This is a genomic window from Streptomyces sp. AHU1, assembly GCF_045343905.1.
Lineage (GTDB): Bacteria > Actinomycetota > Actinomycetes > Streptomycetales > Streptomycetaceae > Streptomyces > Streptomyces triticiradicis.
The window spans coordinates 3078265-3135935 of sequence record NZ_CP174283.1; the positions used below are offsets into that span (position 1 = coordinate 3078265).

The 57671-nt window shown below is 72.3% G+C and carries 46 protein-coding genes and 3 tRNA genes (2 of these 49 only partly in view); 27 read left to right on the forward strand and 22 right to left on the reverse strand.

Annotation, left to right across the window (positions count from 1 at the left end):
• The 6 genes from ACICHK_RS13940 to ACICHK_RS13965 form a co-directional block, all read left to right on the forward strand.
• On the forward strand, nt 1-122 hold the 3' portion of the coding sequence (locus tag ACICHK_RS13940) for a GAF domain-containing protein (RefSeq protein ID WP_406837150.1). The gene continues 1483 nt to the left of window position 1, outside the view; 122 of the gene's 1605 nt are visible here — the last part of the coding sequence; the start codon falls outside the window, past its left edge; it ends in the stop codon at nt 120-122.
• A gap of 354 nt (nt 123-476) precedes the next feature.
• Nucleotides 477-713 (forward strand): hypothetical protein, encoded by a 237-nt coding sequence (locus ACICHK_RS13945; RefSeq protein WP_151468143.1) that lies wholly within the window; start codon nt 477-479, stop codon nt 711-713.
• Nucleotides 714-929: 216 nt separating this feature from the next.
• Complete coding sequence (locus ACICHK_RS13950) at nt 930-2270, forward strand: GH25 family lysozyme (RefSeq protein WP_406837151.1); 1341 nt, start codon at nt 930-932, stop codon at nt 2268-2270.
• A gap of 38 nt (nt 2271-2308) precedes the next feature.
• Nucleotides 2309-2716, forward strand: coding sequence for a hypothetical protein (locus tag ACICHK_RS13955; protein WP_406837152.1), 408 nt, complete (start codon nt 2309-2311; stop codon nt 2714-2716).
• A 34-nt stretch (nt 2717-2750) separates the two neighbouring features.
• Complete coding sequence (locus ACICHK_RS13960; protein WP_406837153.1) at nt 2751-3164, forward strand: hypothetical protein; 414 nt, start codon at nt 2751-2753, stop codon at nt 3162-3164.
• 45 nt (nt 3165-3209) lie between these two features.
• Nucleotides 3210-3989, forward strand: a complete 780-nt coding sequence (locus ACICHK_RS13965; protein WP_406837154.1) for a D-Ala-D-Ala carboxypeptidase family metallohydrolase — start codon at nt 3210-3212, stop codon at nt 3987-3989.
• A gap of 235 nt (nt 3990-4224) precedes the next feature.
• On the opposite strand, the gene ACICHK_RS13970 is transcribed toward ACICHK_RS13965, so the two are convergent.
• The 4 genes from ACICHK_RS13970 to ACICHK_RS13985 all read right to left on the reverse strand — a co-directional run bounded on the left by ACICHK_RS13970 (nt 4225) and on the right by ACICHK_RS13985 (nt 6141).
• On the reverse strand, nt 4225-5343 hold the full coding sequence (locus ACICHK_RS13970; protein WP_406837155.1) for a helix-turn-helix domain-containing protein: 1119 nt from the start codon (nt 5341-5343) through the stop codon (nt 4225-4227).
• Between the two features lie 407 nt (nt 5344-5750).
• A tRNA-Ile gene (locus ACICHK_RS13975) sits at nt 5751-5824 on the reverse strand.
• A 166-nt stretch (nt 5825-5990) separates the two neighbouring features.
• Nucleotides 5991-6063, reverse strand: a tRNA-Asn gene (locus tag ACICHK_RS13980).
• Between the two features lie 5 nt (nt 6064-6068).
• A tRNA-Asn gene (locus ACICHK_RS13985) sits at nt 6069-6141 on the reverse strand.
• Nucleotides 6142-6285: 144 nt separating this feature from the next.
• Between ACICHK_RS13985 and ACICHK_RS13990 the strand changes: the two genes are divergently transcribed.
• From ACICHK_RS13990 to ACICHK_RS14005, 4 genes are all read left to right on the forward strand, one after another.
• On the forward strand, nt 6286-6591 hold the full coding sequence (locus tag ACICHK_RS13990) for a hypothetical protein (RefSeq protein ID WP_103548717.1): 306 nt from the start codon (nt 6286-6288) through the stop codon (nt 6589-6591).
• A gap of 70 nt (nt 6592-6661) precedes the next feature.
• Nucleotides 6662-8107 carry an FGGY family carbohydrate kinase gene (locus ACICHK_RS13995; protein WP_151468061.1) on the forward strand — a complete coding sequence of 482 codons (1446 nt, stop codon included), beginning with the start codon at nt 6662-6664 and terminating at the stop codon, nt 8105-8107.
• 168 nt (nt 8108-8275) lie between these two features.
• Nucleotides 8276-10009: an ABC transporter ATP-binding protein gene (locus ACICHK_RS14000; protein ID WP_406837156.1), complete on the forward strand. Its 1734-nt coding sequence runs from the start codon at nt 8276-8278 to the stop codon at nt 10007-10009.
• A complete protein-coding gene (locus tag ACICHK_RS14005; protein ID WP_406837157.1) occupies nt 10009-11988 on the forward strand; it encodes an ABC transporter ATP-binding protein in 1980 nt (659 codons plus the stop codon). The genes ACICHK_RS14000 and ACICHK_RS14005 overlap by 1 nt, the downstream gene beginning before the upstream one ends.
• A gap of 72 nt (nt 11989-12060) precedes the next feature.
• Here the strand turns inward: ACICHK_RS14005 and ACICHK_RS14010 are convergent, their stop codons facing one another.
• The 5 genes from ACICHK_RS14010 to ACICHK_RS14030 all read right to left on the reverse strand — a co-directional run bounded on the left by ACICHK_RS14010 (nt 12061) and on the right by ACICHK_RS14030 (nt 19440).
• Nucleotides 12061-13389 (reverse strand): RNA polymerase sigma factor, encoded by a 1329-nt coding sequence (locus ACICHK_RS14010; RefSeq protein WP_406837158.1) that lies wholly within the window; start codon nt 13387-13389, stop codon nt 12061-12063.
• 245 nt (nt 13390-13634) lie between these two features.
• A complete protein-coding gene (gene dnaG / locus ACICHK_RS14015; protein ID WP_406837159.1) occupies nt 13635-15536 on the reverse strand; it encodes a DNA primase in 1902 nt (633 codons plus the stop codon).
• 108 nt (nt 15537-15644) lie between these two features.
• Nucleotides 15645-16910: an NAD(P)/FAD-dependent oxidoreductase gene (locus ACICHK_RS14020; RefSeq protein WP_406837160.1), complete on the reverse strand. Its 1266-nt coding sequence runs from the start codon at nt 16908-16910 to the stop codon at nt 15645-15647.
• A gap of 93 nt (nt 16911-17003) precedes the next feature.
• Nucleotides 17004-18425 carry a deoxyguanosinetriphosphate triphosphohydrolase gene (locus ACICHK_RS14025; RefSeq protein ID WP_406837161.1) on the reverse strand — a complete coding sequence of 474 codons (1422 nt, stop codon included), beginning with the start codon at nt 18423-18425 and terminating at the stop codon, nt 17004-17006.
• An 82-nt stretch (nt 18426-18507) separates the two neighbouring features.
• Entirely contained in the window at nt 18508-19440 is a 933-nt protein-coding gene (locus tag ACICHK_RS14030) for a sirohydrochlorin chelatase (RefSeq protein ID WP_406837162.1), read from the reverse strand.
• A 269-nt stretch (nt 19441-19709) separates the two neighbouring features.
• On the opposite strand from ACICHK_RS14030, the gene ACICHK_RS14035 reads away from it, so the two are divergent.
• The 3 genes from ACICHK_RS14035 (at nt 19710) to ACICHK_RS14045 (ending at nt 23093) form a co-directional block, all read left to right on the forward strand.
• On the forward strand, nt 19710-20432 hold the full coding sequence (locus tag ACICHK_RS14035) for a vancomycin high temperature exclusion protein (RefSeq protein ID WP_406837163.1): 723 nt from the start codon (nt 19710-19712) through the stop codon (nt 20430-20432).
• A 168-nt stretch (nt 20433-20600) separates the two neighbouring features.
• A complete protein-coding gene (locus tag ACICHK_RS14040; RefSeq protein ID WP_406837164.1) occupies nt 20601-22760 on the forward strand; it encodes a molybdopterin oxidoreductase family protein in 2160 nt (719 codons plus the stop codon).
• A gap of 141 nt (nt 22761-22901) precedes the next feature.
• A complete protein-coding gene (locus ACICHK_RS14045; protein WP_406837165.1) occupies nt 22902-23093 on the forward strand; it encodes a twin-arginine translocation signal domain-containing protein in 192 nt (63 codons plus the stop codon).
• Here the strand turns inward: ACICHK_RS14045 and ACICHK_RS14050 are convergent.
• Both ACICHK_RS14050 and cutA read right to left on the reverse strand, forming a co-directional pair.
• Complete coding sequence (locus ACICHK_RS14050) at nt 23078-23524, reverse strand: gamma-glutamylcyclotransferase family protein (RefSeq protein ID WP_225860377.1); 447 nt, start codon at nt 23522-23524, stop codon at nt 23078-23080. The two genes, ACICHK_RS14045 and ACICHK_RS14050, sit on opposite strands and share 16 nt — an antisense overlap.
• Complete coding sequence (gene cutA / locus ACICHK_RS14055; RefSeq protein WP_151468050.1) at nt 23521-23847, reverse strand: divalent-cation tolerance protein CutA; 327 nt, start codon at nt 23845-23847, stop codon at nt 23521-23523. Before cutA ends, ACICHK_RS14050 begins: the two co-directional genes overlap by 4 nt.
• A 172-nt stretch (nt 23848-24019) precedes the next feature.
• Here cutA and ACICHK_RS14060 point away from each other — a divergent pair, with 172 nt between their 5' ends.
• On the forward strand, nt 24020-25675 hold the full coding sequence (locus ACICHK_RS14060; RefSeq protein ID WP_406837166.1) for a M4 family metallopeptidase: 1656 nt from the start codon (nt 24020-24022) through the stop codon (nt 25673-25675).
• 92 nt (nt 25676-25767) lie between these two features.
• On the opposite strand, the gene ACICHK_RS14065 is transcribed toward ACICHK_RS14060, so the two are convergent.
• Nucleotides 25768-26367, reverse strand: a complete 600-nt coding sequence (locus ACICHK_RS14065) for a dihydrofolate reductase family protein (RefSeq protein WP_406837167.1) — start codon at nt 26365-26367, stop codon at nt 25768-25770.
• Between the two features lie 496 nt (nt 26368-26863).
• Between ACICHK_RS14065 and ACICHK_RS14070 the strand changes: the two genes are divergently transcribed.
• Both ACICHK_RS14070 and ACICHK_RS14075 read left to right on the forward strand, forming a co-directional pair.
• Nucleotides 26864-27382 (forward strand): hypothetical protein, encoded by a 519-nt coding sequence (locus tag ACICHK_RS14070; protein WP_406837168.1) that lies wholly within the window; start codon nt 26864-26866, stop codon nt 27380-27382.
• Between the two features lie 164 nt (nt 27383-27546).
• On the forward strand, nt 27547-28170 hold the full coding sequence (locus tag ACICHK_RS14075) for a class F sortase (protein WP_406837169.1): 624 nt from the start codon (nt 27547-27549) through the stop codon (nt 28168-28170).
• 72 nt (nt 28171-28242) lie between these two features.
• Here the strand turns inward: ACICHK_RS14075 and ACICHK_RS14080 are convergent, their stop codons facing one another.
• Nucleotides 28243-29025 carry a sulfite exporter TauE/SafE family protein gene (locus tag ACICHK_RS14080; RefSeq protein WP_406837170.1) on the reverse strand — a complete coding sequence of 261 codons (783 nt, stop codon included), beginning with the start codon at nt 29023-29025 and terminating at the stop codon, nt 28243-28245.
• 300 nt (nt 29026-29325) lie between these two features.
• Between ACICHK_RS14080 and ACICHK_RS14085 the strand changes: the two genes are divergently transcribed.
• The 3 genes from ACICHK_RS14085 to nirD are packed head-to-tail and all read left to right on the forward strand — an operon-like array spanning nt 29326 to nt 33556.
• Nucleotides 29326-30600 (forward strand): NAD(P)/FAD-dependent oxidoreductase, encoded by a 1275-nt coding sequence (locus ACICHK_RS14085; protein ID WP_406837171.1) that lies wholly within the window; start codon nt 29326-29328, stop codon nt 30598-30600.
• The gene (gene nirB / locus ACICHK_RS14090; RefSeq protein ID WP_406837172.1) at nt 30600-33197 is read left to right on the forward strand and encodes a nitrite reductase large subunit NirB; all 2598 of its coding nucleotides are present in this window, start codon (nt 30600-30602) and stop codon (nt 33195-33197) included. The genes ACICHK_RS14085 and nirB overlap by 1 nt, the downstream gene beginning before the upstream one ends.
• Complete coding sequence (gene nirD, locus ACICHK_RS14095) at nt 33194-33556, forward strand: nitrite reductase small subunit NirD (protein ID WP_151468042.1); 363 nt, start codon at nt 33194-33196, stop codon at nt 33554-33556. The genes nirB and nirD overlap by 4 nt, the downstream gene beginning before the upstream one ends.
• Nucleotides 33557-33590: 34 nt before the next feature.
• On the opposite strand, the gene ACICHK_RS14100 is transcribed toward nirD, so the two are convergent.
• On the reverse strand, nt 33591-34514 hold the full coding sequence (locus ACICHK_RS14100; RefSeq protein WP_406837173.1) for an oxidoreductase: 924 nt from the start codon (nt 34512-34514) through the stop codon (nt 33591-33593).
• Nucleotides 34515-34914: 400 nt separating this feature from the next.
• Between ACICHK_RS14100 and ACICHK_RS14105 the strand changes: the two genes are divergently transcribed.
• A complete protein-coding gene (locus tag ACICHK_RS14105; protein WP_406837174.1) occupies nt 34915-36372 on the forward strand; it encodes a hypothetical protein in 1458 nt (485 codons plus the stop codon).
• Here ACICHK_RS14105 and ACICHK_RS14110 read toward each other — a convergent pair.
• The 5 genes from ACICHK_RS14110 to ACICHK_RS14130 form a co-directional block, all read right to left on the reverse strand.
• Nucleotides 36339-37847 (reverse strand): hypothetical protein, encoded by a 1509-nt coding sequence (locus ACICHK_RS14110; protein ID WP_406837175.1) that lies wholly within the window; start codon nt 37845-37847, stop codon nt 36339-36341. The two genes, ACICHK_RS14105 and ACICHK_RS14110, sit on opposite strands and share 34 nt — an antisense overlap.
• Before the next feature lie 115 nt (nt 37848-37962).
• Nucleotides 37963-39672: an LCP family protein gene (locus tag ACICHK_RS14115; RefSeq protein WP_406837176.1), complete on the reverse strand. Its 1710-nt coding sequence runs from the start codon at nt 39670-39672 to the stop codon at nt 37963-37965.
• A gap of 321 nt (nt 39673-39993) precedes the next feature.
• Nucleotides 39994-40536 (reverse strand): hypothetical protein, encoded by a 543-nt coding sequence (locus tag ACICHK_RS14120; RefSeq protein ID WP_406837177.1) that lies wholly within the window; start codon nt 40534-40536, stop codon nt 39994-39996.
• A 244-nt stretch (nt 40537-40780) separates the two neighbouring features.
• Nucleotides 40781-43522 carry a pyruvate, phosphate dikinase gene (gene ppdK, locus ACICHK_RS14125; protein ID WP_151468036.1) on the reverse strand — a complete coding sequence of 914 codons (2742 nt, stop codon included), beginning with the start codon at nt 43520-43522 and terminating at the stop codon, nt 40781-40783.
• A 500-nt stretch (nt 43523-44022) separates the two neighbouring features.
• Complete coding sequence (locus ACICHK_RS14130; protein WP_406837178.1) at nt 44023-45249, reverse strand: ROK family protein; 1227 nt, start codon at nt 45247-45249, stop codon at nt 44023-44025.
• 119 nt (nt 45250-45368) lie between these two features.
• Here ACICHK_RS14130 and ACICHK_RS14135 point away from each other — a divergent pair, with 119 nt between their 5' ends.
• On the forward strand, nt 45369-47075 hold the full coding sequence (locus ACICHK_RS14135; protein ID WP_406837179.1) for an MGH1-like glycoside hydrolase domain-containing protein: 1707 nt from the start codon (nt 45369-45371) through the stop codon (nt 47073-47075).
• Nucleotides 47072-49009: a glycogen debranching N-terminal domain-containing protein gene (locus tag ACICHK_RS14140; protein ID WP_406837180.1), complete on the forward strand. Its 1938-nt coding sequence runs from the start codon at nt 47072-47074 to the stop codon at nt 49007-49009. The genes ACICHK_RS14135 and ACICHK_RS14140 overlap by 4 nt, the downstream gene beginning before the upstream one ends.
• Before the next feature lie 141 nt (nt 49010-49150).
• On the opposite strand, the gene dusB is transcribed toward ACICHK_RS14140, so the two are convergent.
• A complete protein-coding gene (dusB, locus tag ACICHK_RS14145; protein WP_406837181.1) occupies nt 49151-50305 on the reverse strand; it encodes a tRNA dihydrouridine synthase DusB in 1155 nt (384 codons plus the stop codon).
• Between the two features lie 97 nt (nt 50306-50402).
• On the opposite strand from dusB, the gene ACICHK_RS14150 reads away from it, so the two are divergent.
• Nucleotides 50403-51869, forward strand: coding sequence for an MFS transporter (locus tag ACICHK_RS14150; RefSeq protein WP_406837182.1), 1467 nt, complete (start codon nt 50403-50405; stop codon nt 51867-51869).
• An 84-nt stretch (nt 51870-51953) separates the two neighbouring features.
• On the opposite strand, the gene ACICHK_RS14155 is transcribed toward ACICHK_RS14150, so the two are convergent.
• Nucleotides 51954-52982 (reverse strand): helix-turn-helix transcriptional regulator, encoded by a 1029-nt coding sequence (locus tag ACICHK_RS14155; RefSeq protein WP_406837183.1) that lies wholly within the window; start codon nt 52980-52982, stop codon nt 51954-51956.
• Nucleotides 52983-53083: 101 nt separating this feature from the next.
• Between ACICHK_RS14155 and ACICHK_RS14160 the strand changes: the two genes are divergently transcribed.
• From ACICHK_RS14160 to ACICHK_RS14170, 3 genes are all read left to right on the forward strand, one after another.
• Nucleotides 53084-54514: an MFS transporter gene (locus tag ACICHK_RS14160; protein WP_406837184.1), complete on the forward strand. Its 1431-nt coding sequence runs from the start codon at nt 53084-53086 to the stop codon at nt 54512-54514.
• 290 nt (nt 54515-54804) lie between these two features.
• On the forward strand, nt 54805-55011 hold the full coding sequence (locus tag ACICHK_RS14165; protein ID WP_151468029.1) for a hypothetical protein: 207 nt from the start codon (nt 54805-54807) through the stop codon (nt 55009-55011).
• A gap of 159 nt (nt 55012-55170) precedes the next feature.
• A complete protein-coding gene (locus tag ACICHK_RS14170) occupies nt 55171-55386 on the forward strand; it encodes a hypothetical protein (RefSeq protein ID WP_406837185.1) in 216 nt (71 codons plus the stop codon).
• A gap of 103 nt (nt 55387-55489) precedes the next feature.
• On the opposite strand, the gene ACICHK_RS14175 is transcribed toward ACICHK_RS14170, so the two are convergent.
• Nucleotides 55490-56872 carry a glycine--tRNA ligase gene (locus ACICHK_RS14175; RefSeq protein ID WP_406837186.1) on the reverse strand — a complete coding sequence of 461 codons (1383 nt, stop codon included), beginning with the start codon at nt 56870-56872 and terminating at the stop codon, nt 55490-55492.
• Between the two features lie 198 nt (nt 56873-57070).
• Between ACICHK_RS14175 and ACICHK_RS14180 the strand changes: the two genes are divergently transcribed.
• On the forward strand, nt 57071-57671 hold the 5' portion of the coding sequence (locus ACICHK_RS14180) for a metal ABC transporter substrate-binding protein (protein ID WP_406837187.1). It continues 362 nt past the right edge of the window; the window shows 601 of its 963 coding nt (coding positions 1-601); its start codon is at nt 57071-57073; the stop codon falls past the right edge of the window.

Sequence of the window (57671 nt, forward strand, 5' to 3'; positions counted from 1 at the left end):
GGAACGGCGCTTCCCCGGACGCGGACGCCGTCGGCACCGGCGGCGGGAACGGGAACGGGAGCGCGGGCGGCGAAGGCCCGGGCGACGACGGTACGGACGTCATCTGGCAGTCACCCTTGTGACGGCCGGTACGACCGGCGGGAACGCCGGTGCGGGCGGGTCAGTACGGCAGCAGGCGCCCCGACGGCGTCCTGCGGTCGATCGGCGTCTCGCGCGGAGCGGCGGGCCGGCGGTTGACGCGGATCCGGACCTGACGGTTCATGACCCCTCCTCATGACTGATGAGACCGGCGTCCTCGTCGACGCGCATAGACGCATGGTGCCCACGGATGCGCCCCTCCTACCCTCCGAGCAGGATGTTCCGGCACCGGTCCGCGTCCACCGCGTGTCCGCCGCGCGTCCACCGGTCCGCGCCGGGGGCAACGCGCCCGGTCGCGGTCCCTTCCTCCCGGGTCCGTCCGTGGTCACCTGGGAGACATGAACAGCAGACACAGCGAGCGCGTCACGCAGTGGTGGGAAGCCCTGGATCCTTCGGCGCGGAAGACCCTCCTCGACCTCCACCTGGTGGAGGGCGACAGACTGCCCGAGGAGTTCGTGCGGGGTCTCAAGGAGCACGGCATCCACCCCGTCCAGTGGGAGGAGCCGGAAGCCGGGCACCTCGTGCCCGGGGAGCTGGTGGAGTTCCTCGCCGGGAAGCGCGCCACGGGCACCTGACCGTCCGCCCTTCCCCTCGCCCCCGGAACCGGATTCGGTTCCGGTGACGGATCCCCTGTCCCACACCCGTCCCAGAAGTGTTGCGTTCCCGCAGGTCACAGCCGCCCGACTGTCCCGGCGTCCCGTTCCGGACCGAGAAGATCCGGAACGGGACGAGCGCTGCCAGCATGGCCGGCGGCCGGGAGTTCCCGGCCACCGACCAGAGGGGAACACCAGATGGGAACGAGGACGCTACTGCGGGGTCTGACCCTCGCCGTGGCAGCGGTCCTGCCCCTGTCCGGGTCCGCGGCGGTGCAGGCGGCGCCGGCCGCCGCGGTCGCGGTCTGCGGGCACACGACCGAACAGCCCACGCTGAAGCAGGGATCGACGGGGGACGCGACGGTCGAGGCGCAGTGCGAACTCGACCTGGCGACGAAGCCGAGCCGGTACACGCCGATCGCGGCGGACGGCTCGTTCGGACCGGGGACGGAGACCCGGGTCAAGGAGTTCCAGCGGTGCGCCGGGCTGAGCGTGGACGGCGTGCTCGGCCCGAACACCTGGGCGGCGCTGAACTCCTGGGCCGCCCAGCCGCGCACCTGCGCGACCCAGGGCACGGCGGGGACGGCGCAGGCGACCGTGTGCGGCCACACCGACGCGCGTCCGACCCTGAAGAAGGGCGCGAAGAGCGAGGAGGTCAAGGAGGTCCAGTGCCGGCTGAACCTGGCCATGGAGCCGTTCCACTACCCGCCGCTGACCATCGACGGCGACTTCGGGGGCGGCACCGAGGACCGGGTCATCGAGCTCCAGCACTGCGCCAACCTCAGCGCCGACGGCACCGTGGGCCCCAACACCTGGGCAAAGCTGGTGGACTGGTCGAGCCGTAACGCGTACTGCACGCCGCCCCACCCGGCCGGCCACCCGATCGACGGCCTGGACACCGCCAAGTACCAGCACCCCGGCGGCGCGCCGATCGACTGGAAGGCCGTACGGGCCTCGGGCGCCGAGTTCGCGACGGTCAAGGCCACCCGGGGCATGAACGTCACCGACGAGTACCTCGCCACCGACCTCGAAGGGGCCAGGGCGGCGGGACTGGCCGTGGCGCCGTACCACTTCTACACGGGCACGGCGGCCGACACGGGGGCCGCGCAGGCCGACCGGTTCATCGCCGCCGTGCGGGCGACCGGTTACACCGGCAAGCGCGCGGGCGACCTGCCTCCGATCTTCGACCTGGAGCGCATGGACGACGGCAGCGGGCGCTGTCCCACCTACGGCACGGTGGCCGACGCCAAGGCCTGGCTCGACCGGGTGGAGAACGCCTTCGGCCGCGTCCCGATGATCTACACCCAGAAGTCCTTCCTGGACGACTGCATGGGGTCGACCACCGCCTTCGCCCGGTATCCGCTGCAGCTCGCGGACTACCGCCAGTCGATCACCCAGCCTCCGGTGCCGAACGGCTCGGCGACCTGGACGATGTGGCAGTACACCGACGCCGCGATCTTCCCGGGCCTGCGGGCGCCGGCGACGGGCGACGTGTTCAACGGCACCCAGGCCGATCTCGACAAGCTGGCCAACCGGTGATCCCGGCCGTGACCGTCGCCGTACCGAGGAGGATCCCCATGCCCGTCAAGTTCGTCCGCGCGTCCCTCGTCGCCCTGCTCGTCGCCCTGGGCTTCACCGTCCCGGCGCCCGCCTCGGCCGCCCCCGCCGCTGCCGCCGCTGCCGCCGCCACGAGCTGTTACGGCGGAGCGGTCACGGTGCACTACGGGGAGGTGCGCGACTTCGGCCCGTACGTGACCACGAGCCGCTGCACGGACATCAACATGCGGATGACCGGCGGCGACGCCGATTACGGCTGGGCCTGCGTGCACTTCGAGAGGGCCGCCGCCGGCACCTGCAACTACTGGACCAAGATCGGCCGGAGCTGGACGACCATCGCCACCGACGTCCTGAACGGAACCAGGTTCACCGTGCCCAACGGCGTCGACCTGGAGGGCAGTTCCGCCACCTTCCAGATCGCCTTCTGACCCCTCCCGCCCACTTCACCGAACGGAGACCACCATGATCAAGACCAGGGCCCTCGCCTCGGCCCTCATCACCGTGGCCGCGCTGCTGGGAGCGGGTGCCGCGCCCGTCGCCGCACAGCCCTCGGCCGCGGCGACCAGCTGCTACGGCGGCGCGAAGAACCTGAACTACCGCTACCAGGTGGGCCCCAGGGAGTACGGCCCCTTCACCACGTCCTCGCGGTGCGGTGACATCAACATGCGGCTCACCACGGAGGACCAGAGTTTCCTCTACGCCTGTGTGGTGTTCATCGACCACACCGACAAGTGCAACCACGACAACACGTACTCCCTCCACGGCACCCCGTGGGCGACCGTCGCCACCGACGTCAAGGACGGCACCCGCTTCGTCCTGCGCGTCGGCCCCTACGACACCGACGCGCAGAACGTGAACTTCCAGCTCGCCTACTGACCTCTTTCCCGCTCCTTCCCCCACCACCGTTCCGAAAGGACGACGATGACCTTCCTCTTCCGTTCCTCCGGGGGCCGCTCCCTCGAGAGCCGTTCCATCGACCGCCGCAGCATGCTGCGCGGCACGCTGGCCGTCGGCGCCGGCGTCGCGTTCGGCCAGGTCCTGTTCTCCGGTGTCGCGCAGGCCTATTCGTGGTCGCGCACCATGAAGCAGGGCGACAGCGGCGCCGACGTGCTGGAGCTGCAGATCCGGGTCGCGGGCTGGGCGGCCGACAGCGCGAGCCAGAGCCGGGTCGGCCTCGACGGCGACTTCGGCCCCGGCACGCTCGCGGCCGTCAAGCGGTTCCAGGCGGCGTACGGTCTCGACAACGACGGGGTCGCCGGTCCCAACACCCAGGCGAAGCTCAACGCGCTGGAGCAGTCGGACGGCTCCACGGCCCACTTCAACTGGAGCGAGTTCTACGACCAGGCGAGCGGCAACTTCAACGGCGGCAAGGTGAGCGCGGTGCAGGTGAAGGAGAACGCCCGGCGCTGCATGTACAAGCTGGAGGCGCTGCGCAAGAAGCTGGGCGACAAGCCGATCACCGTCAACTCCGGCTTCCGCAGCATCGCGCACAACGCCGACATCGGCGGGGCCAGCGACAGCATGCACCTGTACGGCACCGCGGCCGACCTCGACGTGCCCGGGGTGGCCACCAAGACCGTCTACCAGAAGGCGGAGACCTGCGGGTTCTCCGGTCTGGAGCGGTACACCGTCGACCACCAGCACGTCGACAGCCGGGCCGACCTCGGCCGTGACTGGTGGTGGGAGAGCGGCACGGTCTGACGCCGTACCGGGTCGCCCGGAGCCGGGCCTCCGGCTCCGGATGATCCGGAGGCGGAGCACCCGGGTGCCGCGGGGAAGCACCCGGGCGTTCCGCCCTTGCACGTCTCGGCGCCCGGCGTTCGGGCGCCCGGCACTTGGCGTTGGGGCGCCCGGTGCCCGGGCGCCCGGCGTTCGGGCTCGTGTCGTGCTTTCGGGCTTCGGCTCTTCCGGGGCGGCCTTCGCGCCGTCGGCCCTGTCAGCTCTTCGAGGCGCCCTTCGTGTCCTTCGCGTCCTTCGTGTCCTTCGCGTCCTTCAGCGCCGCCTCGCAGGAGGGCCAGTCGTGGAAGTCGTGCCGGGCGCTCCACAGCCGGTGGGCCGCCCGGATGTTCCACTCCGGGTCGAAGGCGCGGCGCGGTGTGCCGCCGAGCTCCCGCAGACGGACGTCGGAGATCTGGAACACACCCCAGTTGCGGCTGCCGTTGGTGTTGGGCAGCACCCACAGCGGGTCGAGGAACGAGGCGCAGCGGGCGACGGCCACGGCGGTGCGGGGGTCCTCGGTGAACACCTCGCGGATCCGCTTCGCCACCCTGTCCTGCGACCAGGCCGCCATGCTCACCTCGTGCGCGTAGAGCGCCTTCTTGGTGGGCTCGTCGACCACGCTGCTGGCCGGCATGCCCGCCAGCACCTGGAACGCGGTCAGTCTGCGCAGGGTCTCGGGCCCGAAGTCCCCGTCGACGGCGAGCCTGCCCCCGGCCCGCACCAGCAGTTTCTGGACCTCGCGCACGCACTCGTCGTGCTGCCCCATGCTGACCGTCCCGCACGCGGAGGAGTACAGCAGTCCGTCCCGGGCCGGCGGCGGGTCGTCGGCGGGCATCCACACGAACCCGGCGACCAGCCCCGTCACGGCCACGACCGCGGTGGCCAGCACCGCGAAGCGGGAGGACAGCCTCTCGGGCATCCGGGGCCGTCGCGGCTCCCCGGCCCCGGCGGGGGCGGTCTCCGGCGGGACGGCGCCGTCCGGTCCGGGGTCCGTCCGCGCGGGCACGGCGGAACCGTCCGGTTCCGGCACCGGTTCCGGGGTGTCCTCCGTGGTCACGGCGGCTGCGGCGGGTGCGGCGGGCGTGTTCCGCTCGATGTCCGCCAGGGCCCACAGCCGGTGCAGCTCGCGGAGCTCCTCCGTACGGGCGCCGCACACCTTGGCGAAGGAATGGACCACCCGGTAGTCCGTCGGGACGCCGAGGCCGGAGCAGTACCGATGCAGACTGGAGCCGCTGACGCCCGCTTCCTTGCCGAGGCGGTCGTACCCCCGGCCGCTGCGGTCCTTCAGCTTCCGAAGGCAGGCGGCGAACTTCTCGGTTTGCGAAGAGGCAGCCACGCATCCACCCTTGCTCAGGCCTCTACTGACGGGTAGAAGCTACACCGCGGAAACCTGTGCGCGCCCTTTGAGTGGCGGAATGCGATCGTCAACGATCGCTTGGAATACGGCACTTGAAAGAAAGTCAGCGGCCGGGGACGTCATCGCCGCAGCTCCCCGGCCCCACCCCGCCGCTCGGCCGCCACGGCAGGACCGACGGCGGCTTCGGGAACGACGGCTCGACATCACTCGGGCGGTCACTTCGGAACGGTGGCCCAGGGGGCGTGGACACATGGAACGGTGCCCCAGAGGGGTGTGGACGCACGGACCGCTGCCGACACCCCGGCCTCCGGAACTCGCCTCGGGCCTCGGACCTCGGGGACGGCCGCCCCGGAAGCCGGTGACGGCCCCGTCCGAGGCCTGCGCGGTGGGGCGGGTGGGACTCGAACCCACGGCCGACGGATTATGAGTCCGCTGCTCTAACCGGCTGAGCTACCGCCCCGTTACGGCGCGCCGCGCACATTTGTGCGCGCCGTCTGCCGCAGCATAGCCGCTCATACGATCTCCTGCTCCGGCTGGTCTGCTTCGCCGTGACCAGGAGACCTTCGGCATGCCCTGAGCGGTGTCTGCGGACATGAAAAAGGACCCCGAAGGGCCCTCTCTCGTTGCTCTCCCGACTGGACTCGAACCAGTAACCTGCCGGTTAACAGCCGGCTGCTCTGCCAATTGAGCTACAGGAGATCGAGCTCCCCCGACTGGACTCGAACCAGTAACCTGCCGGTTAACAGCCGGCTGCTCTGCCAATTGAGCTACGGAGGATTGATCTCTGCATCGAACGCACCCACCTGGGTATTCGCCAGGGGGCGTGCGCTCTCTGCGACACATACATTAGCGCAAGCAGGGGGGTGCTTTGCCAATCGGTTCCCTCCGTACCGATGCCGACGCAAGGGAAGGGTGGCCGTCATGCGCTACCGGCTCACGTTCGTCGCCGGACTGGCCCTGGGTTACGTGCTCGGCTCACGGGCCGGGCGCGAGCGCTACGAACAGCTGAAGAAGTCCATGCGCCAGGTCGCGCAGAACCCCGCGGTGCGCAACACCGCCGAGACCGCCGCCCAGCAGGGCCGTGAGATCGCGGGCAAGGCGCTGCACACCGTGGGCGAGAAGGTGGGCGACCGCGTCCCCGCCTCGGTCTCGGGCCGGGTGCGCTCCCTGCGGGAGCGCACGGCGGACGGCACCGGCGAGGACGACTGGGGCACCAGCAACACCTAGGGATCCCGGTGGCGCCGGTCCTTGTGAGGCCCGGCGCCACCGGCTCCCGTCGTACGGCAGAATTTCCGCCATGGGGATAGTCGCCGGGCTGGACAGTGCGCCCGATTTCACTCGCATCGTCGTCTGCGACACGGACACGGGTGCCGTGCTGAGGCAGGGGTACGCGCCGCATCCGGTCGACGGCGCCGGCCGTTCCCCCGACGTGGACCCGCAGGCCTGGCTGCTGTCCCTGGGCGAGGCCGCCGGGGGCGGACTGCTCGAAGGCGTCCAGGCCATCGGCGTGTCGGCCCAGCAGAACGGGCTCGTCCCGCTGGACCCGCAGGGCGGCACCGTGCGCCCCGCGATGGTCGGCGGCGACAAGCGGGCGCAGGTCGCGGCGGCCGACCTGATCGACGCGCTCGGCGGGCGCGAGGCATGGGCACAGGCGGTGGGCAGCGTCCCGGGGGCCGCGCAGCCGGTGACCAAGCTGCGCTGGCTGAGCAGGACCGAGCCCGAGGCGGCGCGGCGCACCAGCATGCTGCTGCAGGCCCACGACTGGCTGGTGTGGCAGCTCCTCGGGCGACCCGTGCGCAGGACCACGGACCGGGGCGGCGCCTCGGCGACCGGGTACTGGTCGGCGGCGACCGGCGCGTACCGGCAGGACCTCGTCGAACTGGCGCTCGGCCACCAGGCCGGGCTGCCGGACGTGCTCGGTCCCGCCGAGGCCGCCGGGACCACTCCCGAGGGACTGCTGATATCCGCCGGGACCGGCGAGACCATGGCGGCGGCGTTCGGGCTCGGCATCGGGCTCGGTGACGCCGTGGTGTCGCTGGGCGCCTCCGGCTCCGTGATGGCCGTCCACCCCGAGGCGCTGGCGGACTCCACCGGCATGATCACCTCCCTGGCGGACGCGACCGGCATGCACCTTCCGGTCGTCACCACGCTCAACGCCGTACGGGCCCTGCGCGGGGCGGCCGAGCTCCTCGGCGTGCCGGACCTGGAGGGCCTGTCCGAGCTGGCGATGAAGTCGACGCCGGGCTCGCACGGACTCGTCCTGCTGCCGTACCTGGAGGGCGAGCGCACCCCGAGCCTGCCGCACACGGCGGGGACGCTGACCGGTCTGCGCCGGGAGTCGATGAAGCCCGAGCACCTGGCGCGGGCGTCCTTCGAGGGCATGCTGTGCGGGCTCGCGGACGCGCTGGACGTGCTGCGCGGCCGGGGCGTCGACGTACGCCGGATCTTCCTCCTCGGCCCGGCGGCCGAGCTGCCCGCCGTCCAGGCCATGGCGCCCGCGCTGTTCGGCGCGCAGGTCGTCGTGCCGCAGCCCGCGGACTACGCGGCGCTCGGCGCGGCCCGTCAGGCGGCCTGGGCGCTCGGCGTCTCGCAGGGCACGCTCGACCCCCGGACCCCGCCGATGTGGCAGGGGCCGGTCGCCCAGGTGCTGGAGCCCGGTGAGGAACTCGCCGTGGGGCAGGCCGTACGGCAGCAGTACGTCTCCGTACGCGAACAGACGCATCCCGGGGCGTTCCGGGTGTGAGCCCTCCTCGGACGTACGACCGAAGGCGGAGGCCGCGTCCTTTTTTGGACCGCTCTTGGATTAATCGGTTGGGGTAACGCGGGGGGAGTGCCCGACGATAGGGGGTGGTGCGTGCATCATGCACACCCTGTCGGTCACCCCGCCGTCCACGATTCCGAGAGACCCCGCGTGCTCATACGACTCCTGCGGACCCACCTCAGTCCGTACAAGAAACCCATCGCCATGCTGGTGCTGCTGCAGTTCCTGCAGACCTGCGCCACGCTCTACCTGCCCACCCTCAACGCGAAGATCATCGACAACGGTGTCGTGAAGGGCGACACGGGCTACATCCTGACCTTCGGCGCCCTGATGATCGGCATCTCGCTGGCCCAGGTCGTCTGCAACATCGGGGCCGTCTACCACGGAGCCCGTACGGCGTCCGCGGTGGGCCGGGACGTCCGGGGCGCCGTCTTCGACCGCGTGCAGTCCTTCTCGGCGCGCGAGGTGGGCCACTTCGGCGCGCCGTCGCTGATCACCCGCACCACCAATGACGTCCAGCAGGTGCAGATGCTCGTGCTGATGACGTTCACCCTGCTGGTGTCGGCGCCGATCATGTGTGTGGGCGGCATCATCCTGGCCCTCGGCCTGGACGTGCCGCTGTCCGCGGTGCTCATCGCCGTGGTGCCGACGCTCGGCATCTGCGTGACGCTCATCGTGCGCCGGCTGCGCCCGCTGTTCCGCACCATGCAGGTGCGTCTGGACACCGTGAACCGGGTGCTGCGCGAGCAGATCACCGGCAACCGCGTGATCCGCGCGTTCGTGCGCGACGGCTACGAGAAGGACCGCTTCAAGGGCGCCAACACCGAGCTGACCGAGACGTCGCTGGCCACCGGCCGGATGCTGGCCCTGATGTTCCCGATCGTCATGACGGTGGTGAACCTGTCGTCCATCGCGGTGGTCTGGTTCGGCGCCCACCGCATCGACAGCGGCGGCATGCAGATCGGCGATCTGACCGCGTTCCTGGCCTATCTGATGCAGATCGTGATGTCGGTCATGATGGCCACCTTCATGTTCATGATGGTGCCGCGCGCGGAGGTCTGCGCCGAGCGCATCCAGGAGGTCCTGGACACCGAGAGCAGCGTGGTCCCGCCCGTCGCGCCGGTCGTGGAGCTGCGCCGGCACGGCCACCTGGAGATCCGCGACGCCGGGTTCCGCTACCCGGGCGCCGAGGAGCCGGTCCTCAGGTCCGTCGACCTGGTCGCCCGCCCCGGCGAGGTGACCGCGGTCATCGGGTCGACGGGCAGCGGCAAGTCGACCCTGCTCGGCATGATCCCCCGCCTGTTCGACGCCACCGACGGCCAGGTGCTCGTCGACGGCGTGGACGTCGCGACCATCGACCCCAAGCTGCTGGCCAGGACGGTCGGACTGGTCCCGCAGAAGCCCTACCTGTTCGCGGGGACCGTCGCCACGAACCTGCGGTACGGCAACCCGGAGGCGAGTGACGAGGAGCTGTGGCACGCGCTGGAGGTGGCGCAGGCCAAGGGCTTCGTGGAGGCGCTGGAGAACGGGCTGGACTCCCCGATCGCGCAGGGCGGCACGAACGTGTCCGGCGGCCAGCGCCAGCGCCTGGCCATCGCCCGCACCCTCGTGCAGCGCCCCGAGATCTACCTGTTCGACGACTCCTTCTCGGCCCTCGACTACGCGACCGACGCGGCGCTGCGCGCGGCGCTCACCGAGGAGACCGCCGAGGCGACCGTGGTGATCGTCGCCCAGCGGGTGTCGACCATCAGGGAGGCCGACCGGATCGTGGTCCTCGACGAGGGCCGGGTCGTCGGCACCGGACGGCACCACGAACTGATGGCGGGCAACGAGACCTACCGGGAGATCGTGCTCTCCCAGCTGACGGAAGCGGAGGCCGCCTGATGGCCGGGCCCATGGGACGCATGATGGCCGGGGGCGGCCCCGACCAGCGCTCGATGGATTTCAAGGTGTCGGGCCGACGGCTCCTCGCCCAGTTCAAGCCCGAGCGCGCCACGCTGTACGTGATGCTGGTCGCCGTCGTGCTGAGCGTGGGGCTCTCGGTGGTCGGCCCGAAGATCCTCGGCCGGGCCACCGACCTGGTCTTCGCGGGGATCGTCGGCCGTCAGATGCCCGCCGGGGCCACCAAGGCCCAGGCCCTCGACTCGATGCGCGCGCACGGCCAGGGCGCCGTCGCCGACATGCTCTCGGGGACGGACTTCACCCCCGGCCAGGGCATCGACTTCGACGCCGTCGGACAGGTCCTGCTGCTCGCCCTCGGCACGTTCCTGCTGGCCGGCCTGCTGATGGCGGTGGCGACGCGCCTGGTGAACAAGGCCGTCAACAAGACGGTCTACCGCATGCGCGAGGACCTGCAGGCGAAGCTGTCGCGGCTGCCGCTGTCGTACTTCGACAAGCGCCAGCGCGGTGAGGTGCTCAGCCGCGCGACGAACGACATGGACAACATCCAGCAGACCCTCCAGCAGTCGATGGGCCAGCTCGTCAACTCGCTGCTGACCATCGTGGGCGTGCTCGTGATGATGTTCTGGGTGTCGCCGCTGCTCGCGCTCGTCGCGCTGGTCACGGTGCCGCTGTCGTTCGTCGTGGCCACCCGGATCGGCAAGCGCTCGCAGCCGCACTTCGTGCAGCAGTGGCGCACCACCGGCAAGCTCAACGCCCACATCGAGGAGATGTACACCGGGCACACCCTGGTGAAGGTGTTCGGACGGGCGGACGAGTCGGCGGCGCAGTTCGCCGAGCAGAACGAGAAGCTGTACGAGGCCGGTTTCCGGGCGCAGTTCAACAGCGGCATCATGCAGCCGCTGATGATGTTCGTGTCGAACCTGAACTACGTGCTGGTGGCGGTGGTCGGCGGTCTGCGGGTCGCCTCGGGCTCGCTGTCGATCGGTGACGTGCAGGCGTTCATCCAGTACTCCCGCCAGTTCTCGATGCCGCTGACGCAGGTCGCGTCGATGGCGAACCTGGTGCAGTCGGGTGTCGCGTCGGCGGAGCGGGTCTTCGAGGTCCTGGACGCGGACGAGCAGGAGGCGGACCCGGCGGTGTCGGCCCGCCCCGAGGAGCTGCGCGGGCGGGTGGCGCTGGAGAACGTCTCCTTCCGGTACGACCCGGAGAAGCCGCTCATCGAGGACCTCTCGCTGAAGGTGGAGCCCGGTCACACGGTGGCCATCGTCGGCCCCACCGGCGCCGGCAAGACGACCCTGGTGAACCTGCTCATGCGGTTCTACGACGTCACGGACGGCCGGATCACCCTCGACGGGGTCGACGTGAAGTCCATGTCCCGTGACGAGCTGAGGGCCGGGATCGGCATGGTGCTCCAGGACACCTGGCTGTTCGGGGGCACGATCGCCGACAACATCGCGTACGGGGCCGGAGTGGAAGGGGCGGCGCGCAGCGCCTCCGGCAAGGGCGGTGGTGGGCGACGGGTGGGCGTCACGCGCGGGGAGATCGAGGAGGCGGCGCGCGCGGCGCACGCCGACCGGTTCATCCGCACCCTGCCCGACGGCTACGACACGGTGATCGACGACGAGGGCACGGGGGTCAGCGCGGGCGAGAAGCAGCTGATCACCATCGCGCGGGCGTTCCTGTCGGACCCGGTCATCCTGGTGCTCGACGAGGCGACCAGCTCCGTGGACACCCGGACCGAGGTGCTGATCCAGAAGGCGATGGCGAAGCTGGCGCACGGGCGGACGTCGTTCGTGATCGCCCACCGTCTGTCGACGATCCGGGACGCGGACACCATCCTCGTGATGGAGGACGGGTCCATCGTGGAGCAGGGCGCCCACGCGGAGCTGCTGGAGTCCGGCGGAGCCTACGCCCGCCTCTACCAGGCCCAGTTCGCCCAGGCGGTGGCCGAGGTCGACTAGGGCCGGCTCTCCCTGGACCCCTCGCTCCGGTGTTCGAGGAGCGGGTCTCCGGGGGCAGCGCCCCCGGAGACCTCAGTCCAGATAGCCCCGGAGCTGGTCGGCGAAGGCGTGGTCCCGCAGCTTGTTGAGGGTCTTCGACTCGATCTGCCGGATGCGCTCGCGCGTCACGCCGAAGATGCGGCCGATCTCCTCCAGGGTCCGCGGCCGCCCGTCCGCCAGCCCGTACCGCAGCTGCACGACCTTCCGCTCCCGCTCGCCGAGCGTCGACAGCACCGCGTCCAGATGCTGCCGGAGCAGCAGGAACGCGGCGGACTCCACCGGGGACGTCGCGTCGCCGTCCTCGATGAGGTCACCGAGGGCCACGTCGTCCTCCTCGCCCACGGGGGCGTGCAGGGACACCGGCTCCTGGGCCAGCCGCAGGACCTCGCTCACCCGTTCGCCGGACAGGTCGAGCTGGGCCGCGACCTCCTCGGGCGTGGGCTCGTAGCCGCGCTCCTGGAGCATCCGCCGCTGGACCCGGACCACCCGGTTGATCAGCTCGACCACGTGCACGGGCACCCGGATGGTGCGCGCCTGGTCGGCGAGCGCGCGCGACATGGCCTGGCGGATCCACCACGTGGCGTACGTGGAGAACTTGTAGCCGCGGGCGTAGTCGAACTTCTCGACGGCCCTGATCAGGCCGAGGTTGCCCTCCTGGACCAGGTCGAGCATGGTCAGGCCCCGGCCCACGTACCGCTTGGCCACGGAGACGACGAGCCGCAGGTTCGCCTCGATGAGCCGGCGCTTGGCCATCCGGCCCATGACGACGATCCGGTCCAGGTCCAGGGCGAGCCGGTCGTCCAGGCCGGGGGTGAGCCGCAGCTTCTCCTCGGCGAACAGCCCGGCCTCGACGCGGCGGGCGAGTTCGACCTCCTCGGCGGCCGTGAGCAGCGGGATCCGCCCGATCTCCCGCAGGTACTGGCGGAACAGGTCGGACGAGGGGCCACCGGTGTCGGCGGCGCGGGCGCGGACCGGCTCCACGGGCTCGGGAGCCTCGGTCTCCACCTCCACCTCCGCCCCGGGCCCCTCCGCCCCGGGTCCCTCCGTCCCGGGTCCCTCCGCGAGGGTCTCCACCGGGTTCTCCGGGCCGCTCTCGGGGTGGTGGGCGGCCCGGCGCTGCGCGGGGACCGCCCCGACGACGCCGGGTTCCGCGTCCGTGTCGGCGGTGTTGTCGGTCTGGGCGAGGGTCTGGGTCTGCACGGGGGCGACCTCCAGGGATGTCGCTGCTGAGGCGTGCGGCAGCGGTACGTCGGGGATGGGGTCGACGGTCTCGCCGCTGTCCATCCCGCAGTCGTTTGGCGGAACCGCGGGGATGGGGAACCCGTCGCGTGCGGGTCGGCCGCGCTCCGAGGACTCAGGCACCGGAACCCAGTGTGGAGTACGACACATCGCCGCCACGAGGGGCGTGCGGTGACTTTTTGCGTCCGGTCCGTGACCGCGTGGTTACCGTCCCGGACGAGTGCGCACTTCGGCGGGGACGAAACCTCCGGGGACGGACGCGGGATCGGCGTGTGCGCCGGCCGCCTCGGCCGCCCGTCGGGCCCCTCGGGCCCCTCGGGCCCCGCCGGTCCGCTCCCGGAGCGTCCCCGGAAGGCCGCCGCGCGGCCTCAGAGGGCTTCGGCGCCCCGCTCGCGCAGCGCCTGGCCGTACTGCTGGAGCACCCACAGCTCGTTCTGCACGGCGGCGAGCTGGGCCGGGTCGCCGCCCGTGCTGAGCCGGGCGAGGGAGCCCTGGACGTCCCGGACGCGGCGGTCGACGGCACGGCGGCGGACCATGACGAGCTGGTCGCCCGCGTAGGCCTCGTCGACGGTCTTGCGCATGATCGCTTCGACGGCCAGCTCGGTGACCATCGCGCGCACCGTGTCGTCCGGGGCGGCGTCGCGGACCCGGATCAGGTACTCCTGGGGGTCCTGGACGCCGAACTCGGCCCCGCCCGCGTCCATGACGGCCTGGCGCACGGCGGCGTACGGCGGTGCGGTGAACTCGTCGATGCCGTACGCGTCGAACGCCGGTGAGACCAACTCGGGCCGCTGGAGGGCGAGTTTGAGCAGTTCGCGCTCGGTGGCGAAGACGGGGTTGCGCAGGGTCAGGGCCGGGCCGCCGGTGGGCGCCTGGGGGGCGGCGGCGTAGGCCTGCTGGGGACGGCCGACGGGCGCGGGGCCGGCGCCGCCGCGCTCACGGGCCCAACGGGCCAGCTGGGCCACCCTCTTGACGACGAACTGGGTGTCGAGGATGCCGAGCATGCCGGCGAGCTGCACGGCGACCTCGTGCTGTGCGCCGCTGTTCTTGATGCGGGCGACGACCGGGGCCGCCTCGTCGAGGGCCGCCGCGCGTCCCGCCGGGGTCTCCAGGTCGTAGCGCAGGACGATCTGGCGCAGCGCGAACTCGAAGAGCGGGGTGCGGGGTTCGACCAGGTCGGCGACGGCCTCGTCGCCTTTGGCCAGGCGCAGCTCGCAGGGGTCCATGCCGTCGGGCGCGATGGCGATGTAGGTCTCGGCGGCGAACTTCTGGTCGTCCTCGAAGGCGCGCAGGGCGGCCTTCTGGCCGGCCGCGTCGCCGTCGAAGGTGAAGATCACCCGGGCCGAGCCGTTGTCCATCAGGAGGCGGCGGAGGATCTTGATGTGGTCGCCGCCGAACGCCGTGCCGCAGGTCGCGATCGCCGTGGTGATCCCGGCCAGGTGGCAGGCCATGACGTCGGTGTAGCCCTCGACGACGACCGCCCGGCTGCTCTTGGCGATCTCCTTCTTGGCGAGGTCGATGCCGTACAGGACCTGGGACTTCTTGTAGATCGCGGTGTCGGGCGTGTTCAGGTACTTCGGTCCGTTGTCGGACTCGTAGAGCTTGCGGGCGCCGAAGCCGACGACGTCGCCGCCGATGTCGCGGATCGGCCACATGAGGCGGCCGCGGAAGCGGTCGATGGGGCCGCGGCGGCCCTCCTGCGCGAGGCCGGAGAGGACCAGTTCCTTGTCGGTGAAGCCCTTGCCGCGCAGATGGCGGGTGAGGTGGTCCCAGCCCTGGGGGCTGTAGCCGACTCCGAAGTGGGCGGCGGCGGCCTGGTCGAAGCCGCGCTCGGCGAGGAACGCGCGGCCCGTGTCGGCCTCGGGGCTGGTGTCGAGCTGCTCGGTGTAGAACCGCGCGGCCGCCTTGTGCGCCTCGACCAGGCGGATGCGTTCGCCGCGCTGGTGGGCGGGGTTGTACCCGCCCTCCTCGTAGCGCAGGGTGATGCCGGCCTGGGCGGCGAGGCGCTCGACCGACTCGGAGAAGGTGAGGTGGTCGACCTTCATCACGAACGTGATGGTGTCGCCGCCCTCCTGGCAGCCGAAGCAGTGGAAGAGGCCCTTGCTGGGGCTGACCTGGAACGACGGTGACTTCTCGTCGTGGAAGGGGCACAGGCCCTTGAGGTTTCCGCCGCCCGCGTTGCGCAGCTGGAGGTACTCGGACACCACGGCGTCGATCGGGACCGCGTCCCGAACCGCCTTCACGTCCTCGTCATTGATCCTGCCTGCCACGAGGTGATTCTACGGGGCCGCGCCGACACTCCCGGGGCGGGCGGCCGCCGGACCGGGAGCCGGGGCGCACCCCGGACCCCCGGCACGGCGGCCGGCCCCACGGGCCCGTCACGGGGCCAGGCTCTCCAGCGGGACGTGCGGGTCGGCGAGCGCGTCGGTGTCCACCCGGGCCCGGGAGCGGATCAGCTGCTGGATCGGATCCGTGACGTCCCACACGTTCACGTTCATCCCGGCGAGCAGCCTCCCCTCCTTCACCCAGAAGGCGATGAACTCCCGCTTGCCCGCGTCGCCGCGGATCACCACCTGGTCGTACGACCCCGGGGGCGCCCAGCCCGAGTACTCCAGGCCCAGGTCGTACTGGTCGGAGAAGAAGTAGGGCACCCGGTCGTACGCCGCCCCGCGGCCCAGCATCGAGCGGGCGGCGGCCGGTCCGCCGTTGAGGGCGTTGGCCCAGTGCTCGACGCGCAGCCGGGTGTCGAAGAGGCCGTGGTGGAAGGAGGCGACGTCACCGGCGGCGTAGATGTCGGGGTCGGAGGTGCGCAGCTGTTCGTCGACCGCGATGCCGCCGCCGTGCGCGCGTTCCGCCATCTCCAGGCCGGCGGCCTCGGCGAGGCCGGTGCGCGGGGCGGCGCCGATGGCCGCGAGGACGGTGTGGGCGGGGTGCTCCTCGCCGTCGTCGGTGCGGGCGGCCAGCACCATGCCGTCCTGGCCGGTGATCTCGGTGAGCTGGGCGCCGAAGTGGAAGCGGACCCCGTGCTCGCTGTGCAGCTCGGCGAAGAGCTGGCCCAGCTCGGGGCCGAGCACGTTGTGCAGGGGCGTCGGCGCGGGTTCGACGACGGTGACCTCCGCGCCGTACTCGCGGGCCGCGGCGGCGACCTCCAGGCCGATCCAGCCGGCGCCGGCGATGACGAGGTGGCCGTTGTCCCGGCCCAGCGCGGTGAGGACGCCCTTGAGGCGCTCGGCGTGGGCGAGACGGCGCAGGTGGTGGACACCGGCGAGGTCGGTGCCCGGGATGTCGAGGCGGCGCGGCTCCGCGCCGGTCACGATGAGCAGTTTGTCGTAGTGGACAAGGGTGCCGTCGTCGCCGAAGCGGACGGACCTGGCCTCACGGTCGATCGCGACGACGGTCTGGCCGAGGTGCAGTTCGATGTCGTTCTGCGCGTACCAGGCGGGTTCGTGCACGAAGACGCTGTCGCGTTCCTCCTTGCCCAGGAGGTAGCCCTTGGACAGCGGCGGGCGCTCGTAGGGGTGGTCGCGTTCGTCGCAGATCAGTATCACGCGGCCGGTGAAGCCCTCCGCTCGGAGCGTCTCGGCCGCCTTGGCGCCTGCCAGGCCTCCTCCGACGATGACGAATGTCTGATCCGCGTCGACCACTTGATGCCTCCTCGTAAGGATGTCGCCATATGCGAGCGTCCCGCACGGAGCGTGATGGGGGAAGGGGTAGTGGCCCGATCAGGCCACGCAGGGTCACCCCTGTCCGGTTCCGGGGGAACGCGTGGTGAGTCTGAGGTGCAGGGAACGCGCCGAGGCGTCCGTGAGGGACGCGATCTGGTCCACGATCACCCGCTTGCGGGCGCGGTCGTCGGCCGCCTGGCCGAACAGCGCCCGGAACTGCGGATCCAGTACCCCGGGGGCGCGGGCGGTGAGCGCCTCGGCCAGTTCGGCGACGACGACCCGCTGGTCGGCGCGGAGCAGTTCCTGTTCGGCGCGCTGCATCACGTACCGGTCGGCGACCGCCTTGAGGACGGCGCATTCCAGTCTGGCGGACCGCGGCACGACCAGTTCCGCCGCGTACCGGGTGAGGCGCCCGCTGCCGTACCGGGCGCGGGTGGCGCCCTCCGCGGCCAGGCAGAAACGGCCGATGAGCTGGCTGGTGGCGTCCTTCAGACGGGCCTGCGCGACGGCCGACCCGTCGTACCCGTGCGGCCACCACTCCTGGCCGAGGAGCCGGTCGAGGGCCTCGGCCAGCTCGGCCGGATCGGTGTCCTCGGGCACGTACCGCCCGACGGCCACGGCGAAGATCTCCCGGCGTTCCGGTCCGGAGTGCAGGCTGGCGGGGTCGATGTGGCCCGCGTGCAGGCCGTCCTCGATGTCGTGCACCGAGTACGCCACGTCGTCGGCCCAGTCCATCACCTGGGCCTCGAAGCACGTACGCGTGCCGGGGGCTCCCTCACGGATCCAGTCGAACACCGGCCGGTCGTCCTCGTAGACCCCGAACTTCGGCGACTTCGGATCGCCGGGACGGGCGCCTCTCGGCCACGGGTACTTGGTGGCGGCGTCGAGGGCGGCGCGGGTGAGGTTGAGGCCGACGCTGACGAGCCCGTCGCCCGCGGCGGCTGGGGTCATCGTGTCGCCGCGCACGAAGCGCTTGGGCTCGATCCGGGTGAGCAGGCGCAGCGACTGGGCGTTGCCCTCGAACCCGCCGCAGTCCTCGGCGAATTCGTTGAGCGCCTGCTCGCCGTTGTGCCCGAAGGGCGGGTGGCCCAGGTCGTGCGAGAGGCAGGCCGCCTCGACCAGGTCCGGATCGCAGCCGAGGGCGGCGCCCAGCTCGCGGCCCACCTGGGCGCACTCCAGGGAGTGGGTCAGCCGGGTCCGCGGACTGGCGTCCCACACCTGGACGGGCGCCCCGCCCGATCCGGCGGCGCCGAGCACCTGGGGAAGGGTTCCGGGGGTGACGACCTGGGTCTTGCCCGCGAGGCGGCGCAGGGCCGCGGAGTGCAGCACGCGTGCGCGGTCGCGCTGGAAGGCGGTGCGGCCGGGGCGTTTGTCGGGCTCGGCGGCCCAGCGCTCGACGGCCGACACGTCGTACTCGTCGCGGGCCGGGTGGGCCGGGTGGTTCTCGTGTGCCTGTGGTGCGGTCTCTTCGGTCCTCGCTGCCATGCCTTCCATACGCCGACAGTAGACGCAGGCGGTGACAATCGGGGCGGGAGCGCCGACGGCCCGGTGCCGCTTCCGGGGGGAGCCGCCGGGTTCAGGCCGGGACCAGGGTGCGCTCCGGGGCGGCTTCGGGGGCCGCCGCGGCCTGGTCGTAGCGGTGCAGGACGAGGCGGGCCATCGCCGGGTGGTCGCCCAGCGGTTCGGCGCAGATCCAGGGGGCCTCCTCGGCTACCTGCGCGGCGAAGCGGCCGGGGGCGGTGAAGTACGAGGCGACGGCGATCCGGTGGCGGCCCCGGGCGGCCAGCGAGCGCACGGCGGCGGGGACGGTGGGCGCGGCGGCGGAGGCGTACGCGGGGACGACCGGGACGCCGAGGCGTTCGGCGAGCAGCTGGGCGGTGCGGCGGGTGTCGGCGGCCGATTCCGGGGAACGGGACCCGGCGGACGCGAGGACGACGGCGCTCGTGCGGCGGGCGGTGTCACTCGTCCGGGTGCGCCATCCGGCCTCGACGAGGCGGGCGTAGAGGGTTTCCACGAGCAGCGGGTGCGGGCCGAGCGGGGCGGCGACGCGGGCGCGCAGACCGGGGACGGCGGCGGCGGTCTCGGGGATGTCGCGCCGGACGTGGTAGCCGCGGCCGAGCAGCAGCGGCACGAGGACGACGTCCTGCCGGCCGGCAAGGGAGGCGAGCGTGTCGGCGAGGAGGGGCTCGTTCAGCTCGATGTGGCCGAGGCGCACGGACAGGTGCGGGCGCAGCTCGCGGACGCGTTCGATCAGGGTGTGGACGGTGGCGAGCGTGCGCGGGTCACGGCTGCCGTGGGCGACCAGCACGAGGGCGGGCGGCGGCGGACGGCGGGTGCCGTCGGGCGAGACGAGACTGAGCCGGCTGCCGAGCTGGCCGGCGATCCGGTTCATGAGCTGCGCCGCGCTGTCCAGGTGGCCTTCGAGGGGGCCTTCGAGGTGGGCACCGCGGGGCGGCGGGCCGCCGGGGCGGTGGGGGGACGCGTCGCGAGCGGGGTTCGGGGCCGTCATGGGTCGATCCTGGCGGGAGGAGGTTGCCGGGCCGTTGCGTGGGTATGTCGGGCGTTTTCCAGTGGTTCACCGGACGGCGGCGGCCCGGTGTGAGGGTCGCGGCCCCCGGCTCCCCGCCCGCCGGAGGGCCGGGGTCGGCACGTCCGGGCGAACCGAACGACCTTACGATGCGTCTTCATCCGTCGAAGGGGAACGCGGGTCCGGCGCGGGCCCGCCGGACGCCGAGGCCGCGCGCCTTCGCGAGTGACGACACCTGGGGGACATCGACCATGCCGCGTCTGCCGCGCCCGGGGCTTGCGGTCCTCCGCGGGCTCCGTCCGCCGCGCCTGCCTCGTCTGCCGCGCACGCGCGAGGGGCGACGGCGGGCGGTGCAGGCGCTGATGGTCCTGTGCGTGCTGGCGCTGCTCCCGATGACCTGGCTGCGCCTGTCGACGGGCGACCGGCTGCGGACGACGGCGAACGCCCCGCGCACCGAGGTCGCGATCGTCTTCGGCGCGGGGCTGTGGGACGGCGAGCCGTCCCCGTACCTCGCCCACCGTCTGGACGCCGCCGCGAAGCTGTACCGGGCCGGCCGGATCGAGGTCGTCCTCGTCACCGGCGACAACAGCCGCGAGGACTACGACGAGCCCGACGCCATGCGCTCCTACCTCACCGCGCACGGGGTGCCCGGCCGGCGGATCGTCAGCGACTACGCCGGCTTCGACACCTGGGACTCCTGCGTCCGCGCCCGGAAGATCTTCGGCGTCCACGAGGCCGTCCTGATCAGCCAGGACTTCCACATCCGGCGCGCCCTCGCCCTGTGCCGGGCGGCGGGCGTGCGCTCGTACGGCATCGGCGTGGCCGCCCGGCAGGACGTCACCTGGTACTACGGCAACACCCGGGAGATCTTCGCGGCGGGCAAGGCCGCGCTGGATGCGGTGTTCGAGCCGGACCCGCGGTTCCTGGGCCCGGAGGAGCACGGGGTGGGCCGGGCCCTGGCGTCGGCCCGCTGAGCCGGGCGCCGTCGGCGGCCCGCCGGGCGCGCGGCGGCGGGTACGGCCCCGGCCGGGGTTTCGCGCGGAGGAGCTCACCGCGGGTCCGGGCCGGGCGGGAGGTGTCCGCCCCGGTGGCGTAACGCCCGCCTCCCCGGCGCGTAACACGCCCGCCGCAGGCTGGGGCCCATGACCGCCTCCGTGACGCCCACCCACTGCCCGTACTGCGCCCTGCAGTGCGGGATGAACCTGACGCCCGCGCCGGACGGCGGCGTCGAGGTGGCCGAACGGGCGGACTTCCCGGTGAACCGGGGTGCCCTGTGCGGCAAGGGGCGCACGGCGCCCGCGCTGCTGTCGTCCCGGGTGCGGCTCACCTCGCCCCTCGTCCGCACCGGGGGCGTCCTGGTGCCCGCCGGCTGGGACGAGGCCCTGTCCCGGATCGCCGAGGGGCTCGCCCGCACGCGCGCGGACCACGGACCGGACGCCTGCGGCGTGTTCGGCGGCGGCGGGCTGACGAACGAGAAGGCCTACGCCCTCGGGAAGTTCGCCCGTGTCGTCCTTCGCACCTCGCAGATCGACTACAACGGCCGCTTCTGCATGTCGTCCGCGGCGGCGGCCGGCGTCAGGGCCTTCGGTCTCGACCGGGGGCTGCCCTTCCCGCTGGAGGACGTCCCGCGGACCGGCTGCGTGATCCTCGTCGGCTCCAACCTCGCCGAGACGATGCCGCCCGCGCTGCGGTTCGTCACCGAGCTGAAGGAGAACGGCGGCACCCTGATCGTCGTCGACCCGCGCCGCACCCGCACGGCCGAACAGGCGGACCTGCACCTGGCACCGCGCCCGGGGACGGACCTGGCGCTCGCGCTCGGGATGCTCCACCTGGTGGTCGCCGAGGGGCGTACGGACGAGGAGTACGTCCGGGACCGCACGAGCGGCTGGGAGGAGGCGCGGGCGGCGGCGATGGCGCACTGGCCGGAGTACGTGGAACGGATCACGGGGGTGTCCGTTCCCGAACTCCGCGCCGCCGTGCGGATGTTCTGCGAGCCGGAGAACGCGATGGTGCTGACCGCGCGCGGGCCCGAGCAGCAGTCCAAGGGCACCGACACCGTGGGCGCCTGGATCAACCTCTGCCTGGCCACCGGGCGCCCGGGCCGGCCGCTGTCCGGGTACGGCTGCCTCACCGGGCAGGGCAACGGGCAGGGCGGGCGCGAACACGGCCAGAAGGCGGACCAGTTGCCCGGCTACCGCAAGCTCACCGACCCGGCGGCACGGCGGCACGTGGCCGAGGTGTGGGGTGTCGACCCCGCCACGCTGCCCGGGCCCGGGCGCAGCGCGTACGAGCTCCTGGACGCCATGGGGACGGACATCCGCTCCCTGCTGCTGATGGGGTCGAACCCGGTGGTGTCCGCGCCCCGCGCCGCGCACGTCGAGGAACGCCTGAGGTCGCTGGACTTCCTCGCGGTCGCCGATGTCGTCCTCTCCGAGACCGCCGCCCTCGCGGACGTCGTGCTGCCGGTCACCCAGTGGGCGGAGGAGACGGGCACGACGACGAACCTGGAGGGCCGCGTGCTGCTGCGCCGGCGCGCGCTCACCCCGCCCGAGGGGGTCCGCAGCGACCTCGACGTGCTCCACGGACTCGCCGCGCTCCTCGGGGTGGAGAAGGGCTTCCCCACCGACCCGGAGGAGGTCTTCGAGGAACTGCGCCGGGCGAGCGCGGGCGGCCCGGCGGACTACTCGGGGATCACCTACCGCCGGCTGGCGGAGGAGAACGGGGTGTTCTGGCCCTGCCCGGCCCGGGAGGACCCGGACGGGGGCACCGGGGACACGGACGCGGGCCCGGACGCCCCGGCGGACGGCGGCTCCGGCGGCGGGCACCACCCGGGCACGCCCCGCCTCTTCCTCGACCGGTTCGCCACCGAGGACGGGCGGGCACGGTTCGTTCCCGTGTCGCACCGGCCCGCCGCCGAGGAACCGGACGACGAGTACCCGGTGCTGCTGACCACCGGACGGGTGGTGGCCCAGTACCAGTCGGGGGCCCAGACCCGGCGCGTCGACGAACTGAACGCCGCCGCGCCCGGCCCGTTCGTGGAGATGCATCCGCGGCTGGCCGCCCGGCTCGGCGCGGCGGACGGGGACGCCGTGACGGTGGTGTCCCGGCGGGGCAGGGCCGTGGCACCGGCCCGGATCACGGCCGCCATCCGCCCCGACACCGTGTTCATGCCCTTCCACTGGCCCGGGGAGGGCCGCACCAACACGCTCACCAACCCGGCCCTCGACCCGGTCTCCCGGATGCCGGAGTTCAAGGCGTGCGCGGTGCGGGTGGAGCGGGTGGAGGCGGTGCGCGAGGACTGACGCCCGGCCCGGGGCGGGCGCGGCGGGGTTCCCCGCAGGCCCCGGGGTGCGCCCGTGCGGGTGGCCGTTGCGTGCGCCCGTGCGGGTGGCCGTTGCGTGCGCCCCCGCAGCCGTGGCCCCTCCCGCACCTAGGGTGCGGCCATGGCCGACCGCGACTTGACCCGACGCCGTGTCCTCGCGCTCAGCGGGGCGGCCGTCGGCGCCGCCCTGGGCATCGGGATCAGCTCCTGCTCGACGCGCGCCCCGAAGACGGACGGACACCCCGGCTCCGCTCCGACGGAAGCGCCCCCGCCCGCCGGGCGGTCCGGGCCAGGGGATCAGGACGACCGCTGACGGCGCCAGTCCCCGTCCTCGATCAGCTCACCGCCGGACCGCAGGCGGGCCGCCACCGCGGGCGCGGCGACGTACACCCAGGTCCGCACGACCGTGACGCCGTCCGCGCGCACGGCGTCCCGCGCGACCCGCTCGTACAGGCTGGTCGCGTCGCCCGGCACGTACTCCTCCAACTCGTCGAGTTCCGCGAGGAGTTCCTCGTACGCCCCGGGCCGCGCGGTCACGATCTCGCCGCACACCGCGCCGTCGGGCTCGTCGACGGCGTACGGGTATCCGGGCCCGGCGTACAGCACGAGCCCGCGCATCCGCCCCGGCTCCTCGGAGCGGGTACGGCCGCGCAGGAACAGGTCGTGGTTGGGCTCGCCGGGCCGCAGGGTGCCGTAGACGAAGAAGGGCAGCTCCGCTTCGCCGCGGGGGTCGACGGGGTTCAAGGGGCCGTCTCCTCCTCCAGCCAGCGCAGGTAGTCCGGGTTTCCCGCCACGACCGGGGTGGCGATGATCTCGGGCGTGTCGTAGTCGTGGGCGTCCAGGAGGTACTCCTCCAGCGCCGGGTAGCGCGCGGCGGTCGTCTTGAACTGGACCCTCCACTCGGCCGCGGTCTCCACCGCGCCCCGCCAGCGGTAGACGGACGTGACCGGCCCCGAGATCTGGGCGCAGGCCGCGACCCGTGCCGCCACCGCGCCCCTGGCCAGCGCCTCGGCCTTCTCCGCCGCGTCCGTCGTGGTCAGGACGGCCAGGCAGGACGGCAGTTCCATGATCGCCTCCATTCGTGGGGATACGGAAACGATTCTCGCCGTATCCCGTACGCACCACGTCATCGCTATGGACATGACATGTCATGCACCTTTAAATCGGAGCGAATCCCAGCGCCGCCCCCACAGGCCCCTCCCCCACACGCCTCTTCGAGGCACCTCCCCAAGGAGACCGATGAGTCGAATACGGCACATCCGTGGTTCCTCCCTCGCCGCCGCCGGCGCCGCCGCGACCACGGCCACCCTGCTGGCCACCCTGCTGGCCGCCGTGCTCGCCCCCGCCGCGCACGCCGACGGCGCGCCGACCCGGGCGACCGCGATCGGGAACGCGGCCTCGGCGCTCACGGCCCACGCCGCGAACCTGGGCCTCACCTCCGCCCAGCACACCACCGTGCGGGACGTCGTCGTCGACAAGGACGGCACCCAGCACGTGCGCTACGACCGGACCTACCGCGAACTGCCCGTACTGGGCGGCGACTTCGTGGTTCACCTGAGGCCGGACGGTTCGTACCGCGGCGCCGACCGTGCGACATCGAGGACGATCTCGCTGGACAGCGTCACCCCGGAGCTCTCCGGCGCGAAGGCGGCCGGTCTCGCGGTGAACGCGCTGCGCGCCGCCAGTCCCGGCGAGACGCTGAAGAGGGTCACGGCCCGGCCGCGGCTGGTCGTCGACGCCCTGCACGGCACTCCGCGGCTGGCCTGGCGCACCGACGCGGTGGGCCAGGACGGACTCGGCAACCCGGTCGCCCGCACGGTCCTGACCGACGCCCGCACCGGCGCGCGGATCGACGCGTGGGACAGCGTCGAGACGGCGACGGGCGACGGCAACTCCCTCTACGGCGGCACGGTTCCGCTGGAGACGACCGCGTCCGGATCGACGTACCAGCTCAAGGACCCGACGCGCGGGAACACGTACACCGGCGACGCGGCGAACAAGACGGACCTGTGCATCTTCGGCATCTGCTTCGTCCGTGCCCCCGCAACCCTGTTCACGGACGCCGACAACCACTGGGGCACGGGCACGACCGCCGACCGCGCCTCGGCCGCGGTGGACGCCCAGTACGGCACGAACGAGACCTGGGACTACTACAAGAACGTCCACGGCCGCAACGGCATCGCCGGCGACGGCAAGGGCTCGTACAACCGCGTCCACTACGGCAACAACTACAACAACGCCTTCTGGGACGACAGTTGCTTCTGCATGACGTACGGCGACGGTGACGGCTCGATCTTCGGGCCGCTGGTGGCGCTGGATGTCGCCGGCCACGAGATGTCGCACGGCGTGACGTCCAAGACGGCGGCGCTGACGTACTCGGGCGAGTCCGGCGGCCTGAACGAGGCGACCTCGGACATCTTCGGGACCATGGTGGAGTGGTACGCGAACAACGCCTCGGACCCCGGTGACTACCTGATCGGCGAGGAGATCGTCCGTCCCGGCTTCGGCAAACCCGCCCTCCGGTTCATGGACAAGCCCTCCAAGGACGGCAACTCGGCCGACTGCTGGAGCGGTTCGGTCGGCAACCTCGACGTCCACTACTCCTCCGGCGTCGCCAACCACTTCGCCTATCTGCTCTCGGAGGGCAGCGGGGCGAAGACCGTGAACGGCGTCGCCTACGACTCCCCCACCTGCAACGGCTCCACGGTCACCGGCATCGGCCACGACAAGGTGGGCAGGATCTGGTACCGCGCGCTGACGGTCTACATGACCTCGTCCACGAACTACGCGGGAGCGCGCACCGCCACGCTGAACGCGGCCAAGGACCTCTACGGGGCGGGCAGCACCGAGTACGCCGCCGTGGCCGCGGCGTGGTCGGCGGTCTCCGTGGGCTGACCGGTTCCGACGGGTACCCGGTCGCCGTGGGCAGGCGCCGTCAGGTTCGCCTGCCCACGGCTTGCCGTGAGCATGTCCGTCTCCGCGGGGTCCTAGTCCTCCCGGACCGGCCGGTACACGCTCACCTCCGCGCCCGTCTTCGCGGTGACGGTGGAAACGTGTTCGAGCGGGCGCTTCGTCCCGTCCTCGGGGAAGATCGACTTGCCGCCGCCGAGGATCACCGGCATCCGGATGAGCTGGAGCTCGTCGACCAGGCCCTCGGCCAGCAGGGTGCGGACGAGGGTGGGGCTGCCCATCATCGCGAGGTCGCCGCCGTCGGCCGCGCGCAGGTCACGGATCCGGGCGACGGCCTCGTCGGCCGGGATGAGCGTGGTGTTGTCCCAGGCCGCCAGCTCGGCCTCGCCGAGGGTGCCGGAGACCACGTACTTGGGCAGGGAGTTCATCCGGTCGGCGAACGGGTCGCCCGCCCGCTCGGGCCACGCGGCGGCCATCGTCCGCCAGGTGCGGCGCCCGAACAGCAGCCCCTCGGCGCCGGAGAGACCGGTCGCGAACGCGCCGCCCACGACCTCCGGGTCGAAGTACGGGTGGGACCAGCCGCCGTGCGCGAAGCCGCCGTCGGTGTCCTCCTCGGGACCGCCCGGCGCCTGCACGACGCCGTCCAGGCTGATGAACTCACTGATCACGATGCGCATGGGACTCGCTCCTCGTCGTCGTCTCGGCCGCGTCGCGCGCTCCAACCGTCGCACGCGTCCGGGTCACATGGGGGAAGACCGGCGGACCGCCCCGGAATCATCGCTCTCCCGGGGGGCCGCGGTGTGACGCGGCACACACCCTGGCACGCCTCCCGGCCGACGGCCGAGGCTTGACGGGCGGACGGGCGGACGGGCGGACGGATGGCCGGGGCCGGCCGGAGCCACCACCGGGCGAGCCGGTCACCCATTCACACCCGCGCCCCGGCTCCTTCCGGTTCCCGTGTGCGGTACACCGGGCGCAGACCGGTGACCTGCCGGAATGCCGGGGCCCCCTCCCCCTTCCGGCCCCCCGCCTGACACCCGTTCACATCATTTCTGACGCACCATCAGAGAGCGGTCGCGGTCATGTGCCACTTACCTCGGAAAAGCAGGGCGCGACCGACACTGCGGCACTTGGAGGTGCCGCGGGCCGCACCCCCTCGGAGGAGCTGGCACGATGCGACGTACCGCCCGGCTGCTGACCGGTACCGCGCTCGCCGTCGCCGTCGCGGGACTGGCCGCCGCGCCCGTGTACGGCGAGGACACCGGGAGTCTGGAGGTGTTCCCCTCCAGCGTCGTCCCGGGCGCCGACGTCACCGTCAACACGGCCGCGTGCGGCTCGGACGGCACCGCGAGCGGGGACGCCGACGCGGTGGGCGGCGGTTCCTTCACGCTCGCCGCCAGCGCGCACGAGCACGACGCGATCGGCCAGTTCCAGGTACCGCCGAGCGCGCAGCCGGGGACGTACGAGATCGTCGCGACGTGCTCCAACGGCCGGCGCGTCACCGGCGACCTCCTGGTGACCCTGGCCGCCGCGCGCGAGCAGGTGCAGCCGCGCGGGCATGTGGACACGGGTGTCGGCGGCGCGCTGGGCCCCGACCCCGTACAGACCGCGGCGGGAGTGGCGGCGCTGGCCGTCGCCGCCGCGGGCGGTACCTGGCTCCTGCATCGCCGGGCGAGAGGCGACGGGATCTGACGGACACCCTCCGCGGTCCGTCCGCCGGTACCGCCGTCCCTCCCCCTCCGTGGCCCGACGCCCCTCGCGGCCCGGAGGGGGAAGGGACCGGCACCCCAGCACACCCCCGGCCGTCGCGGTCGCCGGCCGGCCCCGCCCCGGAAGGAAACCCGTGAGGAGGCCTCGTGCGCCGGGTCAGCAACGCCGCCATAGCGTCGGTCACCCTCGTCGCCCTCTGCTCGGGTGCCTGGCTGCTGAGCAGCGGCACCGAGGCGCACCCGCCGCCCCAGCCGTCCCCGGCGCAGGCGGCGGCCTCCGGGGACGGGGCGCGGTCCGCCGCCGCCGCGATGCCGCACTCCCCGCCGGACCGCATCCGCATCCCCGCGATCGACGTGGACGCGCCCCTGATCGGCCTCGGCCTCACCCCGCAGGGGAGCCTGGACGTGCCGCCCGCGCGGAAGAAGAACCTGGCGGGCTGGTACGAGGCCGGGACCAGCCCCGGTGAACGCGGCACGGCGATCGTGGCCGGGCACGTCGACAACGCGGAGGGCCCCGCCGTCTTCTACGACCTGGGCTCCCTCCGCAAGGGCAGCACGGTCGAGGTGGACCGGCTCGACGGCAGGACGGCCGTGTTCACCGTCGACGCGGTCGAGGTGTACGACTCCCGTTCCTTCCCCGACGCCAAGGTGTACGGCGCCGCGCACCGGCCCGAACTGCGGGTCATCACCTGCGGCGGCGGCTACTCCCGGACGACGGGCTACCAGGGGAACGTGGTCGTCTTCGCCCACCTCACCGGCAGCCGCCGGTAGTCCGGGCGGACCGGGGACCGCGGCCGGGACTCGGACTCGGGATCGGGCTCAGGTCCGGACTCGGGATCGGGCTCAGGCGAGCCACTGCTGGTACGCCATGTTCGCCACCAGCGCGAACACCACCGTCAGCAGCACCGCCCGGACGAACCCGCTGCCCTGCTTGAGGGCGGTCCGCGCCCCCACCGTGCCGCCCGCCAGATTGAACAGGGCCATCAGGGCGGCCAGCTGCCAGAACACCGTGCCCTTCCAGGCGAAGGTCGCGAGGGCGCCCGCGTTGGTGCAGCAGTTGACGATCTTGGCGGTGGCGGAGGCGGTCACCAGGTCGAGGTGGAGCAGCGCGGTGAGGGCGAGCACGAGGAACGTGCCCGTGCCGGGGCCGATGAGCCCGTCGTAGAAGCCGATGCCGAGGCCCGCGAGCCCGATCGCGGCGAGGACGCGGCGCGCGCTGACCGGGGTGGTCGGCGGCGCCGTGCCGAAGGCGGGACGCAGGATCACGAAGGTGCCGACGGCGAGCAGGACGACCATGACGACCGGCTTGAGCACGTCGGTGCTCAGCCCGGCCGCGACGAACGCGCCCGCCGTCGAACCGGCGAGGGCCGCGAGGCCGATCCGCACGGCCAGCCGCACGTCCACGGGTGTCTTGCGCGCGTACGTCACCGCGGCCCCCGTGGTGCCGACGATCGCGACCGCCTTGTTCGTGCCGAGCGCGTACGCCGCCGGGGTGCCGGCGGGCAGCCCGAGCAGCATGGCGGGCAGCAGGAGCAGCCCGCCTCCGCCGACCACGGCGTCGATCCAGCCGGCCGCCAGGGAGGCGGCGCAGAGCAGGAGAATCATGGTCAGCGATATGTCGGGCATGATCGCGACCCTATGGGACCGGTGGATGTGCGATGCACGGACCCCGGGAGGCTTGAGGTACTCCAGAGGTTCGCGCCGCGAGCCGCCACGGAACGGGATCCCGCCACGGCGGTCGGGGGGCCGCCCCCTCCTCCGCCCCGGACCCTCACGGCCCGCTCCGCGTCCGCCCGAGCCCTCACGGCCCGCTCGGGACCCGCCGCAGGACCCTCACATCACGGTCCCGCTCCCGCTGAGGGCAGCGTTCCTCCCGGGAAACAGAGGTGATGCCACCGGGTAACACCGGCACCGCACGGTGTGGTCATGACCTCGAATACGCGTGTGGTGGTGATCGGCGCCGGCCTCGCGGGCGTCCGTCTCGCCCGGCGGCTCGGCGAGCTCGGCGGATCCGCGCTGGTCGTCGGCGAGGAGGAGCACCGGCCCTACAACCGGGTGCTGCTCGCCGAGGTGCTGGCCGGACGCTACGAGCCGGAGGTGATCTCGCTCCCGGCCCCGCCGGAGCTGGTCCGCGCCAAGGCCACCGGCATCGACCGCCTCGCGCGGACCGTGCGCTGCGCGGACGGTACGGAGATCGCGTACGACACGCTGGTCCTGGCCACCGGCTCCAACCCGGTCCTGCCCCCGCTGCGCGGCCTGTTCACGGACCTGCACCGCGCGGGGCACGGCGCCCCCGGCCACGAACTGCCCGAGGGCGTGCACGCGTTCCGCACCATGGACGACTGCCTGGGCCTGTCGAAGGCGGTGCGGCCGGGGGTGCGGGCGGTCGTCGTCGGCGGCGGTCTGCTGGGGGTCTCCGCGGCCCGCGCGCTCGCCGTGCGCGGCGCCCAGGTGGTCCTCGCCCAGCAGGCCGAGCGGCTCATGGAGCGCCAGCTCGACCCGAGCGCCTCGAAGCTGGTGCTGCGGCACCTGAGGGACCTCGGCGTCGAGGTGCACACCGAGTGCCGGGTGCGGGACGTGCGCTGCCCGGGCGGCGCGGTCCGCTCGGTGGAACTGGCCGACGGCTACGCGCTCGACGCCGACCTGGTGGTCCTGGCCTGCGGGGTGCGTCCGCGGACGGGCCTCGCCGAGGAGGCCGGGCTCGCCGTCCACAAGGGCGTCCTGGTCGACGACGAACTGCGCACCAGCGACCCGCACATCCGCGCCGTCGGGGACTGCGTCCAGCACGCCGGCACGGTCTACGGGCTCGCCGCCCCCGCCCTCGAACAGGCCGACGCCCTGGCCGAGTCGCTCGCGGGCGGTACGAACGCCCGCTACACCGGCACCCGTTCCCTGACCCGGCTCACCCTGACCGGGCGGGACACCGCCACCGGCCCCGCGGCCACCGGCCCCGCGCCCTTCGACCTGGCCGTGTTCGGCGAGACCGAACCGCGCCCCGGCGACGACGTCGTCCAGCTCACGGACGCCACCCGCGGCACCTACCGCAAGGTCGTCGTCCGCGACGACCGCCTGGTCGGCGGGGTCCTCGTCGGCGAACTCGGCACCGTCGGCGCGCTCGCCCGCGCCTGGGAGGGAGCGGAGCCGCTCCCCACGAACGGCGCCCCCCTGCTCCACCTGCTCACCAACGACGGAGGCTCCTGATGACTGCCACCCCGGGGGCCACCCCCACGATCGTGCTCGTCGGCCACGGCATGGTCGGCCAGCGCTTCCTGGAGGCGCTCGCCGAACGCGGCCTGACCGCCACGCACCGCGTGGTCGTACTGTGCGAGGAACCGCGCCCGGCCTACGACCGCGTCGCCCTCACCTCGTACTTCTCCGGCCGGACGCCCGAGGAACTCTCCCTGACCGACATGGAGTTCATCCGGGAGCACGGCATCGAGCTGCACCTCGGCGACCCGGCGGAGACGATCGACCGCACGGCCCGCGAGGTCACGGCCCGCTCCGGACTCGTCGTCGGCTACGACACCCTGGTGCTCGCCACCGGCTCCTTCCCCTTCGTCCCGCCGGTCCCCGGCAAGGACGCCGAGGGTTGTTTCGTCTACCGCACGATCGAGGACCTGCTGGCCATCGAGGAGTACGCGAGGTCCCGGGCGACGACCGGAGCCGTCGTCGGCGGCGGTCTGCTGGGCCTGGAGGCCGCGGGCGCGCTCAAGGGCCTCGGACTCACCAGCCACATCGTGGAGTTCGCGCCCCGGCTGATGCCGGTGCAGGTCGACGAGGGCGGCGGTGCCGCGCTCCTGCGCACGATCGAGGACATGGGCCTGGCCGTCCACACGGGGGTCGGCACGCAGGAGATCGTGGTCGGCGAGGACGGCGCGGTCACCGGGATGAAGCTCTCCGACGGATCCGAACTCGCCGCCGATCTGGTGGTGTTCTCCGCCGGCGTCCGACCCCGCGACCAGCTGGCCCGGGACTGCGGCCTCACGGTCGGCGAGCGCGGCGGCATCACCGTCGACGAGCAGTGCCGTACGGTCGGCGACCCGCACGTGTTCGCGATCGGCGAGTGCGCGCTGGCGGCGGACGGCCGCGTGTACGGCCTGGTGGCGCCCGGTTACGAGCAGGCGGAGACGGCCGCGGCGACCATCGCCGAGGACGAGCGGGCGTTCACGGGCGCGGACCTGTCCACCAAGCTCAAGCTGCTGGGCGTCGACGTGGCGTCCTTCGGCGACGCCCACGGCACCACCGAGGACTGCCTGGACGTCGTCTACTCCGACTCCCGCGCGGGCCTGTACAAGAAGCTGGTCATCGGCCGGGACGGCACGCTGCTCGGCGGCATCCTGGTCGGCGACGCGGAGGCGTACGGCACGCTGCGGGCGTTCACCGGCTCGGTCCCGCCCGTCTCGCCGGAGTCGCTGGTCCTGCCGGCGGGGGCGGGCGCCCCCGTGCAGCTCGGCCCCTCCGCGCTGCCGGACGAGGCGGTGATCTGCTCCTGCCACAACGTCACCAAGGGCACGATCCGCGGCGCGGTCACCGAGCACTCCTGCACGACGGTCCCCGAGGTCAAGAAGTGCACCAAGGCCGGTACGGGCTGCGGGAGTTGCGTCAAGGTCCTCGGCCAGCTGGTCACCGCCGAGCTGGAGGCGAGCGGGGTCGAGGTCGACAAGGGCCTGTGCGGCTGCTTCGGGCAGACCCGCGAGGAGCTGTACGAGATCGTCCTGGCGCTCAGGATCACCTCGTACCGGACGCTGCTGGACCGGTACGGCCGCGAGGACGCCCGGGGCGGTGACGGCTGCGAGGTCTGCAAGCCCGCCGTCGGCTCGATCATCGCCTCCCTCGCCCCGACGATCGGCGCGGACGGCTACGTCCTGGACGGCGAACAGGCCGCGCTCCAGGACACCAACGACCACTTCCTCGCCAACCTCCAGAAGAACGGCTCGTACTCGATCGTGCCGCGCATCCCCGGCGGCGAGATCACCCCCGAGAAGCTCATCGTGATCGGCGAGGTGGCGCGGGACTTCGGGCTCTACACGAAGATCACCGGCGGTCAGCGGATCGACCTGTTCGGCGCCCGGGTGGAGCAACTGCCGCTGATCTGGTCCCGGTTGGTGGACGCCGGTTTCGAGTCCGGGCACGCGTACGGGAAGTCGCTGCGGACGGTGAAGTCCTGTGTCGGGCAGACCTGGTGCCGCTACGGCGTGCAGGACTCGGTCCGGATGGCGATCGACCTGGAGCTGCGCTACCGGGGTCTGCGGTCCCCGCACAAGCTGAAGTCGGCGGTCTCCGGCTGCGCCCGCGAGTGCGCGGAAGCCCAGTCGAAGGACTTCGGCGTCATCGCCACCTCCAACGGCTGGAACCTGTACGTCGGCGGCAACGGCGGCGCGACCCCGCGTCACGCGGACCTGCTGGCGCAGGACCTGTCGGACGCCGAACTGGTCCGTCTCATCGACCGCTTCCTGATGTTCTACATCCGCACCGCGGACCGCCTGGAGCGCACCTCGACCTGGCTGGAGCGGATCCCCGGCGGCCTCGACCACGTCCGCGAGGTGGTCGTGGAGGACTCCCTCGGCATCTGCGAGGAGCTGGAGTCGCTGATGACCGCGCACGTCGCGAACTACCGGGACGAGTGGGCCGAGACCATCAACGACCCGGAGAAGCTCTCCCGGTTCGTGTCTTTCGTGAACGCCCCCGACACCCCGGACCCGGTCGTCGGCTTCGTCCCCGAGCGCGACCAGATCAAGCCCGACCTGCCCCTGCTGACCATCGGCACACGGCCCCTGGAAGGAAGTGCCCGACGATGACCCTGGCGCCCGAGACGACCCGGCCGGCGACGGCCCTCACGCTCCAGCTCCTGCTGGACGACGACTGGTTCACGGTCTGCGAGCTGTCCCTGCTGACCCCGGGGCGGGGCGTCGCCGCCCTCCTCCCGGACGGCCGCCAGGCCGCCCTGTTCACCGACCGCGCGGGACGCACGTACGCCATCGACAACCGTGATCCGTTCACCGGGGCGGCGGTGCTCTCCCGCGGGCTGACCGGCACCCACCAGGGGCGCCCGTTCGTGTCCTCCCCGCTGCTCAAGCAGCGCTTCGACCTGGAGTCGGGGCGGTGCCTGGACGACGAGGACGTGCGGGTGGCGACGTACGAGGTGCGGGCCGCCTGAGCCGGTCCGGCCCGGGCGTCCGGGCCCGTCAGCCCTAGAGCCCCTCGTAGACGACGCCCGTCAGCCGCTCCGAGGCGGCCCAGAGCAGTTCCGCCCTGGTGTCGTCGCGGGTGCGGCCGGCCCGCCAGGACGTCGAGGGCGCGCCCCGCCACATCGCGAAGGACGGTCCGACGAAGGTGTCGGGCCGCACACCGGGCGCGGTGGCCGCGTACAGGGTCGGCAGGGCCCCGGCATCGGCGCTCTGGCCGAGGACGCGGTTGCCGATCTCCATCAGCCGCTCGGCTCCCCTGCGCCCCTCCAGCCGGGGCCCCGCGGTCTGCAGACCGGTGGAGGCGTACCCGGGGTGCGCCGCGGCCGCCACGACATCGGATCCGGCCGCGGACAGCCGCCGCGCGAGCTCGTGCGTGAAGAGGAGGTTGGCGGTCTTGGACCGGCCGTAGGCGATCCACCTGCGGTAGGTCCCCCGCTCGCCGCCGGGGTCGTCGGGATCGAGGTCGGCCAGTGCGTGCAGCATGCTCGACACGGTGACGATCCGGGCGCCGGGGGTCTTCGCGATCACCGGGAACAGCAGCCCGGTGAGGGCGAAGTGCCCCAGGTGGTTGACCCCGAACTGCGTCTCGAACCCGTCCGCCGTCGTCCCGTACGGCAGCGCCATGACGCCCGCGTTGTTCACGAGCAGGTCGAGACGGCCGTACGGGAAGGAGTCCGCGAACTCCCTCACGGACGCGAGGTCCCCGAGGTCGAGGCGGGCGGCCTCCACCTCGGCGCCGGGCACTTCGGCGGCGATCCGGTCGGCCGCCGCCCTGCCGCGCGTCTCACCGCGGCAGGCGAGCACCACCCGGGCGCCGTGGCGCGCCAGTTCGCGCGCGGTGACGAGACCGAGCCCTCCGTTGGCCCCGGTGACGACGGCGACCCGCCCCCGCTGCCCGGGTATGTCCTTCGCGCTCCAGCCACCCATGTCCCGCCCCTCCCGCCGCCCCGACGCCCCGACGCCCCGACGCCCGCCTCAGCCTAGGCCCTGTCGTCACATTCCCGTCGTCGCCCGAAGGGCGGCCCTGCGGCGTCCGGTGCGTGCTCTGGGGGTCCCCCCGGCCGAAGGCTGGGGGAGTGCCGGGCGGAAGTCCTCGTACTGGGCGTACTTGGGCTTTCGCCCGGTGCGGCGAGTGGGGGTACCCCCTGCTCGAAGAGCTTGGGGGAGTGCCGGGCGTCGCGGGGCAGGCGGGAATTTGACGACAGGGCCTAGGGGCGCCGCCGGGCCCGGCGCCCGCGTTTGCGGGGTGCTCCGACCAGGTGAACAGTGGATATGCGGGCCCGCAACGGATGAAGCAAGCACCACGCGAAGCGCATCTGGAGCCATCATGGCCAGAACCTCCAGGCGACGCGCCGTCCACAACGTCAACGCATCCTTCTTGGCCGTGACGCTCGCGTTCCCCGTGGGTCTGACGAGCACGGCAGCGGTCCTCCAGGCCCCCGGTACGAGCGGGACGTCGGCCGTCGGGACGACACCGCCCCCTTCACCACCGGACACCCCGCCCCCCGCGTCGACGCCGAGCGTCACGCCCACGCCCAGCGGCACCACCTCCACGCCGAGCGTCACGCCCACGCCGGACGGCGGAACCTCCACACCGGACGGCACCTCGTCGGACGAGGAGAACACACCGGGCACTGACCGGTCGTCACAGCCACCGGGTTCCACCGACACGGACCAGGGTGACGCCGACCCCCTCGCGCAGCAGAAGCGGCAGATCGACGACACCGCGACGCGCCTGAACGGGACGAGGGACGACGTTCCCGACGAACTCACGCCGACCGTCGACGAGTTGGTCACCACGCTCGAAGCGGTCAAGGACCCCGGCACGTCGCTGCGGGACAGACAGGGGGTCATCGAGAGCGTCGACCACCTGACCACGGCGCTGAGGGCCACGGGTGACGACGCCACGCCCCCGCAGCTGCGGAAGGAGCTGACCGCGCTCGTGCGGCAGATGTCCTCGGCGCTGAAGGTGGGTTACGACGCGCAGGTGCCGGCCGAGGAGCGGTCCTCCGACCTCGTGATCATGAAGAACACGACATCCGCGCTGGACATGATCTGCGACTCCCGGACACCGGCGAAGCTCCGAGGACAGCTGCTTGCGATCTCGGAAGGGCTGAGCGGCGCGGTCGCGGGGGGCCGTCAGACGGCCTCGCTCCGCGGGTTCGAGGGGCACATGGGCGTCGTGCAGGCCGACGTCGCCGCCCTCCCGGAGACGTCACCGGCGAGCGCCGCCGCGGCGATGCCTCCGAAGAACCGGGCCGAGCTCGTCCGGCTCGTGTACGAGCAGAACGAGAAGCTGCGGGTGGCCCGCGACCCCGAGGCGTCGTCGAAGGACCGGGCCGAGGCCGAGAAGGACATGCGGGACCGGTCCGCCCGTATCAGCGACAAGCAGGAGGAGACCGCGGCGGCCCAGGGGCGGCCGGAAGACCCCCTCGGCAAGGCGGCCGAGGTCTGCACCAACGCCATATTCGTGTCGTCGGCCGGGAGCGAACTGCCCGAGGAGCTGAAGGACCTGGTTCCCGGCAGCTGGCGCCCGCAGGGGATCAAGGACTTCTGGAAGAGCAAGGAGAAGAGCAACACCCTGCTCGACGTCCTCGCCGAGTTGCGGAACGACAAGAACGTCCACGCACCGATCGAGATCGCGCCGCTCGTCACCGGGCTCGCCAGGGTCGTCCCGGGGAACGACCTGTTCTCCACCATCGGCGAGCGGGCTTCGTACTGCCAGTCGACCGCCGTCTACCTCGACGAGGACTACGGGGTCAGCGTCGGGACCTGGCTCGAGTAACCCGGTGGCAGCAGGGGGGTCGGGGGAGCCAGCAGTTCCGCGAGGGACACCTCGGAATTCACATCCGCCTGCGCGGCCCCGTATCTCCCCCATTCCCTCTTCTCCTTCCCCACCCCGCCCGCCTTCCCTCTGAAATCGTACGGAGAGATCAGCGAATCGGGAATGCGCCCCGGGGACCAGAACGCCGTCACATAGCGCGGCTTCCGCGTCAGATTGACGAGATTGTCGTTGTGCCACACCCTCCCGTGGTAATAGATCTGCGAGAGGCACCCCTTTTCCGGAGAGCAGTAGTATTGCTTGTCGTACTTGTCCCATGAATAGTGGGGAACTTTGAACTCGGCCACGTCGATCTTCCCCCGGTCCTTCCTCATGTACGAGATCGTCAGATCGACGCCGAGGATGTCGTACTTGGCGTTCTTGGGCACCTGCACCACATGCTTGCGCGTGTACTCCTCCCCGATCTCGAGCCGGTTGCCGGGACCGTAGAAATGCCCGCTGCTGATCGTGGTGTACGTGAGATCACCGACGTAGAGTTCCGATTCCCCCGTGTCCTCGCCCCGCCGGCCCGCGCTGTCCCGCCACTCCCGCGTCAGATCCCTGTCGGGAGGGTTCTCGGAGTACACGGCCCCTCTACCGAAAACCCTGTAACTGTCGTTCAGGATGTACACCGGAATCCCGCCCGTGTTCTTCATGTAGAGCGTCAGCGGCACCTGGAGGAATCCGAGCGAACGGTCCGTCCGCGCTTTTCCGAATTCCGCCTTCAAAGTCAGGTGCATCGGGGCCGCCGCGGGCTGGTACATGGTCGAGTACGCCAGGCTGACACCGGTCAGGAGCGCGGTGACGACCACTCCGGCCGCGAACCTCTTGGGCTGCGGGACCTCCTTCCACGATCTGTTGCGCACGAGGAGGCACAGGGCCCACACGGACCAGCACCAAAGGGGCATGAAGACCAGCACGTAGGGCGTGAACTCCGTCTCCTCGAGCCACATGAACAGCAGCAGGCTGTCGGTGGCCAGCGCGATGAGCACGCCGAGCAGGACGATCGCCCCGGAGGCGCGGAACTGCCGTTTCCCCCCGTAGTCGAGTGCCGCGACGGCCGCCGCGCCCAGCACCGCGCCCGACAGGACGAACAGGATCCCGTTGATCCGCTGCGCGAAGGTCAGGGCCCCGAGGGCGTCCGGCCACCCGACGACCACGTTGAGGGCCATGGACGCGAGCAGCCCGGCCACCATGAACGCGGTGACCGCGTACCGCCTGCCCGGGCGGTCGGGCCACGTCCCGCTGTCGCCTCCGCGCCAGCAGAAGGCCGCCGTGTCGTCCAGGTCCAGGTCCTCCGGGTGGCCGAGGCGCCCGAGGATCCTCCGCAGTTCACCCGCCGACCAGGCACGGCCCACCGTCTCCTCGCCCACGACGACCCGCCGCAGCCCACGGCTGTCCGGTGGCTCGACGACGACCCAGGGACGGATGCTCCTCATGATCCCAGGCTGGAACCCGCGACGGCCCGGTGCACCCGGGGCTACCCCGTTCGGCCCCGGGGCCCGGGCCCCGGGGCCCGTCCGACGTTTCCCGTCTACCGTCCTCCGTCCTCCGTCAGCCGACGCACACGTTCTTGTCGGCTTGCGACTGCGGGACGCCGGCCGGGGGCTCGGCCCGGCCGGTGACAGGCACTCCGGGACCCTTGAAGTCACGTCCGAGGGTGAGGGTCATGTCGGTCCCGGCTCCTGAACCGCCCTTGCCGGGGTGGAGCGCCGAGGCGGACAGGCCCATCATCGCGGCGAGGGCCCGGGCCTGGCCGGCCTGGTCGGGGCCGTAGGCCAGGGTCGTACGGTCCTGCCGTACCCCGGGGGCGTTGCCGCCGTTGGTGGAGTGGGCGACGCCCTTGGTGTTCTGCAGCCACTCCAGGGTGGTCTGCGCCGAGCCCTGGGGGCCGCCGCCGTTGTAGACGGTGACCCGGACCTGCGACGGGTCCGCCTTGGGGCCTTTAAGCTTGGCGTCGGAGGCCTTGGCCTTCTTCTTGACCTCGGTCAGCGAGACGTCGTTCTTGAGCGCCGAGAAGAGCGCGGGCGCCCTGGTCCCGTCGACCACGACGGTCCTGTGGTTCTTCCCCTCGGCCGGATTGTCGACGACCGGCAACGTCGTGAAGGTGATGTGCTCGGGATCGACCTGGTTGAGGTCCTTGGCGAGGGCGGTGAGCTTGTCGACGCCGCCGATGCCGGTGTCCACGGTGAGCGACTTGGTGGCCGCGTTCGCCAGCTTGAAGAGCTTCCGGGGATCGGTGAGGGTGTTGCCGGACTTCATCTGACGGATCATCGAACTCAGGAACTGCTTCTGGAGGTCGATGCGGTCCAGGTCGCTGCCGTTCTTCAGCGAGTGACGGGTCCTGACGAACTGCAGGGCCTGTTCGCCCTGGACGGTGTGCGGCCCGGCGGGCAGTTTCAGGTGAGAGCCCTGACCCCGCTCGTCCGTGTCGTCGATGTCATGGGTGAGGCAGATCGGTACGCCTCCCACAGCCGTGGAAAGGGTCTTCACCGCCTCGAAGTTGACCAGGATGAAGTGGTCGACCGGCAGGCCGGTGAGCGCGGTGACGGTCCGCATGGTGCAGCCCGGGTCGCGGCCCGCCTGCCCGAGGCTCTCGTTGAAGCGCGGACTGTACGTCGCCTTGGGCGTCCCCTTGATCGTCTTGATGGAGCCGTCCTTCTGCTTGGTCGGACAGGCCGGGATGCCGGTGACCATGTCGCGCGGGATGCTCATCGCCGTCGCGTTCGACCGGTCCTTCGCCACGTGGAAGAGGATCGTGGTGTCGGCGTGGCCCACGCTGCCGGCGTCCCCGTACTTCCCGCCCAGGCCTATTCGGCTGTCGGTGCCGATGACCAGGATGTTCACCGCGTCGTCGCTGGTCGCGTTCTTGCTGCCCGCGGAGCCGACGTCCACCGTGCTGATGTTGTCGTTGAAGTGCCGGTACAGCAGATAGGCGCCGGCGCTGCCCGCCACCAGCACGAGACCCAGCGTCCCCGCGGTCCACATCAGGACCTTCCGCTTCGTGGACCGCTTGGCCTTCCGGGACCTCCCCGCGCCGCCGCGGCGGGTGCCCCCGCCCGTGCCGCCGCCCTCGGTGCCGCCCTCGTCCGGCTCCGGGGCGGACCGCCGCTCCCCCTCGCGGCGCGCGCGACGGCCTCCCTGCGCCGGCACCGTGGCGGCCGGGGCGTCGCCGGTGCCCTCCCGCAGCCGGTAGTCACCCGTCTCCGGGTCGAGGACCCACTGGTCCGCAGGGTCGATGTTCCTGCCGCCTTGCGTGTCCACGGTCCTCCATCTGCGCTGTGTCGCCCCCTCACGGGGCCCTGCCACCCGGCCCGTACCGGATCCGCCCCGGGGCCGGCCTCGGGACACCTGTTCGGACATGCGAATGCGGCCGATGGTTGCATTCGGGTGACGTACAACAACACTGCTGGACAAGGAGCTTGGAGTGTGATCCGACGACGGGCGGCTGCGCGAGCCGGGGACCCGGGTGCGGGACCCCGGAAAACACCCGAAGGGGCGACACCCCCCGCACAGGGTGGACGGCTGACTCCCTGAGCCGGGAGGTCAGCCCCTCCCGCACACCCGAGGGCACTCTCAGGGCACTCAGTCCCCGGTCCCCTCGGTCCTGAACCGGACGCTCTCCGCGACGGTGGCGGCAGGACAGGCCCGCTGCCACGCGGCCACGGTCTGCTGCCTTTCCTCGGCCCTCGTACCGCACCATCGACCGCGGTGGCCCAGGACGCCCGGGCGAAGCCGCAGCTCCAGCCTCAGCTCGCCCTGGGTGACGGCCGAGGCCTCCCGCCATGGCGTGTACACCAGGTCGACCCGGGCCACGTCGTTCGCCGCGCGCGTCAGGACGCGGCCCGCGGTCGTCGTCATCCGCAGTTGCCGTCCTCCACCGGTCACCCGCACGTCGACCAGCGACCTGAGGTCACGTACGAGGAGATAGGCCCAGACCGCGAAGGTGAGCGCCGCACCGCCCAGGGCGACGCGGAAGAGCACTCCGTCGACGCCGCCCTCGGTCGCTGCGAGCAGGAGCGCCAGGGTGGTGAATCCGGCAGTACTAAGGGTGTTGATCAGCCAGCGACGCCCAGGTCGTTCCGCTGACGCCATGTTGGCCTGCCACAGGATCTCATCGGTCTGCATAGGCCCCGTTCCTTGCCGGCGTCGGCGGTAGGGCGATCCTACGAATCACGATGAGGTGTTCGGTAGGGTGCGTCGGCATCATGTCCCCTGGTCGGCGACATACCTTGGCAGTCGCCGCAGAGCATGCACGAAGGGGCGACACCCCCGCACAGGGTGTCGCCCCTTCTCGTGGACCGGAGCCGCCGCCCATCGGTGTTGAGGGTCGGGGACGGACGGCGGCTCCGGGGTCTTGTAGCCGTTCGGGCTAGCGGTGGTCGCTGCCCTTCGAGCTGGAGGCCGCGCGGCCCGCTTCCAGACGGGCGACCGGGATGCGGAACGGGGAGCAGGAGACGTAGTCCAGACCCACCTCGTGGAAGAAGTGGACCGACTCCGGGTCGCCGCCGTGCTCGCCGCAGACGCCGAGCTTGATGTCGGGACGGGTCTCGCGGCCCGCCTTCGCCGCGGCCGCGACCAGCGCGCCGACGCCGTCCTTGTCGATGGTCTCGAACGGGCTGACGCCGAAGATGCCCTTCTCCAGGTACGCCGTGAAGAACGAGGCCTCCACGTCGTCGCGGGAGAAGCCCCACACCGTCTGGGTCAGGTCGTTGGTGCCGAAGGAGAAGAACTCGGCGGCCTCGGCGATCTGGCCCGCGGTCACCGCGGCGCGCGGCAGCTCGATCATCGTGCCGATCGACAGCTTGAGCTCGGTGCCGGTGGCGGCCTCGACCTCGGCGATGACCTGGTCGGCCTCCTCGCGGACGAACTCCAGCTCCTGGACGGTGCCGACGAGCGGGATCATGATCTCCGCGCGCGGGTCGCCCTTGGCGCTCTTGCGTTCGGCGGCCGCCTCGGCGATCGCGCGGACCTGCATGGTGAACAGACCGGGGATGACCAGGCCCAGGCGTACGCCGCGCAGACCCAGCATCGGGTTCTGCTCGTGCAGCCGGTGCACGGCCTGGAGCAGCCGCAGGTCGTTCTCGTGCGGCTCCTGGCGGGACTCGGCGAGGGCGACCCGCACCGACAGCTCGGTGATGTCGGGCAGGAACTCGTGCAGCGGCGGGTCGAGCAGGCGGACGGTGACGGGCAGGCCGTCCATCGCGGAGAACAGCTCCACGAAGTCCTTCTTCTGCAGCGGCAGCAGCGCCCGGAGGGACTCCTCGCGCTCCTCCTCGGTGTCGGCGAGGATCAGCCGCTCGACCAGCTCGCGCCGGTCGCCGAGGAACATGTGCTCGGTGCGGCACAGACCGATGCCCTGGGCGCCGAACCGGCGGGCGCGCAGCGCGTCCTCGGCGTTGTCGGCGTTGGCGCGGACGCGCAGGCTGCGCTTGCGGTCGGCGAAGGCCATGATCCGGTGGACGGCCTCGACCAGCTCGTCGGCGTCGTCGGCGCCGGCGTGCATGCGGCCCTCGAAGTACTCGACGACCGGGGAGGGGACCACCGGGACCTCGCCCAGGTAGACCTTGCCGGAGGAGCCGTCGATGGAGATCAGGTCGCCCTCCTCGACGACGTGACCGCCCGGCACCGTCATCCGGCGGCGCTTGGTGTCGACCTCCAGCTCCTCGGCGCCGCAGACACAGGTCTTGCCCATGCCGCGCGCGACGACGGCCGCGTGGGAGGTCTTGCCGCCGCGGGAGGTGAGGATGCCCTCGGCCGCGATCATGCCGTCGAGGTCGTCGGGGTTGGTCTCACGGCGGACGAGGATGACCTTCTCGCCCGAGCGGGACCACTTCACGGCGGTGTAGGAGTCGAAGACCGCCTTGCCGACCGCGGCGCCCGGGGAGGCCGCGATACCGCGGCCGACCTGCTCGACCTTCGCCTTCTCGTCGAAGCGGGGGAACATCAGCTGGGCGAGCTGGGCGCCGGTGACGCGCTGGAGCGCCTCGGCCTCGTCGATCAGGCCCTGGTCCACGAGCTGGGTGGCGATCCGGAAGGCCGCGCCCGCCGTGCGCTTGCCGACGCGGGTCTGCAGCATCCACAGCTGGCCGCGCTCGATGGTGAACTCGATGTCGCAGAGATCCTTGTAGTGGTTCTCCAGGGTCTCCATGATCCCCATGAGCTGGTCGTACGACTTCTTGTCGATCGACTCCAGCTCGGCGAGCGGGACCGTGTTGCGGATGCCGGCGACGACGTCCTCGCCCTGGGCGTTCTGGAGGTAGTCGCCGTAGACGCCCTGGTGGCCGGAGGCGGGGTCGCGGGTGAAGGCGACGCCGGTGCCGGAGTCGGGGCCGAGGTTGCCGAAGACCATCGAACAGATGTTGACGGCCGTGCCGAGGTCGTGCGGGATGCGCTCCTGGCGGCGGTACAGCTTCGCGCGGTCGCCGTTCCAGGAGTCGAAGACCGCCTTGATCGCGAGGTCCATCTGCTCGCGCGGGTCCTGCGGGAAGTCCCGGCCGGCCTCGGTCTTGACGATCTTCTTGAACTTGGTGACGAGCTTCTTGAGGTCGGCCGCCTCCAGGTCCGTGTCGACGGTGACCTTCTTGAGGTCCTTCGCCGCGTCCAGGGCCTCCTCGAAGAGCTCGCCGTCGACGCCGAGGACCGTCTTGCCGAACATCTGGATCAGACGGCGGTAGGAGTCCCACGCGAAGCGGTCGTCGCCCGACTGCTTGGAGAGCCCGAGGACGGACTTGTCGGAGAGTCCGATGTTCAGGACGGTGTCCATCATGCCGGGCATGGAGAACTTGGCGCCGGAACGGACGGAGACGAGCAGGGGGTCGTCGGCCTGGCCGAGCTTCTTGCCCATCTTGGCCTCGAGGGCCTCGAGGTGCGCACTCACCTCGTCACGCAGTGCCGTCGGCTCCTCGCCACTGTCGAGGTAGGTCTTGCACGCCTCGGTGGTGATGGTGAAGCCGGGCGGGACGGGAAGACCCAGGTTGGTCATTTCGGCGAGGTTGGCACCCTTGCCCCCGAGCAGGTCCTTGAGGTCCCTGTTGCCCTCGGTGAAGTCATAAACGAACTTCGCTCCGCCAACGCTGCTTTCGGCTACGTGGGGATCTTTGTTTTCCGACACGAGTCTCGACTCCTCGACGTCGCGGTGGCTGCCCTGACGACGGGGAACATACCCAGATCGAAGGCGTCTGGGTACGTCCACTCGCGCGTCATGCGCCTGTAACCGGCCGTCCGCCACCAGATCCAAAGTCAAGGCTTGGCAAGTCATCGGGGGTGATGTTTTCACTTCTTGAACGAATCGGCGCGGACAGATCGCCTGAGGCGCTCAAACGAGCACGGTTTAACACGTCTGAGTTTAATCGATGAACGATCAGGCGGTGGCACTGAGTGCCACCCCTTAGGGAAGTGCAACCGCGCACGATCCGCTCATCTGAGCGCGACCCCTATCAAGGGTGGCGAGAATCACGCCATCGGGAGGAGCCAGATTTCACCATGCGGACCACGATCCGGGCACGACACACGGAGATACGAGCACGACACACGGATGTCTCACACGGATGCCGCACCCCGACCCGACCGCCAGGCCCCGGGCACCGCCCGTCACACCCCGGGCGCCATCCGTCACACCCCGAGCGCCGCCAGCCGCTCCTCGGCCCGCTCCGGCGCGTACAGGTGCTCCACGACCAGCGCCCCCGCGCCCACGAGCCCGGCACGCTCGCCGAGCCGGGAGGTCACCACGTCCAGATGGGCGGTGGAACGGGGCAGCGCCCGCTGGTACAGCAGCTCGCGGACACCCGTGAGGAAGGGGGTTCCGGCCAGGTCCCCGGCGATCATCAGCACGCCCGGGTTGAGCAGGGTCACCACGGTGGCCAGGACGTCCCCGACCCGCCGGCCCGCCTCCCGCGCGAGGGCCGTCGCCTCGGGGTGCCCGGCCGCCAGCAGCTCGCGCACGTCCGAGCCGGACGCGGCCGGGACCCCGGACTCCGCGAGCCGGCGCGCCACCGCGCCACCACTGGCGACGGCGGCCAGACAGCCGTACGAGCCGCACCGGCACAGCGCGTCGGCGCCCACCCGGATGTGCCCGATGTCGCCGGCGCCGCCGTCGACGCCCCGGTAGACCGCGCCGCCCACGACCATGCCCGCGCCGATGCCCGTGGAGACCTTGACCAGCGCGAACGCCGAGCAGTCCGGATAGCCGGCGCGCTGCTCCCCGTACGCCATCAGGTTGGCGTCGTTGTCGACGAGCACCGGGACCCGGGCGGTTCCGGTGCCCGTGTGCTCGGCGAAGGCCCGGCCCAGCCGGCCCCTTATGTCGTAGCCGTCCCAGCCCGGCATGATCGGCGGCTGGACCACGCGGCCGGTCTCGCTGTCGACCGGGCCCGGCACCGCGAGCCCGATGCCGCAGACGGCGTCGGCGCTCCGCCCGGACTTGGCGACCAGTTCGGCGAACCAGCGTCCGAGCTCGCCGAGGACCGCCTCGGGGCCGTCGTCGACGACCAGGGGGCCCGCGTGCTCGGCGAGGATCTCGCCCGTCAGGGTGAGGACGGCGGCGCGGGCGTGGCGGGTGTCGAGGTCGGCGGCGAGGACGACGGCGTGCTCGTCGTCGAACTCCAGGGTGATGGAGGGGCGGCCGCCGAGCGGCGAGTCGACGGGGCCGCCGGCGCCCTCGCGGAGCCAGCCCGCGCGGAACAGCCGGTCCAGGCGCTGGCCGACCGTGGCCCGCGACAGACCGGTGGCCCGCTGGAGCGCGCCGCGCGTGGTGGCCCGGCCGCTGCGCACCAGTTCGAGCAGTTCTCCGGCACTTGCCTGGTTCCCGGTCCTCACGGTCCTCCCCGCCCTTTCCGTCATGCGCACCCTCTTGCGTTCCCCAACTCTGCATTACATATTGAGTTTTGCGTGTTAAATAGACGTAACCCTACGGCAGATGCTGCCGAACCGGTCGGCCGGACGTCTTCGGGGAGACCTGAGTGGACAGCACAACCCAGCTCACCGCCCTGCACACGGGACTCGCCACCCCCGTGCGCACCTCCGGCACTCCGGCGCGCGCCTCCGGACCGCCCCCTCCGGCCCCCACGGACGGCATCGTCCGGAGCGGACCACCCGTATACGATCCCGGCGGCCCGTCAGGATCCCTGCACCTCAGGGCCTCCCGGGTGCTGGACGGCAACTGGACCGGAACCTCCACGGTCCCCTCGCGCGGCCTGTACCCGCACCAGTGGTCCTGGGACTCCGCGTTCGTCGCGATCGGCCTGCGCCACCTGTCCCCGCTGCGGGCGCAGACGGAGCTGGAGACCCTGCTCGGCGCGCAGTGGGCCGACGGGCGTGTCCCGCACATCGTGTTCAACCCCTCCGTCCCGCTCGACGCGTACTTCCCGAGCCCCGACTTCTGGCGCTCCTCGACCGCCGGGCGCTCCGCGGGCGCCCCGCGCACGGTACAGACCTCGGGCATCGTGCAGCCACCGGTGCACGCGCTCGCGGTGTGGCTGGTGCACCGGGCGGACCCGGGGCTGTCCAGGGCCCGTTCGTTCCTCTCCCGGATGTATCCCCGCCTGGCGGCCTGGCACCGCTATCTCCTGCACCGCCGGGACCTGGGCGGCGGCGGCCTCGCCAGCGTGGTCCACCCCTGGGAGCAGGGCATGGACAACAGCCCCTGCTGGGACGCCCCGCTCGGCCGCGTCACCCCGGCCCCCGCCCGCTCCTTCCGGCGCGCCGACCTCGACCACGGCGCCCCCGAGGACCGGCCGACGGACCTCGACTACGGGCGGTACGTACGGCTGGCCGCGGACTACCGCGACCGGGGATACACCGACGGCGGCGGCGAGTTCGCCGTCGAGGACCCCCTGTTCAACGCCCTGCTGATCGCCTCGGAACACGCGCTGGCCCGGATCGCGCGGGAGCTGGGCGCGACGGGGACGGCCCGCCACGCGCGCGCGGAGCGGCTGACGGCGGCGCTGGTGGAGCGGCTGTGGGACCCGGCGGAAGGCATGTTCTTCTGCCGTGACGGGCGAGGCGACGGGGACGGCGGGAACAGCCGGACCGGCGGGGCCCGCGGAAGCGGCCGGACCGGTGGGCACGACGGAAGCGGCCGGACCGGCGGGCGCGGCGCGCTGATCCCCGAGCGCAGTGTCGCCGGGCTGCTGCCCCTCATCCTGCCCGCGCTGCCGCGCGACATCGCGGCGGCGCTCGTACGGACCGCGTGCGGGCCGCACTTCGGGCTGGGCGGAGCTGCCCGCCTCGCGCCCAGTTACGACCTGACCGGCGAGGCCTTCGATCCGCACCGCTACTGGCGGGGGCCCGCCTGGTTCAACACCAACTGGCTGCTGGAGCGCGGGCTGCGGCTGCACGGGGAGCACGGGCGGGCGGACGCGCTGCGGGCCGCCCTGCTGGACGCCGCCGGGGAGTCCGGGTTCGCGGAGTACGTGGACCCGTTCACAGGCGAGGCCTGCGGAGCACTCGGTTTCAGCTGGACGGCGGCGCTGACGCTCGACCTGCTGCACGGGCACGGGTCCTCGGGGGCTGCACCGGTCGTGTCCCCGCAGGGGCGCGACGCGTTGACCGACACGACACACGACACCGGCGCCGGAACCCGTGCCGACACCGGTGCCGGCACCAGCGGTACGGAACAGCGCTCGTTCGGGTTCGGGACGGAAGCCAAGGGAGGGGACCGGGGATGACGGAGCGGCATCATCTGCTCGTGCACGGTGGGACGTTCGCCGCCGTGGGCGACGGCGGGGACATCAGCGGAGTGCGGGGCGGCGGCTCTCCGGACGGGTTGTTCGTACGGGACGCCCGGCACCTCAGCCGCTGGCAGCTGACGGTGGACGGCGCGGTGCCCGAGGCACTGACACCGGTAGCGGCCGGTGACACGGCACGCTGCGTACTGGTGCCGCGCGGCGGCCGCAACGAGCCGCCCGCCTACACGCTCTTCCGTGAACAGGCGGTCTCGGAGGGCTCGTTCGTGGAGGCGCTGCGCGTCACCAGCAACCGTCCGACGGCCACCACGGTCCGGATCGCGGTCACCGCGGACGCCGACTTCACCGATCAGTTCGAACTGCGCTCCGACCACCGCACGTACGCCAAGACGGGTGTCGTGCGCCAGCGCCAGGTACTGGAGGACGGAGTCGAGTTCAGCTACCGGCGCGGGGAGTGGCGGTCCCGTACGACGGTCACCTCCGAGCCCGCGCCGGACGGGGTGGAGGAGACGGGCACGGGCGCGCGCCGCCTGGTGTGGACCCTGGACCTCGAACCGCACGGCTCCGCGGAGCTGGCGCTGCGCGTCGCGGCACGTCCGCACGGCGCCACGCACGAACCGCGCGTTCCCGCCTCGCCCGCCGCGGCCGGCGAGCGGCTCCTCGCCCTGGAGGACGAGTTCGCGCAGGGGGTGCCCTTCCCGACCGGCTGGCCCGAGCTGGCCGCCGCCTGCGCGCGCGGCCTGTCCGACCTGGCGGTCCTCCAGGTGCCGGCGACGGGCCCGGACGGCGAGGAGCTGCGGGTGCCCGCGGCCGGGGTCCCCTGGTTCCTCACCCTGCTGGGCCGCGACGCGCTGCTCACCTCTCTCTTCGCGCTGCCCTACCGGCCCCAGCTCGCCGCCGCCACCCTGCCCGCGCTGGCCGCCACCCAGGCGGTCGAGGTGGGAGCGGGCGCGGTCGCCCAGCCCGGCAAGATCGTGCACGAGGTGCGGCACGGCGAACTGGCCCACTTCGGACAGGTGCCGTACGGGCGTTACTACGGCTCGGTGGACGCGACCCCGCTGTTCCTGGTGCTGCTCGGCGCCTACACCGAGCAGACCGGCGACGCGGCCCTGGCCCGCAGACTGGAGCCCAACGCCCGTGCGGCGGTCGGCTGGATGCTGGACCACGGCGGGCTGACCTCGCGCGGCTACCTCGTCTACCGCGCGGACGGCGGCGGCCTCGCGAACCAGAACTGGAAGGACTCCCCCGGCGCCATCTGTTCGGCCGACGGCAGCCGTCCCACCGGCCCGGTGATGGCGGCGGGCGCGCAGGGCTACGCGTACGACGCGCTGCGCCGCACCGCCCAGCTCGCCCGCACGGTCTGGAACGACGAGGTCTACGCGGCGCTCCTCGAGCAGGCCGCCGCCGACCTGCGCGACCGTTTCCAGCGGGACTTCTGGATGGGCGAACAGGCCTTCCCCGCGCTGGCGCTCGACGGCGACGGCCGGCATGTCGACGCGCTCGCCTCGGACGCGGGTCATCTGCTGTGGTCCGGCCTGCTGGACAAGGAGTACGGCGAGCTGGTGGGCCGCCGGCTCCTCGAACCGGACTTCTTCTCCGGCTGGGGCGTGCGCACGCTCGCCGCTGGCCAGCCCGCGTACCACCCGCTGTCGTACCACCGCGGTTCGGTCTGGCCCCACGACAACGCGCTGATCACCCTGGGACTGGCGCGGTACGGACTGCACGACGAGGCCCGTACGGTGGCGCACGCGCTCGTGGACGCGGCCACGGCCGCGGGTCACCGCCTCCCCGAGGTCATCGCCGGCTACGGCCGTGACACCCACGCCCAGCCGGTGCCCTACCCGCACGCCTGCGTACGGGAGGCCCGTTCGGCGGCGGCGCCGCTGGCCCTGCTCGCCGCGGTGGGCGGGGCCTGATCCGGCCTCGTCCGGCCCGGTCCGGCCCGGACCCGTCCGGACGAGGCCCCTGGTCCACGGCCGGGAACCGGACGCCGGGGGGCGGCGTCCGGGCCGTCCGGCGCGCGTGTGGGCGGCGCGCGCCGGACGGGTGCCGGCGGGTCAGCCGCCGGAGGTGTCCAGCTCCGCGTCCTCGGACACGCCCGCGCAGTCGTAGGGGTCCTTCAGCCAGCCGTCCGGCAGGACGACCCGGTTGTTGCCGGAGGTACGGCCGCGGGGTCCGTCGGCGCCGGTCGGCCACGGCTGGTCCTGGTCCAGCTCGGCCAGCCCGTCGGAGAGCTCGGCGAGCGAGGAGGTGATCGCGAGCCGCTTGCGCATCTCCGAGCCGACCGCGAAGCCCTTGAGGTACCAGGCGACGTGCTTGCGGAAGTCGATGACACCGCGCGCCTCGTCGCCGATCCACTCCCCGAGGAGCGTGGCGTGGCGGACCATGACCGCGGCGACCTCGCGCAGCGTCGGCCGCGCGTAGTCCCCGGGGCGGCCCTCGAAGGCGGCCACCAGATCGCCGAACAGCCACGGCCGGCCGAGGCAGCCGCGCCCGACGACGACCCCGTCGCACCCGGTCTCGCGCACCATCCTGAGCGCGTCGTCCGCCGACCAGATGTCGCCGTTGCCGAGGACGGGGATCTCCGGCACGTGCTCCTTGAGCCGGGCGATGGAGTCCCAGTCGGCGGTGCCGCCGTAGTGCTGGGCGGCGGTGCGGCCGTGCAGCGCGATGGCCGTGACGCCCTCCTCGACCGCGATGCGTCCCGCGTCGAGGAAGGTGATGTGGTCGTCGTCGATGCCCTTGCGCATCTTCATGGTGACGGGCAGGTCCCCGGCGCCGCTGACCGCCTCGCGCAGGATCGCGCGCAGCAGGTTGCGCTTGTAGGGGAGGGCGGAGCCGCCGCCCTTGCGGGTGACCTTGGGGACCGGGCAGCCGAAGTTGAGGTCGATGTGGTCGGCCAGGTCCTCTTCCGCGATCATGCGGACGGCCTTGCCGACGGTGGCGGGGTCGACCCCGTAGAGCTGGATCGAGCGCGGCTTCTCGGTCGCGTCGAAGTGGATCAGCTGCATGGTCTTCTCGTTGCGCTCGACCAGCGCCCGCGTGGTGATCATCTCGCTGACGAACAGGCCCTTGCCGCCGCTGAACTCGCGGCACAGCGTGCGGAACGGCGCGTTGGTGATCCCGGCCATGGGGGCCAGGACGACGGGCGGCTGCGCCGTGTGGGGGCCGATCGAGAGCGAGGAGTTCACGGTGGACGTGGGCGTGGGCATTCCCCCATTGTGGCGTACGGCGCCGGATGCTCGCGCGAAAGATCGTGTAGCAGTCATTAGTTAGACACACTATTGAAAGCGACGTAGGCTGAGGACCATGCCTGAGCTCAGCCACCGCCGTCGGATGCTCGTGCTCGCGATCTGCTGCATGAGCCTGCTGATCGTGAGCCTCGACGTCACGATCCTGAACGTCGCGCTGCCCTCGATGCAGCGGGAACTGCACGCGAGCGTCGCGGGCATGCAGTGGACCATCGACGCCTACACCCTGGTGCTGGCCTCCCTGCTGATGCTCGCGGGGTCCACGGCCGACCGCATCGGCCGCCGCCGGGTGTTCATGGCGGGCCTGGTGCTGTTCACCATCGGCTCGGTGCTCTGTTCCCTGGCCCCGGACCTCGACACCCTCATCGTGTTCCGGATGGTCCAGGCCGTCGGCGGCTCGATGCTCAACCCGGTGGCGATGTCGATCATCACCAACACCTTCACCGACCCGCGCGAGCGGGCCCGCGCGATCGGGGTCTGGGGCGCCGTGGTCGGCATCTCCATGGCCGCGGGACCGCTGGTGGGCGGGCTGCTCGTCGACACCGTGGGCTGGCGGTCGATCTTCTGGATCAACCTCCCCGTCGGCCTCGCCGCGTTCCTGCTGACCCTGCGCTTCGTCCCCGAGTCCCGCGCCCCGAAGGCCCGCCGCCCCGACCCGGTCGGCCAGTTCCTCGTCATCGCCCTGCTCGGCTCCCTGACGTACGCGATCATCGGGGCGCCCACCTCCGGGACCGCCCACACCCTCACCTTCGGCGCGATCGCCCTCGCCGCGCTGCTCGGCCTGCTGTGGTACGAGCCCCGGCGCGAGGAACCCCTCATCGACCTGCGCTTCTTCGGCTCGATACCGTTCAGCGGGGCCACCGTGATCGCGGTGAGCGCGTTCGCCGCCCTCAGCGGCTTCCTGTTCCTGTCGACGCTGTACCTGCAGAACGTGCGCGGTCTGAACGCCCTGCACGCGGGTCTGTGGATGCTGCCCATGGCGTTCCTGTGCTTCGTCTGCGCGCCCTTCTCGGGGCGTCTGGTCGGCAGCCGCGGCCCCCGGCCGTCACTGCTGATCGCCGGTGCCGCGATGACCGTGAGCGGTGTGCTGTTCGCCGCGTTCGAGGCGGAGACCTCGAACGTCACGCTCGTCCTCGGCTACGTCTTCTTCGGCCTCGGCTTCGGCTTCGTGAACGCGCCCATCACCAACACCGCCGTCTCCGGCATGCCCCGCGCCCAGGCGGGCGTCGCCGCCGCCGTCGCCTCGACCAGCCGCCAGATCGGCGGCACCCTCGGGGTCGCCGTCATCGGCGCGGCCCTCGCCTCCGGCATCCGGGCCGACGCCTACCGCGACACCTTCGTCGCGGCGTCCCGCCCCGGCTGGTGGATCATCACCGCCTGCGGTGCCGCCGTCCTCGTCCTCGGCCTGCTCAGCAGCGGACGCCGGGCCCGCGCGTCGGCCGAACGCACGGCCCTCCTGCTGGAGTCCCCGGAGATCCGGGACCCGGCGGGCGCACGGGCCAAGGACACCTCGGCCGCCGTCTGACCGGACCGCCGGTGACCCCGCCACCGGTCCCGCGGCCGGGTCACCGGCGGCGCGGGGCCGTCCCCGGGTCGGACCGCTCCCGGGTCAGACCGCTCCCGCCGCCTTCGCCCGGGAGCGCGCGGCGGCCCGGTCCCGGCCCTCCGCCTCCGCCTCCGCCTCCGCCTCCGCCTCCGCCTCCAGCGCGATCGCGTACAGCTTCTCCAGCCGTGCGCGGCTCTCCTCGTCGTGGGGCGGGTACGTCATCATGCGGGCGCCCAGATCGGGGGCGAGCCACAGGTCGGTCTGGTCGACGGTCACCAGGCCGACGTACGGGTTCAGGAACTGCTTGGTCTTGCCGCGGGTGGCGGCCACCTCGTAGCGGTCCCAGTTCTCGCGGAACTCCGCCGACTCGGTCCGCAGCCGCTTCAGCAGCGTCTTCCAGGCGGGCTCCCCCAGGTGCCCGGCCATCGACGCGCGCAGCTTCGCGGCCATCAGCCGCGTGGTCTCGTCGAGCAGGACGATCGACTCGCGCCACTCCGGGTGGGTGTAGGCGAGGAGCACGCAGTTGCGGTCGGCGGGCGGGACCGTGTCGAGGTCGCGCATCGTCAGCCGCGCGTAGGTGCGGTTGTACGCCAGGATGTCGTACCGGCTGTTCTGGATGCAGGCCGGAACCGGCTCCAGCTGCGTCAGGATCCGGCGCAGTGCCGGGGTGATCACCGGGCAGTGCGCGGCGGGCGTGGGGTCGACCGCCCCGGCCAGCTGGAAGAGGTGGGCCCGCTCGCTGGTGTCCAGCAGCAGGGTGCGGGCCAGCGCGTCGAGGACCTGTTCGGAGACCTGGATGTCGCGGGCCTGCTCCAGCCAGGTGTACCAGGTGACCCCCACGGCGGAGAGCTGGGCGACCTCCTCGCGGCGCAGGCCCGGTGTGCGCCGTCGGCGGCCACGGGGCAGCTGGACTTGTTCGGGCGTGATGCGTTCGCGGCGGCTGCGCAGGAAGGTGGCCAGCTCGTGCCGCCGGATCTCCCCCGCACGGGACGCCGCGTCGGACCCGGTGGAGGTGGGCGCCGGTTCCGGACCGCCGGCCGCCGCCCGCTCGGGGCCCGTGCCGGTGGTCGTCCGCTGTGCCATCGTCGTCATGCCCCCAGCCTGCCGCCCGCCGCAGCCTGTTGCCAGGTAGTGGTAGTACCAGGACAAGAAGACTCTGGTACCCGTCTGAGTCCGGGAGAAGTCTGGGTGACGTGACCGAAACCGGAACTCTCACGACCACCGTCCGTGCGCCCACGGCGCCTCCCGCGCTCGGCGGCCTCGGACTCTTCACGGTGCTGCTCGGCGCGGCACTGCCCCTGATCGACTTCTTCATCGTCAACGTGGCCCTCCCGACCATCGGGCAGGACCTGGACGCGAGTGAGGCCGTCCTCGAACTCGTCGTCGCCGGCTACGGGGTCGCGTACGCCGTCCTGCTCGTCCTCGGCGGACGTCTGGGCGACCTGTTCGGGCGCCGCCGGCTCTTCCTCGGCGGGATGGCGGCCTTCGGCCTGACCTCGCTCGCCTGCGGTCTCGCGCCCACCGCGTGGACCCTGGTGGCGGCGCGCGTCGCCCAGGGCGCGGCGTCCGCGGCGATGCTGCCGCAGGTCCTCGCCACCATCCAGGCGGCGACCTCCGGTACCCGCCGCGCCAAGGCGATGGGCCTGTACGGCGCCACGGCCGGCCTGTCCATGGTGGCGGGGCAGATCCTCGGCGGCCTCCTGGTCGCGGCCGACATCGCGGGCACCGGCTGGCGCTCGGTGTTCCTCGTGAACGTGCCCGTCGTCGTGCTCGGCCTGGCCCTGGCCCGCCGTGCCGTCCCCGAGACCCGCTCCCAGCGCCCGGAGCCGGTCGACGCCCCCGGCACGCTCCTGCTCGCGGTCTCCCTGCTGGCGCTGCTCGCCCCGCTCACCGAGGGCCGGGCGGCGGGCTGGCCGCTGTGGACCTGGGTGTCCCTCGCCCTGTTCCCGCTCGCGGCCACCGCCTTCTACCGGGTCGAACGCCGGGCGGACCGGGCCGGCCGCACCCCCCTGGTCCCGCCGAGCCTGTTCGAGCTGACCTCGCTGCGCCGGGGTCTGATCATGATCGTGCCGTTCTCCATCGGGTTCAGCGGCTTCATGTTCGTGATCGCGGTGGCCCTCCAGCGCGGCGAGGGCCTCGGTCCCGTCCCGGCGGGGCTGGCCCTCGCGCCCATGGCGGTCGTCTTCTTCGTCACCTCCCTGTGCGGGCCCCGGCTGATCGCCCGCTTCGGCACCCGGGTCGTCACCGCGGGCGGACTGGTCCAGGCCGTGGGCCTGGCCCTCATCACGCTGGCCGCCTGGCGCTCCTGGCCGGACCTCGGGGTGGCGGAACTGCTGCCCGGAGCGGCCGTCGCCGGCGCGGGCCAGGCGCTCCAGCTGCCCGTCCTCATCCGGATCATCCTCTCCGAGGTGCCGACCGCGCGGGCCGGCGTGGGCAGCGGCGTGATGGCCACCACCCAGCAGGCGGCGCTCGCCGTCGGGGTGGCCACCCTCGGCACCCTGTTCCTGTCCCTGGTCCCGGCCCGCGGCATGCGGGACGCCCTGGTGACGACCCTCCTGGTACAGCTGGCCGGAGTGGCCCTGACCACCGTGCTGAGCCTGCGGCTGCCGCGCACGATCCGCTGACGGTCCCACCCGCGGCCGGGACCGGCCGCGGGCCCTCGGCGCGCGCCGGTGCGCCGAGGGCCGGGCGCGTTCCACCGCGGCCGGGACGCCGACGGGCCGACGGACGGAACACCAGGTCAGCGTCACCAGGACCGCCGCCGGGGGCGCGGGGCCATCCGCCCCCGGCCCGGCCGCGAGCGCGCCCGCTCCCAACTCGCCTCCGAAGAACCCCCGTTGATCTTCGCCATGCTGCACACTCCTTGCTGCACATCCCTTGCTGCGCAGACGAAGCGGGAGAACCAGGAGGTGCCATGCTTCAGATCAACACGAGCAAAGTGAGCCGCTGGGACCAGCACGGCCGCGAGCACACCGTCCACGTGCAACGGGCGGGCGTCCAGCGCACCATCCGGTGCGAGACGTGCGGCTGGCGCAAGAACACCCAGTTCCTTCCCTGGCTGAAGGCGGAGGAGCACCTGGCCGAGGAGCACCAGGCGACGGTCGACCCCAAAGAGACCTGAGAGCTGAGACCTGCCACCTGACACCGGCCCGGGAGAACGACCTCGCCCCCGACCGGCACCCATGGAGGTCACGCATTCGAGGAAGGAACCCCCGTTCCCTCCCGTGCCTCACGCCGGCGGAGACCGTCGACACCCACACACGCACGCCGGAACACGCTTGTGCACAGTCGACGGGCAACAGCCGCCGCTCCCTTCGGTGACGGCAGCGCCCGTGCGGCCCCGCTGACCCTGGTGCACGTCCCGGCCCGGGAGGGCGTCGTCCTGCCGGACGCCGGCCCGCTCCGGACGACCCGTCACGCCGACGCCCCCGGGGGCGCCGCCGACCCGGCCGCGCTCGACCGCCGCCGCCCCGCACCGGCGCCCGGCCACCGGTGAACGGCGGACCGCCGCCCGGCCCCGCCCGCACGTCCCGCCGCCCGGGACGGCGCGAAGCCCCCGGCTCCCTGCTCGGGAACCGGGGGCTTCGTGGACGCGTGGGTCAGCAGCCGACGAGACGGGCGGCCAGGTAGCCCTCGATCTGGTCGAGCGAGACGCGCTCCTGCTTCATCGAGTCGCGCTCGCGCACCGTGACGGCGTTGTCGTCGAGGGTGTCGAAGTCGACGGTGACGCAGAACGGCGTGCCGATCTCGTCCTGACGGCGGTAGCGGCGGCCGATGGCGCCGGCGTCGTCGAACTCGATGTTCCAGTTCTGGCGCAGCGCCGCGGCGAGGCCCTTGGCCTTCGGGGACAGGTCCGCGTTGCGGGACAGCGGCAGGACCGCGACCTTCACCGGGGCGAGGCGGTGGTCGAGGCGCAGCACCGTGCGCTTCTCCATCTTGCCCTTGGCGTTCGGGGCCTCGTCCTCGACGTAGGCGTCGAGGAGGAAGGCCAGCATCGCGCGGCCGACACCGGCGGCGGGCTCGATGACGTACGGGGTCCAGCGCTCTCCGGCTTCCTGGTCGAAGAAGGAGAGGTCCTGACCGGAGGCCTTGGAGTGCGCGCCGAGGTCGTAGTCGGTGCGGTTGGCGACGCCCTCCAGCTCACCCCACTCGTTGCCGCCGAACTGGAAGCGGTACTCGATGTCGGCGGTGCGCTTGGAGTAGTGGGAGAGCTTCTCCTGCGGGTGCTCGAACCACCGCATGTTCTCCTCGCGCATGCCGAGACCGGTGTACCAGTTCCAGCGCTGCTCCATCCAGTACTCCTGCCACTGCTCGTCCTCGCCCGGCTTGACGAAGAACTCCATCTCCATCTGCTCGAACTCGCGGGTGCGGAAGATGAAGTTGCCGGGCGTGATCTCGTTGCGGAAGGACTTGCCCATCTGGGCGATGCCGAACGGCGGCTTCTTGCGCGAGGCGACCTGCACCTGGGCGAAGTTGGTGAAGATGCCCTGGGCGGTCTCGGGGCGCAGGTAGGCGACGGAGCCGCTGTCCTGGGTCGGGCCGAGGTGGGTGGAGAGCAGGCCCGAGAACTGCTTGGGCTCGGTGAAGGTGCCCTTGTTGCCGCAGTTGGGGCAGTTGAGGTCGGCGAGGCCGTTCTCCGGGAGGCGGCCGTGCTTGGCCTCGTAGTGCTCCTCCAGGTGGTCGGCGCGGAACCGCTTGTGGCACGAGGTGCACTCGGTCAGCGGGTCCGTGAAGGTGGCGACGTGACCGGAGGCGACCCACACCTCGGGGGCCAGGATCACGGACGAGTCGAGACCGACCACGTCCTCGCGCGACGTGACCATGTAGCGCCACCACTGGCGCTTCAGGTTCTCCTTGAGCTCGACGCCGAGCGGGCCGTAGTCCCAGGCGGCACGCTGTCCGCCGTAGATCTCACTACAGGGGAAAACGAAGCCACGGCGCTTGCTCAGGCTGACGATGGAATCGATCTTGTCGGCGGCCACGGTGCTCTCTTCATTACGAACGGACGGCAGCGAATGATTCAGGTTACCGGCGTCGGCCACCCCCGCATCAAATCGGTTCCCGCCGTGGCCCGCTTCCTGCCGATTGAATCCGCTTGATACCCGTTGCCGGGGGGTGTGCGGGCACCCCGCGCGAGGGCTTGTTGACAATCGTTTCCAAGTTTGTTGAAAATGACTGTCATGAACGTACGACGACGCCTCATACCCGGGGCCGCGGCCGTGGCTGCCTGCGCCCTCGGCCTCGGCACCCTCACGGCCTGCTCGGGCTCCGCCGTGGCCGACACCCGCGGCCACGGCGGACTCGACGTGGTCGCGTCGTTCTACCCGCTCCAGTACCTCGTCGAGGAGATCGGCGGGACGCACGTGAGCGTCACGAACCTGACCCGGCCCGGCCAGGAGCCGCACGACCTGGAGATCAGCGCCCGCCAGACCGCGCGGCTCCAGGAGGCCGACGCGGTGTTCTACGTCAAGAACCTCCAGCCGGCCGTCGACGACGCGGTCGCCCAGTCCGGGGTGCGGACCAAGGTCGACGCGGCCTCGCTGACGACGCTGGAGAAGCACGGCAACGAGGTCGGCGGGCACGCTGCCGCGCACGACCACGACGAGGGCGAGGACGCCGGCACCGCCGACCCGCACGTCTGGCTCGACCCCGTGCGCTTCGCCCAGGTGGCCGAGGGCGTGTCGGCCGCGCTGAAGAAGGCCGACCCGAAGCACGCGGCCGACTACGACAGGAACACGGCGGCGCTGCGGAAGAAGTTCGCCGCGCTGGACGAGGACTTCC

Bases quoted from the DNA above. Each gene is read 5' to 3' on its own strand.
- ACICHK_RS14085 (WP_406837171.1), top strand. From the start codon at position 29,326: ATGACCTCGAATACGCGTGTGGTGGTGATCGGCGCCGGCCTCGCGGGC.
- ACICHK_RS13965 (WP_406837154.1), top strand. From the start codon at position 3,210: ATGACCTTCCTCTTCCGTTCCTCCGGGGGCCGCTCCCTCGAGAGCCGT.
- cutA (WP_151468050.1), bottom strand. From the start codon at position 23,847: ATGGAACTGCCGTCCTGCCTGGCCGTCCTGACCACGACGGACGCGGCG.
- nirD (WP_151468042.1), top strand. From the start codon at position 33,194: ATGACCCTGGCGCCCGAGACGACCCGGCCGGCGACGGCCCTCACGCTC.
- ACICHK_RS13945 (WP_151468143.1), top strand. From the start codon at position 477: ATGAACAGCAGACACAGCGAGCGCGTCACGCAGTGGTGGGAAGCCCTG.
- ACICHK_RS14140 (WP_406837180.1), top strand. From the start codon at position 47,072: ATGACGGAGCGGCATCATCTGCTCGTGCACGGTGGGACGTTCGCCGCC.
- ACICHK_RS13960 (WP_406837153.1), top strand. From the start codon at position 2,751: ATGATCAAGACCAGGGCCCTCGCCTCGGCCCTCATCACCGTGGCCGCG.
- ACICHK_RS14065 (WP_406837167.1), bottom strand. From the start codon at position 26,367: ATGCGCATCGTGATCAGTGAGTTCATCAGCCTGGACGGCGTCGTGCAG.
- ACICHK_RS14040 (WP_406837164.1), top strand. From the start codon at position 20,601: ATGACCGCCTCCGTGACGCCCACCCACTGCCCGTACTGCGCCCTGCAG.
- ACICHK_RS14030 (WP_406837162.1), bottom strand. From the start codon at position 19,440: ATGACGGCCCCGAACCCCGCTCGCGACGCGTCCCCCCACCGCCCCGGC.
- ACICHK_RS14025 (WP_406837161.1), bottom strand. From the start codon at position 18,425: ATGGAAGGCATGGCAGCGAGGACCGAAGAGACCGCACCACAGGCACAC.
- dusB (WP_406837181.1), bottom strand. From the start codon at position 50,305: ATGCCCACGCCCACGTCCACCGTGAACTCCTCGCTCTCGATCGGCCCC.
- ACICHK_RS14045 (WP_406837165.1), top strand. From the start codon at position 22,902: ATGGCCGACCGCGACTTGACCCGACGCCGTGTCCTCGCGCTCAGCGGG.
- ACICHK_RS13950 (WP_406837151.1), top strand. From the start codon at position 930: ATGGGAACGAGGACGCTACTGCGGGGTCTGACCCTCGCCGTGGCAGCG.
- ACICHK_RS13990 (WP_103548717.1), top strand. From the start codon at position 6,286: ATGCGCTACCGGCTCACGTTCGTCGCCGGACTGGCCCTGGGTTACGTG.
- ACICHK_RS14165 (WP_151468029.1), top strand. From the start codon at position 54,805: ATGCTTCAGATCAACACGAGCAAAGTGAGCCGCTGGGACCAGCACGGC.
- ACICHK_RS14155 (WP_406837183.1), bottom strand. From the start codon at position 52,982: ATGACGACGATGGCACAGCGGACGACCACCGGCACGGGCCCCGAGCGG.
- ACICHK_RS14100 (WP_406837173.1), bottom strand. From the start codon at position 34,514: ATGGGTGGCTGGAGCGCGAAGGACATACCCGGGCAGCGGGGGCGGGTC.
- ACICHK_RS13955 (WP_406837152.1), top strand. From the start codon at position 2,309: ATGCCCGTCAAGTTCGTCCGCGCGTCCCTCGTCGCCCTGCTCGTCGCC.
- ACICHK_RS14070 (WP_406837168.1), top strand. From the start codon at position 26,864: ATGCGACGTACCGCCCGGCTGCTGACCGGTACCGCGCTCGCCGTCGCC.
- ACICHK_RS14120 (WP_406837177.1), bottom strand. From the start codon at position 40,536: ATGCAGACCGATGAGATCCTGTGGCAGGCCAACATGGCGTCAGCGGAA.
- ACICHK_RS13995 (WP_151468061.1), top strand. From the start codon at position 6,662: ATGGGGATAGTCGCCGGGCTGGACAGTGCGCCCGATTTCACTCGCATC.
- nirB (WP_406837172.1), top strand. From the start codon at position 30,600: ATGACTGCCACCCCGGGGGCCACCCCCACGATCGTGCTCGTCGGCCAC.
- ACICHK_RS14060 (WP_406837166.1), top strand. From the start codon at position 24,020: ATGAGTCGAATACGGCACATCCGTGGTTCCTCCCTCGCCGCCGCCGGC.
- ACICHK_RS14005 (WP_406837157.1), top strand. From the start codon at position 10,009: ATGGCCGGGCCCATGGGACGCATGATGGCCGGGGGCGGCCCCGACCAG.
- ACICHK_RS14150 (WP_406837182.1), top strand. From the start codon at position 50,403: ATGCCTGAGCTCAGCCACCGCCGTCGGATGCTCGTGCTCGCGATCTGC.
- ACICHK_RS14105 (WP_406837174.1), top strand. From the start codon at position 34,915: ATGGCCAGAACCTCCAGGCGACGCGCCGTCCACAACGTCAACGCATCC.
- ACICHK_RS14130 (WP_406837178.1), bottom strand. From the start codon at position 45,249: ATGACGGAAAGGGCGGGGAGGACCGTGAGGACCGGGAACCAGGCAAGT.
- ACICHK_RS14080 (WP_406837170.1), bottom strand. From the start codon at position 29,025: ATGCCCGACATATCGCTGACCATGATTCTCCTGCTCTGCGCCGCCTCC.
- ACICHK_RS14035 (WP_406837163.1), top strand. From the start codon at position 19,710: ATGCCGCGTCTGCCGCGCCCGGGGCTTGCGGTCCTCCGCGGGCTCCGT.
- ACICHK_RS14110 (WP_406837175.1), bottom strand. From the start codon at position 37,847: ATGAGGAGCATCCGTCCCTGGGTCGTCGTCGAGCCACCGGACAGCCGT.